Genomic DNA, 57,671 nt, shown 5'->3' with positions numbered 1-57,671 from the left:
AAGCGAGTGAACGCGATCCGTATGCGAAAAAGAAGGCTGCTAAACATGCGACGAAGGTAAAGGCAAAAGAGCAGCAACTCGAGCGTCTACTCGAGGATCGTGTACAAAAACCACAAGTTGCACCGACTGTTCACGTCGCATTCGAACATGAAGCGATTCATGCGAAGCGACTCGTTTCGTTCGAACACGTCACGTTTAGATATGAGACGAAAACCATTCTAAACGATGTCTCATTTTCAATCGATCGCGGTGACCGGATTGCTGTCATTGGACCGAATGGAAGTGGGAAAACGACCTTACTGCGTCTCATTGAGGGCGAATATGTTCCTAATCAAGGGACAGTCATCCGCCATCCTCGATTAAAAACCGGCTATTTTTCACAAGCTCTTTCCCATTTACCGACATCCGGTACGTTGTTAGAGGCATTACTTGAGTACGGCACGATGAGTGAAACGGACGCCCGGACGTTGCTCGCCTGTTTTTTATTCCGTCGCGATGATGTTTACCGGTCGATTGCCGACGCTAGTATGGGTGAGAAATGTCGAATCGCCTTTTTACGTCTGTATTTTTCTGGTGCTCACTTGCTTATTCTCGATGAACCGACGAACTATTTGGACCTTGCGACTCGTGAACAAATCGAAGCCGCCCTCGATGTCTTCCCTGGTGAGCTCCTCTTCGTCTCTCACGATCGTTATTTTACCGATCGGCTATCGAACCGGACGTTTGACTTAACGACTGGATTCAACGATCATCCAGACGGAACTGCCGTGGTAAGAAATGCACGCCGAAGTGACCCTGAAGCGACTCAATCCGATCTACATCGTCTTGATGCTTTGACAGGTGATGTGCCGTTCGATACAGAAACAAATGAATCACTTTCAAAAGAATAACAAAAAAAGCATCTGCATAGAAAAAGAGACTCCTGTTTCCGTTGCAGATGCTTTTCATATTTCAGTCGTATTACCGCTTTTGATACTTCAGTTTCGTATGCGCTTGTGCCTGCTTGTGGATTTTTTTCCACTTTTCTTTCTCCGCCGCCTGCAACGCCACGTTTTGCTTACGTTCCGTATAGGCGATTTCTCGTTTTAGCTTGACGAAGCTGTTCCAGCGCTCAGCAGATAGCGTTCCATCTTCTAAAGCTGTCCGAACGGCACATCCTGGTTCCTTCTCATGTTTACAGTCTCGAAAACGACAGTTTTCAGCAAGCTCTTCAATATCGGAAAACGTCGACGATAAACCGTCACTTCCATCCCATAAGGCCAATTCTCGCATACCCGGTGTATCGACGAGTAATAAACCGTTCGCCAGTCGTTTCAGTTCGCGATGTGTCGTCGTGTGACGTCCGCGTTCATCGTCTTCCCGTACGCCACCCGTCTCCATTAACCGTTCTCCAGCTAAAGCGTTGACGAGCGTCGACTTCCCAACGCCGGACGATCCGACTAACACGATTGTTTGCTTGACTTGTAACTGGGCACGTAGTTCCTCTAATCCGTCACCCGTCAAAGAATCAACGGCAAGGATCGGTGTTCCGAACGCGACTGCTTCAACAGCCTGCAGTTCTATTTCGATCGACGGCATCAAACTTTTTTTCGTCAGGACGATGATTGGTGTCACCCCTGCATCCCAAGCAACCGTTAAATAACGTTCCAGTCGACGGACGTTGAAGTCATGTCCAAAAGCCATGACGAGCAAGGCGACGTCAACATTCGCGCAGATGATTTGTTCCTCGGTTTCCGTTCCTGCCGCTTTTCGGGAAAATTGAGACGACCGTGGCAAGACACGTTCGATTCGTCCTTTGCCTGGCTCTCGCTCTGTTTGAATGATCCAGTCTCCAACCGCTGGCAATTCAGCTTTCGTTCCTGATTGGAAACGCAACTTACCAGACAGTTCGCTCAGCGATTCTCCTGTTTCCGTCATGACACGATAATGCGTTTGATAGACGGCTATGATCCGTCCTAATCGTTCTGTTCCTGTCGTTTCGTAGACAGGTGGTGTACCCCATTCGTTCAAATGGTTTCCTCCTCTGATTTAAGGGAGGGAAACCCCTCCCTGGTTTCCGACACATGTCACTTTTTTAGCGTTGATTGTTGCACTCATCAACATCACTCCTCTCGATTCGATTCCCTTATAGAGTATCATATGAATCATTGGTTCTGATAGCGCTTCCCTTAAAGTCAGACCTTCTCTCCGCCTTAAGCCCGAGAGCAAATACGGTCCAAAGAGTGTCGTAGGAATAGAAGGACTCCCGTATCATAAAGGTATCAACACAAGGGAGGCTTCCTCATGAAGCAATCGAAAGGAAAACAATTGGTGATGATTCTCGCCGGACTGGCGTTACTTGCCGTCGTCATCGGAACATTACCGCATATGATCGGACTTGGTTTAGGGGCATTACTTGCGTTCTATTCGATCAGTAAGTTCATGCAATCGAACAAATGGCCAGCGAAACTCGGTTTCGGATTTCTAGCAGCCATCGGAATCGGACTTGCCCTCTCAAACATCTGGGCAGTCATTGGAATCGCAGCAGCCATCGCATTGTACGTCGGTTACATGCGTATGAAACTACAGCGTGTCAATGTTCAAGATCTCTTTAACCGCCGCCGTACATCAACAACACATTTTGAAGCTGACTGGAAAGACTTAGACGAAAAACGATTCTAAATTTAAAGATAATACCCATACTGTTTACCACTTTCAAGGAGGAATTTTTCATGAAAAACGTGTTTGATCAACTCAACGATTTTGCGACACAAATGATGACAGAAGTCAAAAAAGCCGCTGAACAGGGCGAAGTACCTGCTAAAAAGCTCGTTCGTCATATTCGATCTACAGAAGCTGATTTAAAAGAGATCGATCGACTACTTGAGCGTCAACGGACATTATTGCTGGAACTGACTCAAAAGCAGGAAGAAGCGAAGGATTTAGCCGATAAACGCTTCAAACAAGTTGAAATCGCAAACGAAGCCGGTGAACAGCAACTCGCCGAACGTGCTGCCATCGAATCGAAACATTACGGAGAGCAATACCGGTTCTTCGAAGAACTCGTCGCTGAAACGAAACGTGAGTTAAATGAGCTTGAACGTGAAGCCCTCGAATTGAAGTTGAAGCTCGAAGACCTACAGAACAAACGGTACGAATGGATGATGCGCGAAAACGTTTCGAACTTAAAAAACAAGATGAACCAGGTGCTAGATCGCGAACCAAATGCTACTATAAAAGAAGAAGCACATCCGTTCACGGCGGAAGAACCTGAAGCAAAACAACCAGCCGTTGATGAAGATGATATCGATGCGCGTATCGCTGAACTCGAACGCCGCATTCACCAATAAGCAGTTCATGACGAAGGAGGCGTATGCCTCCCTTTGTCATGTTAGAAAGGAGATTGATCGTGCGACGATTAAGTACGAAACAACTGGTCGGTTACGTATCGATCCTGTTCGCCCTTGGTCTATTCTATGACCTATTATCCGGTGCAGGAAATGTATTGTTCGGTGTCTTATTCCCTTTCCTGCTGTATTACGTCGGGATTCATTTCCGGCGGCGCAATCATGAAAAACTAGCGATCCTCTTTTATATCGTCGGTACGATCATTCTTGCTGGCGTCGTCCTCAGTTCGGCTGCCATCGGTTTTGTCATTGCCGGAATTTTGCTCTATCTTGGGATCATTCTTGTGACACGGCATTCTGTCCGTGAATTTTTGTTTTCACGGATTGCCCCCCATCAATATGAAGAGGAAGGCATCAAGATTCAACCAGCTTACTCCTTCTCAACCCAGGCCGATGCACCGTATGTCTTACAGGACTTAAGTGAACAGTTCATCGTCAAGGATTTAGAAATCGATTTGACGCATGCCTATGTCCCGGAAGGTGAAACATTGATCGTCGTCAGTGGCGTCGTCGGGGACGTCCGGATTCTTTTACCGTCCGGTTATGATTATACGCTCGACACGTCGATCGGCTTCGGAAGCGTCAAGACGGACATCCGCCGTATTCCGACCTTCTTCAATCGACGCATTCAATTCCGAGCACCAGAATATGGTGACGCGACGCGGAAGGTTCGTATTCATGTCATGCTCGGTATTGGCAACGTGGAGGTGTCTTCGATATGAAGCGTGATCAATTTCCGCTTGGTGTCATCGCTCTGCAAGTCATGACGGGCTTTTTGACAGCCGTCATGACGACGTTGTTATTCTTAAGTACACGCCAAGTCGATTGGCATGTTCTCTTCGTCCGTCAGCAAGACTTTCCTGTCCTTTTACTCGTCATCGGACTCTCATTACTACTGCCGCTTGCTATCGGTAGCATGCATTATTTTTTCTTGCGTCGTGACTTCAAGCGTGTCACGACTGCCATCATCGAACTGGAGCAAGGAAAAGATGTCACAATTGTTCCCGGTCCCTATTTTCATACGTTGACACGCCTGTCACGAATTGGAAAACGTATTGACGAGCAAGTCGAGACCGTTCAAAAGATCAGCACGCGTCCGCAGCACGTCGAACAGGTACGGATTCAAGCTGTCACCGAAGAACGCAAGCGACTCGCACGTGATTTACACGACTCCGTTTCACAACAACTTTATGCCATCTCGATGATGACGACAGCAGCCAAACAGACGATTTTGTCTCAACCTGAAGCTGCTGCCAAACAAATCGAAATGGTCGAGACGATGGCACAAACGGCACAGTCTGAAATGCGTTCGCTCTTACTTCAACTTCGCCCCGTCGAACTCGAAGGGATGACGTTACAACAAGGACTTTCTCAACTGCTCGAAGAATTATCTAGAAAGCAGTCCACACAATTGAGTTGGAAGTTAGAAGAGATGTCACTCCCACGACAAATCGAAAACGAGTTGTTCCGGATTGTTCAAGAAGGATTAACGAATGCCTTACGTCACGCGAAAGCGTCCCATATGGATATCGAGCTCCGAGAATTCAACGAAACAATTATCCTGAGCATGAATGATGATGGTGTTGGATTTGTTGTGGATGAAAAAAAACTTGCCTCTTATGGCATCAATTCGATGCGAGAACGAACGGCTGAGATGGGTGGAACGATTCGTCTCGTCAGTGTTCCTGGACAAGGAACCCAAATCGAAGTAAAACTTAGAAAAGATCGGATGGTGCAAGTATGATACGCGTATTATTAGTAGATGACCACGAGATGGTCCGGGCCGGTGTGTCTGCTTTCCTTTCCACACAACCAGACATCGAGGTCGTCGCTGAAGCTTCGGATGGTCAAGCGGGAGCCTTGCTGGCGCTCGAACACCGACCGGATGTCATCTTGATGGATTTAGTGATGGAGCCAGTTGATGGCGTCGAAGGAACCCGGTTGATCCGCAAAGACTGGCCGGAAGCAAAAATTCTCGTCGTGACGAGTTTTCTTGATGACGAGAAAGTCTATCCTGTCATTGAAGCGGGTGCGATGAGTTACGTTTTAAAGACAGCTAGCGCCTTTGACATCGCAGAAGCGATTCGCAAGACAGCAAACGGTCAATCTGTCATGGCAGCACAAGTGACCGGTAAAATGATGGAACGTCTTCGTCGTCCTACGACACACTTACATGATGATTTAACGGAACGTGAGCAGGAAGTTCTTCAATTGATGGCTCGTGGTATGGCGAACCAAGAGATTGCGGACGAATTATTCATTTCCTTAAAAACCGTCAAAACACATGTCTCGAACATCTTATCAAAACTAGATGTCGTAGACCGTACACAAGCTGTCGTCTATGCCTTCAAGCATAATCTCGTCAAATAAGATTTAGCCCTTCATTACTTATTCTTTAAGCGCATGCCAAAAACCCCGAATCGTCTCTTAGTCAGAGACCGTTCGGGGTTTTGATGTTGTACGAAACGATTACCAAAGCTTCCATCCCGGAGCGCCTGGAGGGGCGTTTTCAATCATATGCCAAATCGGTACTGTGTACGCAAACGCAATCAAAGCGAACGTTACAAAAATCCATAGCTTCCAATTTTCAAAGAAGAGTGGCGTTGCCATCGCCTCTTCTTCCGTTTCAGCAATCGGAAATTCTTCCGTTCCTTTTGGTGTACGAAATGCAAGTTGGAACATCGCATACAAGAACAATAGAATCGAGATGAATAAAATCGTCCCACCAATTGCCATGGCGACATGATATGGAATCCAGTCAGCGACGATCGAATCTTTGAAGTAGGCGGCAGGACCCGTCCGTCGTGGATTACCGAGTAGACCTGAGATATGCATTGCTGTCGACATGAAGAGCATTCCGATCGTCCAGGCAGCCGTTTGAATAAGCCCAAGACGATTCATTGCCGCTGTTAACGTTCGACCACGTAAGAGCGGGACAAGCCAATAGGCTGTTCCGAAGAACGTCAGTGCCACAGCGGCACCGACCGTGATATGAAAGTGTCCCGTAACCCACAATGTGTTGTGAACGATGATGTTTAGTTGATGGGATGCGTTGATGACACCACCTGCACCTGCAGGAATGAAGAACAACATCCCGATGAACGGTGCAAGGAACCGGACATCGCGATACGGCATTTTTTTCACCCAACCAAATACCCCGGTCGCCCCTTTCCGACGACCCGCCAACTCAAAAGTCGCAAACATCGAGAAGGCTGTCATCAATGATGGAATGATGACGAGGAACGTCAAAACGACTTGGACATACTTCCAAAAAGCAGAAATCCCCGGCTCTAACAATTGATGGTGAAAACCAACCGGGAACGAAAAGAGGAGGAACAATAAAAATGACATACGTGCTAATGCGTCAGAAAAAACCTTTCCACCAACGATTTTCGGGATGACTGTATACCAGACGATGTAGGCAGGTAACAACCAGAAATAGACGAGTGGATGACCAAAGTACCAAAATAGCGTCCGGGATAGCTCGATTCCGACCTTATCCGTCCAACCAAGGGATAAGGGAAGGAGCTGAAAGAGAATCGTCGCTGCTACTCCGAGTGTCGCAACCACCCATAATAAGGCAGTCATAATACTCATGTATGCTTGAAGTGGTGGATGAACGCCAGGGTGTTCCCGTTTATAATCAGCATACATACGGAACATGGCACCAGAAGCAATCCACGTTCCGACGACGAAGATGACGAGTCCAATATAAAATACTGGATGTGCCTTGAGTGGTGCATAGAATGTATAGAGGACGGAAGCTTCTCCTGCAAGTACCATCCATGTGACGAGGATGACACCAAGGATCATGAACCAGAATCCAACCCACCCGAGACGTCGAGGAAAGTCTTCGAACCGTCCAAAGGATTGACCTAAAAATGAAAACAGTAATCCAAATATGAATAATGTCGTAAAGACGATCGCAAGCATTAACCCGTGGGCAGTGAGAAGCTCATAGTAGCCGACTCCAGCAATTTCTGGAATGACACCTGTCCGCACCATCGTTTGCAACAATCCACATAAACCACCAATCAATAAGGCAACGAGTGAAAAACTAACATGTGCGAAAGCGAGCTTCGCTTCCTTAATTCCGATGACGGTAGCAGGCAGACCACGCTCCATCTCGAACTGTCTTAATTTTTTTGAAATGGCATTCATCTTATTCCACCACCTTGATTTTGGTTGCCATCATATGATGACCCGATCCACAGTATTCATTACAGACGACCAAATACTCGCCAGCTTCCTTGAATGTATATTCAATGGAATTGATATGACCAGGAACGACCATCATATTGACATTCGTCTTGACAATTTCAAAGCCATGGACGACATCTTTTGATGTCACCAAAAAATCAACCGTTGCCCCTTTGGGAATGACCATATCTTTTGGTGTGAATTGGAACGCTTGTGCGACGATGATCGCTTCGTATCGGTCGTCATCGATTTTTTTTAGTCCTGGCTTGTCGAATGGTTTCGTTTGATCAACTTTCGTCGGATCAATCAATGTTGCATCGGATGGCGGTTGATTTCCGGATGCAAAAGCGGATACGCCGATGATGGTTAAAAAGACGCCAAGCATCACTGCTCCAAAAATCAGCCAGATTTTTTCTAGACGATGAATATGCATTGTGACTCCCCCTTACCGTGATAAGAATAATAGAAAGATTGAGCTCCACATCCCAATGATGATACCTGCTACGATCAGGACGGCGATAAATGTTCCTTTAAGGTTTGATTCTGATTTTTGGTCCATGGTGATTACTCCTCTCCTGCTTTGAACTTGTCTTTATTGTAAGAATTCAGCAAGTTTGAAAACTGTGATATATATCACTTCAAATGTGAAGAATCCGCACTTTTCTTTCTAAAAACACACAGAAAGTTCACATCTGAACAAGAGAAGGAGGCACGACTCATCTACAAAAAAAAAACAATCCATACACGAGACAGAAAATTCTGCTTCACGTTTGAATTGTTTGTACACTATCTATTAAATTCGACAAACACCTGCTGGGCATCCTTCACAATGACACAGATCACGCAGATATTGTGCATCATGAATGATGATTTCTTTTGGCGTCATCGAAATGACACCTTCTTTTTTCCACTGGGAGAACATCCGGTTGACCGTTTCACGCGGTGCGCCAATCAATTGACCAAACTCCCCATCGGATGGACGTTTTGCAAGACGGTAGGTTTCTCCTACTTGTTCCCCTTCCATCGCGATGAGACGAAGTAACGTCGAAGCTAACGCGCCCGGTTTTCCGAACAATAGCAAGTCGCGCAATTTAGTCTCCGTCTGTTTCCGCATCAATGCTTGCCACCGCATGATCTCAAGCGCAAAAGTACCATCCTTTCTCATGAGTTCCTCTAATTTTTCTTTTGTGAGGAAACCGATGATACTATCCTCCATCGTCTCGATACTGTATGAACTCGGAAAAGCTTCTCCTACATCAAATTCACCAAATAGATCCCCTTTGAAATATAAGAACATGAGTAATGGACTGCCTTTTTTCGTCAACTTCGATAGTTTGACGCCTCCTTGTTTCACATAAAACAACTTGTCGTTCATTTCCCCTTCCCAACAGACGATGGAATCCTTTTTGAACGTCGTTTCCGTCATGAAGCTTTCTAGTAACGTTCTTGTCTCAGGTGATAAGATGAACGTATTCGCTTCAGTCGTTCCACAAGTCAGCATATCCATTTCTCCTCTCCTTTTCTTCTGCTTTTAGTATAGAACATCACAGTTCAAAAGAATGGATTTTCAAAAGATTGTCAAACTTTGTTCAATGTTTCACATTAATTTTAAAAAAGTATCTGACGACTGCTTTCTAAAACTAAAGCAATCGTCAGATATAGTATCACATACCTGTTCCGTAATAATGATGAACGATTCGTTCAACTGCTTGACCTGGTGGGTGATCATACCAACTTGTTTGGAATTCCTGCATGTGCTGACGGCACTCTTCAAGTATCGCGTCAGACACGATCCACTCCATCAATTGCGCCATCTGCTCCGTCTGTCGCACCGGTAATGGTTTCGGATACTGATCGACAAGTCCTGGTAGTTGTCGATATGTGTCGATGTCCGGTGTGTATAAGAACGTTGGGATCTCAAGAAGACAGCTTTCAAATGGAATCGACGAATAGTCGGTCACCAGAACATCCGTGATGAGCAAATAATCATTAATCTGATACGTGTCATCCACAAGATGTATATGGGCGGAACGATAGGTCGAAAGCGCTCGGATCGTCGGATGTAACTTAACAAGAATCGTCCATCCCGCTTGAGCAAGTCGTTCGAACTGTTGAATCGTGTGATCTTCCGTTCCTTTATATTCGCGGTAAGTCGGGGCATACAATAGAATCCGGCGGTCGGGTTTTACATAACGTTCTTTTAAATCAAGTGCCCGATGTTCCCGCTGAACCTCATCATACCAATAATCCGTCCGCGGCATGCCGAACGGTTTAAAATGAGATCGTTTTAAATCATGCGGTGCCATGAATTGTGTCGCACAACGCATCCCCGGCACGATGAAATCACCATATTCCTGATAGACACGTCGAAAACGATTTCGTACCCGTTCTGATACGAACAGACTTTTGGAGGAGGTCAGTCCAAACTGCTTTAATGTTCCTGCCGCATGCCATAGCTGGATACGTCGTGTTCCTCGTCGCGTTGTTGCGACACTAAATTCTGCGACATAATTATCGACGAAGACCGTCCGGGAGGTCGCAAGCAAATATGCCAACCGAACGAATCGTAAACGACGAAAGCGAAGAGTCCGATCTGACTTCCACAGATCCGGCTGCTTCATGAAATGATGATCGTATACCAGATACCGTTTCTCATTTGGCAATTCCTGCGCCAAGCGATCATTAACAGGTTTTGCGTTATCCCCATATGTCATCCAAAATAAAGTGACGGGTCGAAGCGGTAACCACCGAAAGACACCATAACAAATACGAAACAACAATAAATAGACCCATACGATTCCTTCTCTAACCACTTTCATCCTGCCCTTCTACGAAGAAAGACCGCACGTCGTCGTGTGGTCTCCTCTTCAATCACTTCGAAGCTAATTCCGTTTTAATCTGACTCGTAGAAATACCCTCAGTTCGGCTAAGGTAAACGACCTCACAATGCTCTTTTAAGAAATCAAACTCGCCTTTCCAATCATCACCCATGACGAAGAGGTCGACGTTATGCTTCTTCACATCTTCTACTTTTTGATCCCAGCTGTTTTCCGGAATGACTTCATCCACATAACGGATAGCTTCAAGAATCATCTTCCGATTCTCGAAATTATGGTAGGACTGCTTATGTTTCAAACGATTGAATTCGTCCGTTGAAATCGCAACGATAAGATAATCTCCCATTGCTTTTGCGCGTTTTAAGATGTTGATATGACCCCAGTGTAATAAATCAAATGTTCCGTACGTAATAACCTTCTTCATGATTCTGCTCTCCCTTTTATCCGTGAATTCTCTTTATGATCGTCTTCATCGCCCGTTCTGAAGCCTGTCCATCATCCCATTGACAATACGTCTCTTGGAACGCTCGAAATGCTGACGCATACCGTGTATGCCAATTATCTAACTGGTCCAGCTCTTCAAACAGTGCTGTTTCAGTCGACAACAATGGTCCCGGTGCCTCCTGCTCAAAATCGAAGTAAAACCCACGCAATTGATCTCGATAATGTTCTAAATCATACGTATAGAATAAAATCGGACGAGATAAGTGCGCAAAATCAAACATGACAGAAGAATAATCCGTGATCAAGGCGTCCGACGCCAGATAGAGCTCCGCGATATCCGGGTAGTCCGATGTATTTCGGACGGATGGATAAGCAGTGACGTCGAGACGACTTCCGACTAAATAGTGCATTCGGACAAGCAGAACGTATTCATCCCCAAATCGCTTTTCAAATTCATTTAGCGAAAAAGGTAGCTCAAATGAATATTTCCCTTGACCTTCGAATGCATTATCTCGCCAAGTCGGTGCATACAACAAGACTTTTTTTGAATGATCAATATCATAGTGGCGATATACTGCTTCTTTGATTTTAGCATGTCGCGCCTCTTGATAAAATATATCATTTCGAGGATACCCAATTTCTAGCATCTCACCTTCAAATGCAAATGCCCTTCTAAATATTGAACTGGAATAGGCATTGGGTGAAACTAAGCTAGACCATTTTGCTGCTTCCTGCTTAAATCCTTGTTTATATCGTTCGGTTGTCGTATTCGCCATTTGGACATCATCCATATCAAGCGCTAGTTTCTTGAGCGGTGTGCCGTGCCAAGTTTGGAGATAAAACGTTTTTTCCGGTTTGATCAACCAACTCGGTAACCGACTGTTTGATACCCAGACCCGTGACGTCGCAAGTAAATAAATCCAGCGGAACGTCAACCGATCTACTGTCTTGACATTTGGTGGAAATGCAACACCTCGTTGCTTGCTGAAAATCAACTCACACTCCGGATGCATCGCGCGCATCAATTCGTAAATGGCACGCGGACTGTCACTATATTGTTTTCCGAGAAAACTCTCGAAAAGAATTCGCTTACGTTTTTGTGGCAACCATGTAAAGACTCTCATGACGGTACGAAGACCGCGTTCAATCAAGCCTGTTCGTTTCATCCACTGTTTTACTTGATCTTTCAAGTGAAGAGCTCCTTCTTAAGTCAATTAATCACAGCTCATCATAACAAAAAGCGCATCCATTTGGAATTGCTATTTGTTCGCATGTAGCGGAACGGTAAATCAAATGCCGTCGTATTTTTGACGATTCCTTTCCGATGACTGAACGTCTCGAAACTATATTTGCCATGATATCCACCCATTCCACTCGCTCCGACTCCACCAAATGGTAAGTGGTGCTGTGCGACATGCATCAATGTGTCATTGACGCATCCACCACCAAACGAAATTCGCTCAAGGACGCGATGCTCGATGGCTTTATTCTCTGTGAATAGATAAAGCGCAAGCGGCTTATCACGATCATTGACGAATGTAATAACTTCTTCGATTTCACGGTATGTTAACACCGGTAGGATCGGTCCGAAGATTTCGTCTTGCATCAATGGAGCATCCGTTACTACACCAGTCATGACGGTCGGCGCCATCTTGCGTGTTTCCGGATCCACTTGTCCACCGAATTCGATCGTTCCTTGCGTTAAATAATTGCTTAAACGATTCAAATGATCGTCCGATACGATTTTAACGTATGAAGAGACGCCTACGCCGTTTCCGTACTGTTTGAAGGCTTCTTCTTCTATCAGTTGTAAGAAGCGTTCTTTGACGTCTTCATGAATCAATACATAATCCGGAGCGATACATGTCTGTCCCGCATTCAACCATTTTCCCCATGCGATCCGCTTCGCTGCTAGACGAAGGTCTGCATCCTTGTGCACGATCGTCGGAGATTTTCCACCTAGTTCAAGCGTGACAGGCGTCAGGTGCTTCGCCGCAGCCTGATGTACGATTTTTCCGACGCGTGTGGAACCCGTAAAGAAGATATAGTCAAAACGCTCGTTTAATAAGGCACTGCTGACTTCAGCATCCCCTTCTATGACGATTCCGAATCGTTCATGGAACGCCGTTTCAAAGACTTCTCGTAATACGCGAGAGACATTCGGTGTCAACTCGGATGGTTTAAGGACGACCGTATTCCCGGCTGCAATCGCACCAATGACAGGAGCAAGTGCGAGCTGGAAGGGATAGTTCCATGGTGCAATCACAAGCACATTACCATAAGGTTCGTATTGGATTTCACTTTTCGACCCGATATGCAGAAGCGGTGTTGCGACACGTTTTGGTCTTGCCAGTCGACGGAGTTGTCTCTCCATCCGTTGAATCTCTCCGTAAACGAATCCGATTTCCGTCGTGAACGCATCATGCTGTCCTTTATTGAGATCTTGTTTTAATGCCTCATAAATCGCCGCTTCATGTGTTTCGATTGCTTGGCGTAAGAACGTTAACATACTTAAGCGGAAGGCTAGACTGCGTGTTGCCCCTGTCCGGAAAAAGTGCCGTTGTATTTGCAAGCGTTCTGAAAGAACTGTCTCTGTCATCGTTGTTTCCATCCGAGAATCTCTCCTTTGACTGGTCTATAACACTGCCTTCATCTTACCATATCTCTTTTTCGATATGAAAAAAGACGGAGAGGATTCTCCGTCTTGCTCTCTATAATTGAATCGCTGTCTCGAGCGCGACTTTCATCATGTCGTTGAATGTCGTTTGACGCTCTTCCGATGTCGTTTCTTCACCTGTCAACAGATGATCCGAAATCGTCAAAATCGTCAATGCATTTACCTTATGTTTCGCAGCGAGCGTATACAGTCCTGCTGCTTCCATCTCGATTGCGAGGCATCCGAAATCTGCCCATTTTTTGAAATGATGAAAATCATCTTGATAGAACTGATCCGTCGTGAAGATTTGACCGACTTTTGCATCGATGCCTTGTTCTTTTGCGGCTGTATAGGCTTTATGCAATAGATCAAAAGACGCTGTCGGTGCGTAGTCTAATCCGTTAAAACGAGCGCGGTTTTGTGCCATGTCATGTGAAGCACTCATTGCGATAACGACATCGCGGACTTTAACGTCTGGAGTAATGCCACCAGCAGTACCGACACGAATCAAGTTTTTCGCACTATACGACTGAACGAGTTCGTTCGCATAGATTGACATCGATGGTACACCCATACCTGTTCCTTGAACAGAAACTTTTTTACCCTTATAAGTACCTGTAAAACCATACATTCCTCGAACTTCATTGTAGAGAACAACATCCTCTAAAAACGTTTCGGCGATGTATTTAGCCCGTAACGGATCTCCTGGAAGTAAGACCGTTTCGGCGATTTGTCCTTCAGCTGCGTTAATGTGTACACTCATGTACGATTCCTCCTCGATAGTCGTTTAAATCGACAACAATTCACGAAACTCGTTCGGTGTGACACCGAATTGTTTTTTGAACACTTTCCGAAAATACTTATCGTCCTGATATCCGACTTCAAGCGCAATTTCATAAATACGCGCTTCCGTCTCGCTCAACAATTCCTTCGCCCGATTCAAACGAATTGTTTGAATGTAATCAGATAAGTTAACAGAAAAACGCTGTTTGAAGCGCCGTGATATATACTCTCGGCTCAAGTAAAACCGTTCGCTCATGAATTGTAGTGTCAATTCTTCCGCATAATGCGTTTCGATGTATTTTGCGATTTGATCAATCGCTTCCCCTGATTCCACTACCGGATGGATACATTCCATCGCGCGGGACAAGGCATCATTGAGTACATCTGGATCAACTGGCTTCAATAAATAATCAAAGGATTGATGCAAAATGGCACGCCGCATATACGTATAATCATCATACCCTGTCAGCACGATCGTGACGACCTTTGGATGATGATTTTTTGTCCATTCCAGTAACGTTAATCCGTCCAGTCCAGGCATTTCGACGTCGGTCAGCATTAAATCGATCGTTCCGGTATCCAGTAAACGTTTTGCCTCTTCCCCATGTTCCGCCTCGTATAGGTTTGAAACACGCCATCTGTCCCATTCTCCGAGCAGTTTGACCGCTTCTCGTACATGTCGTTCATCATCTACGATCAATACGTTCATGCCAAATCCCCCTTTTCATATGGAATCCGAATCACGATTTTAAATCCTCCCTCCGTCACTGGAGAAGAGAGGGTCATACTTGCTTCCCCCCCGTAAAATATCAAGAGACGTTCGTAGATATTGTGGAGACCGATCCCGCTCGTCTCGAGATCCTCTGGACTACGATGCATACGCATTTTTCGATCAATTTCTTCAAGTCGTCCTGTTTCAAGGACGGCACCGCTATTCTCGATTTGAATGATGAGACGTCCACCATCCGTCCGTACTTTGTAGGCAAGATAGTTTTCTGTCGCCGCTAATTGTTGACGGAAGCCGTGTTTGAAATAGTTTTCAGCAAACGGTTGTAAGATCATCTTTGGTACTTCAATGTCATTGAGGTGCCAAGGGACGTCGACGATATAACGGAATCGCTCAGGAAAACGTTGCTGTTGCAGACGGATGTATGCTTGAAGATGATCGACTTCTTGTTTTAACGTTACGATCGTTTGTTCATTGTTCATCGAGTAACGCATCATTTGCGATAATCCGGTGATGGAGCGGTACGCGATCTTCCGGTCCCCTTGTAACGTCGTCGTTCCGATCGATTGCAAGGCGTTGAATAAAAAGTGAGGATTGAGTTGAGATTGTAAGGCTCGAAGCTCATTCGTCCGATTTTCGAGCGCCAATCGATATTCCCGTTTAATCAAACGATCGATCCGTTGAATCATGCGTTGGAACTGACGATTGAGTAATCCAATCTCGTCATTCGTCGTGGCAACGAACGGTGCCGATAAATCACCCTGTTCGACTCGCCAGACGTTTGCCGTCAACTGTTTAATCGGTTTCGTGATTTGCATGGCAACCAGACTCGCGGCAATAATCATGACGATAAGAGAAGCGAGACCAATCAGTACGAGAATCAATGCCGTCTCGTTTGCCCCTTGGATGACGGATGCATAAGGAATCCGTTTGATCAGTGTCAACGGGATTCCGTTCGTCATCGTTTTCGAGTAGACGATGAACGATTTTCCGACACGTAGACTTCCACTCTGTCCAGTGAATTGGTCGGTAGGTAGGTCCATCTTTGCTCCAGTCTGTGCCAGAACACGTTGATCGGTCATCAGCCACAGCGACTCATCCGGATCATTCTCGAACAATTTTAATTGCTGTTCAAATACCCGAACCGGAATATCGACTGAGAGGAACCCAAGCGGCTCATCCGTCTCGACACGATCAATCCGATAACGAAAACTGACGACTTGTTTCTCATCGAGAATCATCGTATGCACATTGTACGGTTCGATCGGGTGAGCTCCGTCAATCAACCAATTGTTTTTTTGTTTCATTAATCGAAAATAATCCGTTTCTTGCATCCAATCAAATGTTCCCCGACTCGTCGTTTTCATATTGTAAACCGAATACTCCGAATAGCCATTCAAGATGACGAAATGTAACTGCTCAATATCCTGTCGGGATAAAAATAGACCTAACATCGCCCGCGAGACGACTCCATCGGATTCGTCTAGTTCCTGATCCGCTCCGACACGCATGATGTTCATCAACGAGCGATTCGCATATAAACTCGTTGATAGACGTCGAATATCCTCTATATAATGAGTCACCTGTGTATTTCCCCGAGTCAACACGTTCAGGCTAGAATGTTCTGCCTGTTCGATGTTCTGGTGTCGTACATAAAGATAGGAAATCGAAGTCGCGAGGGCTGTCGGAATTAAGATCGCTAAGACAACGAGACGAATCAAACGTGTCCGGATACTTTTCATAAAAGGCGCCCCCATCCTTTTTCTTGTAATCAATCGTATCATAACCTTGAATTCGCTTACATCATTTCCTGATATTCTCTTTCAGGATTGCAATAATAAATTATTTTTTCTTTCGACTTGATTCCGAATGAATTTTACTATAATATCATCAATGTTCGTCTTTTAATCAATTTGTTATGAAGGTGGTTCTTTTATCCATGTTTAAACTTGCCGCACACCAAACAACCGTAAAACGTGAAATCCAAGCCGGATTTGTAACGTTTATTACGATGGCATACATTTTGCTCGTCAATCCGACGATTTTAGCAGATGCCGGTATCCCTCAAGCCCAAGCTTTTTCTGCGACGATCATCGCTACATTGATCGGTACACTTTTAATGGGGTTCTATGCGAATCTACCGATCGCAGTCGCACCCGGAATGGGACTCAACGCGTACTTCACATATACACTTGTCGTCGGTGAAAAAATTCCATATCAAACAGCACTTTCAGTCGTGTTCGTCGCTGGTGTCATCTTCTTATTGTTGTCACTTTCGCCGATCCGTACGAAACTGATCGAAATCATTCCGATGACCTTAAAGCTTGCCATCACGGGTGGAATCGGTCTCTTCATCGCTTCACTTGGTCTCAAGATGTCAGGAATTCTCATTGGTAGTGAAGATACACTGGTCACGATTGGTGCCTTGACGTCACCAGAAGCGCTGATCACACTCATCGGGTTATTAGTTGCTGCGATCTTGACGATCAAACGGGTACCAGGAGCTATCCTTTACGCCATGATCCTTTCTGGTGTGATCGCATTTTTGACAGGTGAATTAAAGTTCTCAGATTCCTTCGTCGCGTTACCAACGTTACCGGAAGGATTGATCATCACTAATCCGTTCAACGCCATTCAGGACGTATTTCAGTACGGGCTATTCAGCGGCGTCCTCTCCTTCGTGCTCGTAACGATGTTTGACACGACAGGTACGATGGTCGCTGTCGGTGAACAAGCTGGATTGATTGAAGAAGATGGATCATTGAAAAATAGTGAACGCGCACTATTATCTGATTCGACTGCGATGGTTGCCGGTTCCTTGTTCGGAACAAGTCCAACAACTGCTTATGTAGAATCTGCAGCAGGTGTTGCTGCGGGTGGTCGGACTGGACTTACGTCCGTGACGGTCGGGATACTCTTCGCATTATCTGCCATCTTTGGACCGTTCGTTCAATCGATTTCAAGTGTTCCCGCGATTACCGCACCCGCGTTGATTCTAGTCGGTGCCTTTATGATTCAAAACATCAAACAGATTCCATGGAATGATTTCAGTGAAGCTTTCACAGCTTTCCTTGTCATCTTGATCATGCCGTTATCCGGTAGCATCGCAACCGGTATCGCATTCGGCTTCATCGTTTATCCGATCATGAAAGCCATCCAAAAAGAGCGCGTCCATCCACTCATCTATGTATTTGCGCTTCTCTTCTTCATCCAATTATTTTTCCTATAATAAAAAACATGCCTGTTCCGTCAGTTGATCGGAACAAGCATGTTTTTTTGAATCACTTCTTATTTCTTCATTTTGTCCCATGTTTTCGTGAAATCTTGTAGCATCTCGTCAGCTGTTTTTTGCTTACCGACGTATGCCTGCATGATCGCACCAAACTCGTTTACTGCACCATCCGGATACTTGAACCAGTTCCATGAGATCGTTTTATCAGCTTTCGAGTACGCTTGGATATCATCCGCAAGCGGTCCTAAATCTTTTGCTTCGATTGATTTGAAGGCCGGAATAAACTTGAATTTGTTGACCATGTAGTCTTTTCCTGTATCAGATGTCGCCATCCACTCGAGGAATTTTTTCGCTTCTGCTTTATTCTTCGAGTTTTTATTGACGACCCAGTTATTTGGTACGCCAACAGGGAGACGATCCATTTTTTCTTTATCGTCATTGATTGGCATCGGGATGAAGCCCATATTGATATCCGGATTCACATCTGTGATCAATTGCTGTGCCCAGTTCCCTTGTTGAATCATCGCTGTCTTACCTTCAGCGAACTGAGAAACTTGTGTGTTGTAATCCGTCGTTAACGGATTTTTATTCCCGTACTTAATCGTCAAATCAAACAGATTCATGAATTCCTTGAACTGTTTGTTATCTTCGAATTTAGCTTTTCCAGCATTCAAGTCCGCGATGAACTGATCTGGATCATCCTGCTGTGCGACCGGAATGTTCATTAGGTGGTTTCCAAGAATCCACCACTCTCCATATCCGATCGAAAACGGCGTCACACCATCTGCTTTCAACTTTTTAGATGCATCCGTTAATTCCGTTAATGTTTTTGGAAGCTCTGTGATGCCTGCTTTTTTGAAGATATCTTTGTTGTAGATGAAGCCGTATCCTTCAAGGTTCATCGGCATGCCGTATAACTTTCCATCAATCGTCATCGGCTCTTTTGATAGGTCCGTTAGATCACCGACCCATTTTTCGTCTGACAAATCTTCTAATTTATCCTGCCATGTTTTTGCTTCCGTAAAGCCACCGTTGTTAAAGACATCCGGTTCATTCCCAGAGGCAAACTGCGACTTCAAGGCAGCACCATAATCCGATCCACCACCAACTGTTTGTACGACGACTTTCGTCCCCGTCTCCTTCTCATACGCTTTTGCCATTTTTTCCATGTCTTTTGCGATTTCAGCCTTGAATTGGAATACGTTGAGCGTCTTACCATCTTTTGAACCACTATCTTTCGAGTCATCGCTATTCAATGTACCGCCACCACATGCTGCCAAAGCGACGACCATCGCCGTTGTGACGACGGGTAATGCTGCCCATCTTCTTTTACGCATTCGGATTCCCTCCCTGATTTCGTTTCATTTACGTGCTACACCTTCACAATAAATGAAAACGCTTGCAATGAAGAGAGAGAAAGTTGTCCGGTGTGGTGGAAAATATTGAACAATCGTTATCCGAGTCTTTTCATCGGGATTGTTGTATCATGAAACTAGAAGATTCTTTATTGAATAGGAGCTTGATGCCATGTCCTTACAATTCACGATTTTATTGATTGGTATACTATTGTTCGCCGCTGTGTGGACGACGAAGTTATCAAGTCGTCTGAATATTCCTGCTCTATTGATTTTTATCGCTCTTGGTATGATTGCCGGAAGTGATATTACGGGTTTCATTCGTTTTGACGATGCGGAACTTGCCCAGCTTCTTGGAACTGTCGCTCTGATCATCATTCTGTTTGAAGGTGGTCTGCAAACAGCGTGGAAAGAAGTGCGACACGAGCTCGCACCTTCGCTTTCTCTTGCAACGTTCGGAGTCTTCATTGCTACTTCCATCGTTGCAGTTGCCTCCCATTACATTCTTGGCTTCAGTTGGGCGAATGCCTTTTTACTTGGCGCAATCGTAGGATCGACGGATGCTGCTGCCATCTTTTCTGTCTTAAGTGGACAACCGATCCGACGTAAGGTAGGGTCAACACTCGAAGTTGAATCTGGAACGAATGACCCCATGGCTGTCTTTTTGACCGTCTTATTCCTTGAATTCGTGACGAATCCTGAAGAAGCATCACTCTTGATGGGACTCGGTTCACTCGTTTGGGAAATGTCGATGGGGCTTTTAATCGGTCTATTCATTGGATGGACAGCTTCAACCTTGATCAATCGGATTGACTTATCTTCCTCGAGCTTTTATCCGATTTTACTCATGTCGTTTGCTTTCTTGTCTTTCGGGTTAGCTGATACATTTCATGCTAGTGGATTTCTCGCCGTTTATGTGACAGCAATCTATATCAGTAATCATGAACTCGTCTACCGTCAGACGCTCGTCCGCTTTACGATGAGTATGGCGCACCTAGCTCAAATCGGAATGTTCATTGTTCTCGGGTTGCTCGTCTTCCCGAAACAATTGCTCGATATCCGGGTTATCCTGTCTTCCGTTGCCCTTGCGTTGATTTTGATTTTCATTGCTCGACCGCTGTCCGTTTGGATTAGCTTATTGCCGTTTCGTTATTCGTGGCAAGAGAAGGTCTTTATTTCTTTTGCTGGTCTAAAAGGAGCGGTACCGATCATTCTTGCGACATACCCACTCGTTGCCGACATCGAGAATGCATCGATGATTTTCAATATCGTGTTCTTTACAGTTCTACTATCGACACTGATTCAAGGGAGTATGTTGACATTCCTTTCCGAACGGTTACGTCTCAACGAGACACAGACTTCTGCTATCCATACGGTCATTGAGTTCATGTCGATCGGTAAACCGAACGCAGAAATCATTGAATTGACGTTACCGATGTCCCATCCGTTCATCGGAACGACGATATCAGAAATCGATCTACCGCAAGAGTTTTTGATTACCGCCATCATTCGCGATGATCATATCATTACTCCCCGTGGCGACACTGCTCTTGAAGGCAATGATCAACTGTTACTGCTGACGCCTAAACATCGTATTAAGTCGCTGAAGCGATTCTTGTTTCCTCCTGCTTGAATCCCGGGCTTACTCAAAAAAAAGAAGGACTCGTCTTTTCACGCCCTTTCCTGTAGGTGTCGCGTGTGACGAGTCCTTTTTTTATGAGATAAGGGTGGCAGATCATCATTCTGCCACCCTTATCTTTGTAGAGACTGACTTTTTGTCGACCCCTTCATTTATTCTGTTGCTTCGTTTTTACGTCTTGCGTCTGTCCGTGTTGTTTCGCTTTAGAGCGACGATACAGGATGTACCCGCCGAGGATTACGACGATTCCGCCTAAAATCCACCATAACTCCTGCTCTAGCCCTTTAAGCATTGACTCCGCTCGCTTTACTCCGAATCGCTCCCCGACCCAGATGTAAAAGAAAGAGACCGGAAATAATCCAATACTTGAAGCGAGTAGATAGCGCTTGAATGAAAGACCAAACAGACCACAGGGAATCGAGACGACTGAACGAACGACAGGGAAGAATCGTCCAAATAACGCGGACCATGTTCCATACTTTCCGACGATTCGCTCACCCTGCTCAATTTCTTTTTCTTTGATCAGTAACCATTTTCCGTATCGTACAAGGATTGGACGACCTGCGTAACGCCCTAAGAGATAAAAGACTGTCGCCCCCATCAAACTCCCTAGAAAGCCGACGAGAACAGCAATTGTCCAACTGACTGTTCCGTTCGATACATATAAACCGAGTAGCGGTAATCCGACTTCTGCTGGAATCAATTCTGTTCCAAGACCAATGATCATGATTCCTAAAAACAGCCAGAGATTGGATTCTCCGGCCGAAAATAACCATTCCAACATACGAGTAACCCTCCGTTCATCCTCTCGCTGGACGGAGGAGATAATAAATGATGACGACTAGAGTTGTCCAGACACCTGTGAAAATTCCGATGACCCCGACAATGAAAAAGCCGAGTGCAACGATTGAGCCTGTCCGTTTATAATCCCGCCACATTGTCCGTAAACCTTTAATGTTGAACCAAAGAAACGCAATGAACAAAATGGGGATGAGTATTCCGACGATTAATAGAGAAGACATGCTTTCACCTCTTTCTTATTTATTGTTATCCCCATTCTATCAAGAATTGACACGCATTTCCTCCGCCTGAGGTCTTATGACCTTTAAAAAAAGAGCACACTTCCGAATGGAAGTGTGCTCTTCGTTACTTAAAATATCATTCCTTTGACGCTTTCTTACTATATATATATATATATATGTTAGAGCAAGTGAATACCTTCAGCTTGAAGACTTTTACGCGTCTCTTCCGACCAGACAGAAGCTTGGACTTCGCCGATATGACGTTTCTTCAATAAGAACATCGCCATACGTGATTGACCAATCCCTCCACCCATCGTTAACGGCAGACGCTCTTCGAGCACACCTTGATGGAACGGGAAAGCCAATTTATCCTCTTCTTGAGCGATGGACGTCTGTTTTAATAGCGCTTCACGGTCAACACGAATTCCCATTGAAGACAATTCAAATGCTCCGATTTCTGGGTGATGTACTAAGATGTCACCGTTGAGTGTCCAATCGTCGTAATCTGCCGCTCGACCATCATGCTTCTCTCCCGAAGCAAGCGCGCCACCAATCTGCATCAAGAAAACAGCACCGTATGCCTTCGTGACCTCTGTTTCACGTTCTTTTGTTGAAAGCGTTGGATAGGCATCCTCTAGTTCTTGTGTTGTCATGAAATGAATCGTTTCCGGTAAGATCGCTGAAATGCCATACTCTGCTTCCACTTCTTGCTCGACTTGGCGAATCGTTGCATAAATCGCTTGTACCGTTTCTTTTAGATAGGCACTCGTCCGTTGTTCTTTCGTAATGACCCGTTCCCAATCCCACTGGTCGACGTGGATGGAATGTGTCGCATCAAGTATCTCATCACGACGAATCGCATGCATTAATGTGTATAATCCTTCTCCAGCTTCGAATCCGTATGTGTGAAGCGCTTGACGTTTCCATTTCGCAAGGGATTGGACGATTTCAAGATCTGTCGTGTGATCTAGTGCATCAAAGCGGATGATGCGCTCTACGCCGTTGAGATGGTCGTTGACGCCGAGTGTGCTCTCTACGAACAATGGTGCTTCAACACGTGTTAATCCGAGTGTCGTCGAAAAGCGTTCCTCAAAGCGTTTCTTTACGAGTGTGATTGCTTCCTGTGTGTGTTTCATCGATACGAGTGTTGTCATGGTGGTGTTCCTCCTCAATTGTGTTTTGAAAAAGAAGCCATAAAAAAGAGCCCTTCTTTCCCAAGAATATGGGACGAAAGACTCGGTTCCGCGGTACCACCCATGTTAGCAACGATGTTGCTCACTCAAAAGACGAATCACTTCATCTTCGGCCATATGATAACGGACAGGCAACTCCGGCTACGCCTACTGACATTCGGGTTCGGGTAGCGACTCCGGGAGGTTCTTCGCATCTTGCTTCCGACTGGGCTCTCACCATCCCCAGCTCGCTATACGGTCGTACAAGGTGTTACTCTTCCCTTCAACGTCGTTGTTACAATTGAATTGAGAACATCGTACAACAGGTCGCAAGTATTTGAAAAGCCTTTTTTTCAAAAAAATAAAAGTTATCAGATTAATCTGATGCATGAAACATAAAAAAAGCGTTCTCCTAGAATCGAGAACGCGCTTACAAAAATTATTTGATTGATCCACTTGTAATCCCTTGAATGATCTGTTTTTGCAGGGCGAAGAAGAATAGCAACAACGGAATGATCCCAAGCACGAGTCCGGCAAGAGCCAAGTCCCATTGTTTTGTATACTGTCCGAAGAAGTAAAACGTCGCGAGAGGAATCGTCCGTAAATCGACATCTCGTAACATGAGCGAGGGTAATAAGAAATCGTTCCAAATCCACAGCGTGTTCAAGATGATGATCGTCACTGTAATCGGCTTGAGCAATGGGAAGACGATGCGCCAGAACACACCCCATTGTGAACAACCATCAATGATTGCTGCCTCCTCGATTTCTTCAGGAATCGACTTCATGAAACCATGATACAGGAAGATCGATAGTCCAGAACCAAAACCAAGGTACATCAAAATCAGTCCCCAATAACTATTCTGTAATCCAAGATCCCCAGACAGTTTCGATAAAGGAATCATGATTGATTGGAATGGAATGATCATCGCAGCAACGAACAAGAAGAAGATGATCGTCGACAAACGTGTTTTCGTACGGACAAGCTTCCAGGCTGCCATCGAACAAAAGATGATGATGACCGCATTAGCACCGACTGTAATGATGACGGAGTTTAAAAAGACTTTTCCGAAGTTCATGGCTTCCCATGCTTCTGAATAGTTGGAAGTCATCCATTCCTTTGGTAGACCCGATGTGTTCGTAAAGATATCTCCCTGCGTCTTGAATGAATTCGAGACGACGTAATAAAACGGAATCATATACAGAAGCCCCATCAATAAGGCTGCTAGTTCGACTGTTCCAAGACGGAGTGAATAACGACCTCTCGCCTTTTTAGAGCGCTTTGGTTTCTCCTCTTGCGGAGTAGGTAACGGTTGTGCCGTACTCATGCTTCCACCTCCCGTTTTTTCGTCAGATAGACTTGAGTGACTGTAATCGCCGCAACAACAACGAAGAAGATGATTGCTTTCGCTGAACCGAGTCCAAGATTATTATTCGTAAACGATTCCTTGTAAATGTTTAAAGCAAGCATTTCGGTCGATTTGAAGGGTCCACCATTCGTTAGTGACAAGTTCGTATCGAATAACTTGAAGGACCACGAAATCGTTAAGAACAGACAAATCGTGACGGACGGCATAATCAGTGGCAACGTAATGTTCCGTAACGTCGATAGACGATTGGCACCATCGATTTTTGCTGCTTCAATCAGCTCTTGAGGAACGTTTTGTAGAGCCGCGATATAGATGACCATGATGTAACCGCCACCTTGCCAAATTGAAACGATGACGATACCCCAGAACCCTGTTCGGGCATCTCCTAACCATGGAAGTTCAAATATGCTCCACCCTGTCAATTCACCGATTGATGCAAAGCCTTTGACATAGATGAACTGCCAGACGAATCCGAGAATCAATCCACCGATCAAGTTCGGCATAAAGAATATTGTCCGTAAGAAATTACGTGTGCGAATATTTTGTGTCAATAAGAACGCCAAGATGAAACCGACGACATTCGTTAAGACGACGGCGACGACCGTATATTTCGTCGTCAACCAAAATGACTGCTGAAACTGCTCGTCACTCGTAAAGAGACGGACATAGTTATCAAAGCCGATCCAATTTAATTCTCCTGTTACACCATTCCAGTCCGTGAACGAATACATGACGCCATTGAAAAACGGTACAAGCACGATCACTGCGAATACAAGAAAGACCGGTCCGACGAAGAGCCAAAAATCAAGACCGCGTTTCCACTTCTTTTGTCCAGATGTCATTGTTTCATCCCTCCTCCACTCTACAGTACGTCTTTCACTAACACTTGAACACGTCACCATTTGACCCATTGGGTGGAAAATATTGAACGTTTTCTTTTGGCGCGTTCGCACTAGATAGGCTACTATTAGAAAAAAGAGAGATCCTATCAAAGAGGGAGTCGATACCATGGAAAAGACCATTCGTTCTGACTTAGAAATCGCACAACAAACTGTCTTACGTCCGATTCGAGAAATCGCGGATCGGATTGGTTTGCAAGAAGAAGATTTTGATACGTACGGAAAGTATAAAGCGAAGTTGACAGACGGGCTGCTGAACCGGTTGGGAACGAAATCTGACGGCAAACTGATTCTTGTCACTGCTATCAATCCAACGGCTGCCGGTGAAGGGAAATCAACCGTCACTGTCGGACTCGGACAAGCACTACACCGAGCAAACCATAAGACGATGATTTGTTTACGGGAACCCTCACTTGGTCCGACGATGGGATTAAAAGGTGGTGCGTGTGGTGGTGGCTATAGCCAAGTCCTGCCGATGGAGGAGATCAATCTCCATTTCACAGGTGATATGCATGCGATCACATCTGCTCATAATACAATCAGTGCCTTGCTCGACAATCACCTGCATCAAGGCAACATTCTTGGCATTGATCCACGCCGTATCGTCTGGAAACGTGTGCTTGATTTAAACGACCGTGCCTTGCGCCAAGTTACGATTGGTCTCGGCGGTCCTGCACATGGCGTTCCGCGTCAAGATGGCTTCGATATCACGGTCGCTTCCGAAATCATGGCTGTCCTCTGTCTATCAGACTCTATCACGGATCTCGAACGACGCCTGAGCCGCATTGTCGTTGCGTATACGTACGATCAACAGCCGGTTACGGTCAAGGATATTCAAGCATCAGGAGCTGCAACGTTGCTTCTAAAAGATGCGTTCCGCCCAAACCTCGTTCAGACCGTCGAAGGAACACCGGCATTGATTCATGGCGGACCGTTCGCGAACATCGCACACGGCTGCAACTCTTTGATTGCTACACAAACCGCGTTGAAGTTAAGTGACTACGTTGTCACAGAAGCAGGATTCGGCGCTGACTTAGGAGCTGAGAAATTCTTCAATATCAAATCTCGGATTGGCGAACTCCATCCGGATGCCGTCGTCATCGTCGCTACGGTTCGTGCCTTGAAGATGCATGGTGGTGTAGACAGAACACAACTCAGCGAAGAAAACCTCGCTGCCTTAACGGATGGTCTTGCTTTACTTGAAAAACACGTTGAGACGATGAACTTGTTCGGTGTCCCTGCCGTCGTTGCCTTGAACCGTTTCTTCACCGATACGGAAGCCGAGCGGAACATGATTTTGACATGGTGCCAGGAACGAAATATTCGTGTGGCGGAAAGCGAAGTCTTCAGTAAAGGCGGTGCCGGCGGTGAAGCACTCGTCGCGGAAGTCATGCAAGCACTTGAGGAACCAAGCCAGTTCCGTCCACTGTACCCTGACGAGTTGCCGCTTCGTCAAAAGATCGAACGTATCGCAAAACGTGTCTATGGCGCAGCCGACGTTCATTTTGAAGACAAAGCCCTCCGCGAACTCGAACGGTGTACGGAGATGGGATTGAATCATTTACCGATTTGTATGGCAAAAACGCCATTTTCTTTAACCGATGACCCCGCTCGGTATGGTCGTGTCGAAGACTTCACGATTACAGTTCGTGAAATCCGACCATCGATTGGTGCAGGATTCATCGTTGCATTGACTGGGAATGTATTAACGATGCCGGGATTACCCGCGGTTCCTGCTGCCTTCCATATGGGCGTTTCGGAAGACGGACAGGTATTCGGACTTTCTTAATGAGAGGATGAGTTACATGACGATTGATCATTCACACTGGATAGCCTCTGACGGCTATACTACGACATTGCATAGCCTCGAAGCACATGATTCGAAAGGAGTCGTGATCGTCTTTCACGGGATGATGGAGCATGGCGCACGGTATGAGGAATTCGCAGAATTCCTCTATGCTCATCATTACCACACGATCATCGCAGATTTGCGCTGTTTCGGAACTCAAGCTGCACAGCGCGGGACACTCGGTCATCTTGAACCTAATCAAGGTTTTAATCAATTGATGCAGGACGCAGAAGAACTCGTCTCTGACATCAAAGAACGTTACCCGACGTTACCAGTATTCATTTTCGGTCACAGTTTTGGTTCGTTGATCGCTCGCCGGATTGGTCAAACACTCGGTCACACGGTAGCAGGAATCATCGCGAGCGGCCCTCCGACGAGCACAGGTTTACTCGGTAACATCAGCGAAAAGCTCGTCGAACGCCAAATCAATCAGCTTTCTTCTACACATCTTACTGAACGTTTCGGACAACTGGTCTTCGGACGCTATAATCTACGTTTCTTCCCGGCACTATCGAAAAATGCCTGGCTCTCTTCGGATCCACAATCCGTCATGCGCTATGATGAAGATCCGTTATCCGGTCAAACAGTCACACTCGGGTTCTTCCATGAACTCTTGCACGCAACGAAACTCGTCAACGCACTTGCCTCCATCTATCAGCACCCGCGACATTTACCGCTCTTGTTGATCGCGGGTGGCGATGATCCGGTCGCATTTGACGGCAAAGGTATCCATCATCTGTTCGATATGTATAACCGTGTCCGTGTCGATGCCGTACAGCTGACGATTTATAAAGGGTTACGCCACGAGCTCTTCCATGAGTTCGAACGTATCCGCGTTTTCGCAGATATCGCGAGCTGGTTGAATAAACAAGTCAACCCTGCAGCTACACGCTCATCTTCTCGTTCTTCTTAAGTCATATCGATCGATACAAAAAGGCAGCAGATCCTTGGATCTGCTGCCTTTTGAACAATCTATTGTGTACTTCATTGAATCCAAGTTAGTGAAGAAATCATCGCTTCGATTTCCTCGATTTCAAGCGTCTCGCGTTCTGCGGAGTATGTCAATAGGACTAGCCGTTCCCCGTCTGAATACGCATAGATGCGTAAGAAGATATCTTCTTCTTTCCCGTCTACTGCTAGCAATGCTTCTTTTGTTGAATTACGGCGGACTTCAAGTGCTCCCGTTAGTTCGATGCCGAACTCTTCTACCAACAAATTGATTTCTTGTTCTGCCGCTTCATACGGTGTCAGTTCTTCTGAATCGGACTCATAAATGGATAATTGTAGCGTGCCCATTGCATTTTCGTCTGTTGAATAAAAACTGACGTATGTTTCTTCTTCTTGATATTCAAATACCTTTGGATATTCTAGCGTGATCCAATGATCGACTGTGTACTGTTTCATTTGAATTCCTCCATTCTTTGTATCTCTTCAAAGCGAATACCCGTCACAGCCATACGCTCGAATTGTCGAGCGAGTTGAGCAGAGACGAACATGCGATGTGTTCGCTCATCTCGCATAAGATGATGCGGACATATCGAATCGCTGATTCGTCGCTCTGTCAAAAAATAGACGCGCCGTCTCGGAATCGGACGGAATACATCCGTCGTATGTAAATGTTCGATCCGACTGACAGATAAGAGATTGAGAAGATAGTACGGAACCACTCCGTCCTTCGTCTCAAGATGTACCTTGAGACATTGTACAGAAAAGGGCGCATATGCTGTAATGACTCGCTGCACACGTTCCGAGACGAGCGGCAGATCGAATGTGTTTGGAAGGACATCCGGTAACAAATCCGCATCTTGATTGATGGAAAAAGCAAGTACACCTACGTTATGGAACCACTCTCCTATCAATAAGCGATGACGATCGAATTGGTGATGACAAATTGCTTCCCATCCTTTTCCCATCGGCTGTTCGCTCCAAACTCTTACTTCATTCACCAGACACTCTCTCCTCTACCCAACTTTACCCATATTACAAATCAAGATTACCAGTGCAAACGATTAACTAGTATTATTGTACACTGAATCTCAAAAGAAATTGCCTTTTTTCATAAAAGTTATGGAAATGCTCTCTTTGCTATGCTACTATATTTCATGTAGCCAATACGCGGGTGTAGTTTAATGGTAAAACCTCAGCCTTCCAAGCTGATGACGAGAGTTCGATTCTCTTCACCCGCTCCAATTATGACATAACATAGGTCTAGGACCATTTCCCTCTAGAGGGCAGGCGACTCGCGGCGTGCGAGTCGTCTTTTTTATTGGTTCTGCTGATGATTCCAACGAATTTATGGGTATACAACGATATAGATAGAGATTCGTAAAGGAGGATTCGTATGATTCAGATGAAAATGCCTGGCGTGACGATTTATCAAAGTACACTTATGAAAACGACCTCAACATTGATCGAGACGCCTGATTGTCTGATTGTCGTCGATCCTGGCTGGCTTCCTGATGAGATTGCAACGATTCGTCGAGACGTTGAAATCGTGCGTCGTGAACGACCATTATATGTCGTCTATACGCATGCTCATTTTGATCATATTTTAGGTGCTTACGCCTTTACGGATGCCATCGTCATCGCTTCTAAACCGTTCATCGATGTCGATCGACAAGAAGCGCTCAAAGCCGTTCAAGACTTTAACGATGAATTTTACATCGACTCCCCCGTGCTATTTCCGGATGTAACGCATGTGATCCATGAGTCTGAAACGATTTTGACGATTGGACAGACGAAGCTGATCTTCTTTATGACGCCCGGTCATGAAGCGACTCACCTTTCCTTCATCGTCATGCCACTTCACTTGTTAGTCTGCGGTGATTATGCTTCCGATGTTGAAATCCCTTTGATTGAACACGATTCCTCTGAATATTTGACGACACTCGAACTACTCGAGTCGTTCATTTATGAATATGAAGTCAAACTCTTGATTCCCGGACACGGTCACATTTGCGATGTCCGAACAGAGATGATTGAACGACTTCATCAGAGCTATGATTATATCCTCGCGCTCCGTGCCGGAAAAGAATCTGACTGGGCACCATCCTGGCAAACGACTCCGTTCATGAAACGTCTGCACGAAAAAAATAAGCGACAAGTCAAACAAGAACACGAGGAACGATTAGCACGGCGTCACTACGATTAACTTTCATCAACTAATAGACTCGGTCGCTAAATCGGCGACCGAGTCTTTTATGATTATCCAAGTAATGTGACGAGTAACGCTTTTTGTGCATGGAGACGATTCTCGGCTTGATCGAAGATGACAGATTGCTTGCCATCGATGACGTCTGCCGTGACTTCCTCCCCACGGTGTGCCGGCAGGCAGTGCAAGAAAATGGCTTCATCATTCGCTTGATTCATGATATCGGCATTGACCTGATATCCTTCAAATGCTTGCAGACGCATCGTCGCTTCTTCCTCTTGCCCCATGCTTGCGAAGACATCCGTATACACGACATCCGCACCACTCGCTGCTTCCTTAGGGTCCGTCATGACGATGATATTTCCACCTGTTTCTTTTGCGATGGCTTGTGCCTCATGAACGACTTGTGGATTAGGAGCATAGGCTGCTGGCGCACAAATTCGGACTTCCATTCCACTGAGCGCTCCACCAATCATTAGCGAATGCGCCATATTGTTCCCGTCCCCGATATATGTCAAAATCTTTCCAGGCCGGGTTCCGAATGTCTCTTCGATCGTCAGCAAGTCAGCAAGGACTTGGCACGGGTGGTGTAGATCCGTCAATCCATTGATGATTGGAATCGTGCCGTGTGCCGCCAGCGTGTCGACGATCTCATGACCGAACGTCCGAATCATCAGGGCGTCGACGTAACGGCTCATGACTTGAATCGTATCAGAAAGCGGCTCCCCCCGACCGATTTGCATATCTGCTCCACTCAGTACGACTGGATGTCCGCCGAGTTCGACGACACCCACTTCAAATGATAGACGAGTTCGCGTCGATGCCTTTTCAAACAATAAGGCCACTTTTCTATGGCTTAATACGTTTTGGTAAACGCTTGGTTGATGCTTGATGTCTTTCGCGAGTGCCAATAGCTCCGTCAATGCTTCCGGCGTCAGTTCCGCCATCGTCAAGAAATGTTGCAGTTGTTGCATCGTCTTCATTGTACTTCCTCCTTGATCGGCTCTGTCCATGTATGAAGTGGCTTCACAGCATAAGGGGACTTTTCTACCGCTTGTAGATGATACTGTGCTAGTTCAGGTTCTGTCAGAACTTGTACTCCGGCAGCAAGCGCTGCTTCGCGACTCATTTTTTCTTCTGTCACGTGTGAATAGAAAATCGCACATTGTGCCCAGTCGATCGTTTCATCTAACGCTACACCTGTTCCGAATGCCTCGGTATCTGCTCCAGCAACGATGATGTCTCTTGCGGTCAAATGTCGTTTCGTCGTTTCGTCGAAAATGAAACGCTCCAGTGCCAGTCCGTCTGTCGTCCATTGCAACGTTTCACCTGTCGAACGCATGACAGGGCCTGTTTTCGGATCGACTCCTTGTAGTTTCAGCGTTGAAAAAACAGGGGTCTTGACGGCATGGAAATTAAGTTTCGTCTGTTCTGTTGGTAGTGCGACCGCTTGACCGACAGCAGCTTGGACTGCCCACTGCAAGATTGGTTGACCCGTTACTTTGGCGACGATCGGTAACGTGCGGGAGGCACGCGGATTGATTTCTAGCACGTAGACCTGATCGTCATGCAAGACGAATTGGATATTGTACGCTCCTTTATAATCCATCCGTTGCCCGATCATCTGTGCAATTCGTTCTACTTCGCTCTGAACGGTTGCGCTGAGCGATACAGGTGGTAGAATCATCGTCGAATCTCCAGAGTGAACTCCTGCCCGTTCCAATTGCTCCATCAAAATCGGAACGTACGTCGTTGTTCCGTCCGTAATGCAATCGACTTCGATTTCCTTTCCTTGGAGGTAGGCATCCACGAGGACAGGGAATGCTAATTCGGAAACGATCGTCTCTAATTGCTCTTGATCGTGGATGATATGCATCCCCTTACCTCCGATGACATAGGAAGGACGAATCATGACCGGGTAACCAATCGTTGTTGCGACTTCTATCATTTGTTCGTGTGTCGCCACTTCTTGTCCTGGAATACGATTGACACCGATGTCGTCTAAAAATTGATAGAACCGCTCACGGTCTTCCATTTGATCGATGACAGCTGCCGTCGTTCCAAGAAGATGATAACCGGCGTTCTCCAAACCAGACGCAAGCGAAATCCCCGTTTGTCCTCCGAACTGGACTAATACATCTTGGCAATCCTCTGCTTCTAGGACATGCATGACGTCTTCGAGTGTCAGCGGCTCGACATATAGGCGATCTGCGACTTCGAAGTCGGTCGAGACGGTCTCCGGATTATTGTTGATCATGATCGTTTCATAACCGGATGCTTGTAGTGCACGTACCGCGTGAACGGAACAATAATCAAATTCGATTCCTTGACCGATCCGAATGGGTCCCGCACCGATGACAGCGACTTTCTTTTTCGTCGATGCAGTGACTTCCGTTTGACCACTCCAGTTTCCGTAGAAGTAAGGAGTTGCACTCTTGAACTCTCCTGCACATGTATCAATCATATGATAGACAGGAAGGATGCCTTTCTCTTTACGTAAATGCTCGACGTCTACAGCACCGACACCCGTCAGAAAGGCAATTTGTTCGTCCGTGAAGCCCATCATTTTTGTCTGTTTTAAAGAACTTTCATTCGATAAATCAATTTTTTGTTGCTGATCGACGAGGCGCTGGAGTACTTTGACGAATAAAGCTTGTACTTTCGTCTGTTCGACGAGTTCTTCGACGGTCGTTTCCTGACGATCTAGTAGTGCTAACATCGCGAGCAGACGACGGTCCGTCGGCACTTTTATTTCTTTCCACAATACGCCAGCCTCCGCTGTTTTCATCCATGTCGGATAAAGAGGCGATTGCTCGACTCCTGCACCACGCCACGCCTTTTGTAACGCTTCTTCCAGCGTCTTCCCCATCGCCATACTTTCACCGGTCGCCTTCATTTGTGTACCAAGTGTCCGGTTACTGTCAGTAAATAGATCGAACGGGAAACAAGGCACTTTTGCCGTGATATAATCCATCGTCGGTTCGAAGCTCGCCATCGTCTCCTTCGTGACAGGATTGATACAGTCGTCGAGTCGCTCACCGAGTGCAAGACGCGTCGCTAATTTCGCAATCGGGTACCCCGTCGCTTTGGAAGCAAGTGCTGAAGAGCGACTGACACGCGGATTGACTTCAATGACGAAGTAGCGTTCTTCCGTCGGGTGGATCGCAAACTGGATATTGCATCCACCGATGACACCGAGGTGCGACACGATTTTACGCGCTTCCGTCCGCAATTGCTGATTCATTCGATCCGAAATCGATTGAATCGGTGCAAAGACGACAGAGTCTCCGGTATGGACACCGACGGGATCAATGTTTTCCATGTTACAGACGATGATCGTCGTATCTGCACTGTCACGCATGACTTCATATTCGACTTCTTTATAACCAGCAATACTCACTTCAACCAAACACTGTGAAATCGGACTTGCTTGTAAGCCGTTTTGCGCTAGCAGACGTGCTTCGTCCTTTGTCAGCGCAATTCCACCGCCCGTTCCCCCGAGCGTAAAGGCTGGTCGGATGACGAGTGGGACACCATGTACTGCCATGAATTCTTCAAGCTCTGCTAACGATTCGATCGTTTGACTTTCCGGGAGCGGTTGCGCGAGCTCGATCATCTTTTGCTTGAATCGTTCGCGATCTTCTCCGTCTCGGATCGTCTCAAGCGATGTCCCTAGGAGTTCGACACCGTATTGCTCAAGTACTCCTGCTTCTTCGAGTGACATTGCAAGATTGAGTGCCGTTTGTCCGCCGACCGTCGCTAGGAGATGGGACGGTCGATCTTGTTTGATGATAGCTGTTGCTTTTTCAAGAGTCATCGCCTCAATGTAGACATGATCTGCCGTGCTCGGATCCGTCATGATAGTAGCCGGATTCGAATTCATTAAGATGACCTCGCATCCCGCTTCTCGAAGCGCCTGACAGGCTTGTGTGCCGGAATAATCAAATTCTGCTGCTTGTCCGATGACGATCGGACCCGAACCGATGACGAGTACTTTCTGTTTATCCCACATATGCTACCTCCTGATGTAATACGGTATTTACGAATTGATCGAAGACGACCATCGCCTCTGTCGGTCCTGGACTCGCTTCTGGGTGAAACTGGACTGTCATGATCGGTAGAGCCGGATGAATCAATCCTTCAACGGATCCATCATTGATGTGTTCATACGCAAGTTCCATCTCAGACGCTTCGATGCTTTTAACATCAACGGCATAACCATGATTCTGAGACGTCATGAATACTTGTCCGGATGCTAGATGACGTACAGGATGATTCGCTCCTCGGTGTCCATGATGTTGTTTTAATAAGGTACAACCGAACGCATGAGCGAGAACTTGGTGTCCCATACAAATACCAAGTGTCGGATAGCTCGTCGCCAGTTCACGGATTTCTGAAAGGAATGGATCTAGTTGCGTCGGATCACCAGGTCCATTGGAAAACAGCAGACCGTCTGGTGCCAGTGCTTGAATCCGTTCCGGTGTCGTATCGTATGGCACGACCGTCACACGCATATGGCGTTCAAGCAAAGCATCGATCATCGATTGTTTCACACCGTAATCGATACAGACGACATGACCCTCTTCGACTTCCGGAACGTATTCAACGTTTGAAGTCGTCGACACAGAGGCGATGTATGCTGTATCGATTGACGCAGTGACTGCCATATCTTCTTGCATCATGTCTCCGAATTGGTCGCCCTCCGTTCGTAATAGATGTACAAGGGAACGCGTATCGACTCCCGACAAAACCGGAACATTCGCTTCGCCTAGCCAGCTTGCGAGTGATGTTCCTTGCCCATCCTCAGCCAAAGTTTGAACGATGACACCAGCGACTTGAATCTGGTTGCTTTCTGACGCCTCCGCTTGAATACCGTATTGACCGATCAACGGATATGTGAAGACAAGAATTTGCCCCTGATAAGATGGATCCGTTAAGACTTCCTGATATCCTGTCATCCCAGTAAAAAAGACGACTTCTCCTTTGACTGGAACTGTTCCTTGCCACGAACCGGTAAACGTCGTTCCGTTCGCAAGCGTTAGTTTTCCGGATTGTTTCATACGATGACCTCCTGTTGACAAACGAGTTGTATTTTTTCGATGGCTTGCGTGAGTTCTTGTTCCGTCACGAATAACGATGGCAACAAGCGAATGACATGAGGACCAGCCGAAACGACAAGAAGACCATTCTCACGTAAGCCGTCAATCAGCGGTGCGACAGGCATCGTACATTCAATACCAATCATCAAGCCACGACCACGAATAGAACTCACGATCGACTTGGGTAATTTTTTTTCTAATTGTTGACGTAAATATTCACCTTTTTCTTGAATGTCTGCCATGACAGTGTCACTTAACAAGAGGTCAAGTGTTGCTTCTGCAGCTGTCATCGCGAGTGGATTTCCACCAAATGTCGAACCATGCGATCCGGGCGTGAATACTTCTGCTGCCTCTTCCGTTGCGAGTAGTGCACCAACCGCGAGTCCACTTCCAAGTCCTTTCGCAAGGGTGATGATATCCGGTACGAGTGGTGTCTGCTCAAATGCAAAACGTGAACCCGTCCGACCAATTCCGGTTTGCACTTCATCGACGATGATTTTGACATCGTATTGCTGCGCCTTCTTCACCAACGCTTCTAGCCACGCATCGTCAGCGACGACGACCCCACCCTCTCCTTGAATGATTTCAAGCCATACAGCAGCAGTTTGATCCGTAATTGCTGATAGGCTTTCCATCTCGTTAAACGGTAGATGTTTGAATCCATTCACCATCTCCCCGTATCCCGCTTTGATTTTTTCCTGTCCTGTTGCGCCCATCATCGCAAATGTCCGACCATGGAAAGATTGTTTAAACGTGACAACTTCTGTTTTCCCTGTCCATTTTCGAACGAGTTTGTACGCCGCCTCGTTTGCTTCAGCACCACTGTTACAAAAGAAAGCATGACTGAGATGACTGTCTTCCGTCAGTCGCTCGGCGACCCGCTCTTGTGCCGCGATTTGAAACAGATTCGACGTATGCCAAATTCGGTTCAACTGTTCCTCTAGCCGTTGCTGAACATAAGGATGACGGTGCCCTGTGTTGCATACAGCGATTCCCATGATGAAATCAAGATACGTCTTTCCTGTCGCATCTTCTACGATCGATCCTTGTCCTTTGACCAATTCCACATCAGTACGTTGATAAGTGGGTAGTAGTGCACTCATGTAATTCCTCCTTGATTCGTGTCCCTGCAGCTAACGCATTTTTTCCCGATCGAATGACGACCTCTGAAATACCATGCTGAGTGGCCTGCATCATCGCTTCGACCTTCGGAATCATTCCCCCGTAAATTTCTCCCGACGCGATCGCAGCTTCGATAGCTGCAGACGTGATTTCTGATTGATAGTCACCGTTTACTTTTACACCTTCGACATCCGTCAACAATTCAAATCGGTCGACGGACCAAGCCTTCGCGACAGCAATGGCACACGCATCCCCGTTACTGTTCAACACACCTTGTTCCCCTGTGACAAGGGATGTGACGACCGGCACATAACCATTCGTACTCAACACTGTGAACAATCGTGGATGAATGTGCGTAATTTGACCAACTGCCCCGAGTCCTTTGACTTTTTTACCATGGACGCTCGCACCGTCTAACCCGCTCATCCCGACCGCTGGAATTCCTGCCTGATTCAATTGCTGGACGATCCCGGATTGGACTTCCCCTGCTAAGATCCGTCGCGCCCCGAGTAACACACCATCCGTCGTCACACGGACACCGTCTCGAAACACGGGTTTGATTCCCTCTTGTTCACAGTAACTCGATAGAAGTGGACCACCCCCATGCACGATCAATAGTTCGTTACCGGTTTCGACCCACGCTTTCCATTCCTCGAAATACCGCGCATCCAATTGCTCCCATACACTACCACCCAGTTTGATAACTTTTCGTTTCGTCATGTCCGGTAACTCGCATTGATTTTGACGTAATCGTACGTCAGGTCACAACCATAGGCGTGTCCTTGTCCTACTCCATCATTCAAATTGATATGAATTCGGACGTCTTGTTGCGCAAGGTCCTGCGATGCGATTGTTTCATCAAATAAAATAGGCATGCTCTGTTGTAACACCCACTGCGAACCAATTTTAATATCAACGTTTGATACATCAAGCGGCTCCTTAATACTTCCGACAGCAGCGATGATTCGTCCCCAGTTCGCATCTTCCCCAAAGATTGCTGTTTTGACGAGAGACGATCCGACGACTTGTTTAGCGACCATCCGCGCTACTTCATCGGTTTGTGTTCCCTTTACCGTCACTTCGATTAACTTCGTCGCACCTTCCCCGTCCCGCGCAATTTGTTTCGCTAAATCTTGACAAACCGTTTCGATGGCCTGTTCGAATGCGAATGCTTCGTCCGTACCTTCAACGATCGGCGCTCCCCCTGCAGCTCCACTCGCTAAAATCATGACCATGTCATTTGTCGAACTGTCTCCATCTACGGTAATGCAGTTAAACGTCCGATGAATCGTCCGGCGCAATAGTGTCTGTAAGACATCCGGTTCAATCGTCGCATCGGTCGTCAAGAACCCAAGCATCGTCGCCATGTTCGGATGAATCATCCCTGACCCTTTCGCTACACCACATACTGAAATTTGGACATCCCCTTGCATGTATTGTTGACCAGCTGATTTCGTACCGGTATCGGTCGTCAGGATCGCATGGGCGAAATCACTCGCGGCATCCTTGTCATTTGTAGGGATCAGCTGTGGAATACCTGCCAGTAACGTATCAATGGCTAACGGTTGACCGATGATCCCAGTCGAAGCGATGACAACTTGTTCAGGAGCGATCCCGAAATGTGTCGCTAATGCTTGTTGTGATGTATACGCATGTGATAGACCAAGTTCTCCCGTACAGGCATTCGCGTTCCCGCTGTTGACGAGGACGGCATGAATGCGTCCTTGTGACGCCTGAATCGCTTGCTTCGTCACAGTAATCGGTGCCGCTTGCACCTGATTCGTCGTATAGACAGCTGCGGCACTTGCTCCTTCCTCACACCAAATCAAACCAAGATCCTTTCGCTTTCGCTTTAGCCCCACGTGTACCCCTGATGCTTGAAATCCCTTCGGTGTCGTGATCGTCAATGGGGTCTCTACTCGTACTTGCCACACAGGCGTTCCTCCTCTTTCGTCTCCAAGTGTTTAAATAAAGATCGGTTGTTGGGTCAAACCAGACATTTCATCAAATCCTGCTAGAATGTTGGCATTTTGAACGGCCTGTCCGGCAGCACCTTTTTGCATATTATCGATGACCGAAACGATGGTAACGCGCCCTGTCCGTTCATCCTTATAGATGGTCAAATCACAGTGGTTGCTACCCACGACGGACTTAATCTCCGGATCGCTGTGTTGTACACGTATAAACGGTTCCGTTGCATACTGTTCCGTCAACCAGGATCGCCATTCTGCTTCTGATTGATCAAGGAACGGCTGGACCGTCATGATCGCCATGATGCCTCGATTGATCGGTAATAATTGCGTCGAGAACGTGATCGGATACGATGAACCGCTCCATTCGAGAAGTGCCTGTTCAATTTCTGGAATATGTTGGTGTTGATTTACTTTATATAAACGAACGTTTTCACTGGAATGGACATGATGAGTCTGTGTCGTCAACGTCTTTCCTGCTCCCGTTAGACCAGAAGATGCTTGGATGATGATTTGAGAGGGATCGATTTTTTTCTCTTTTACGAATGGTGCTAGTCCAAGAAGGACCGCTGTCGCATAACAACCGGGATTCGCAATCCATCTGCTCGTTTTGATTGCTTGACGATTCCATTCCGGTAAACCATACGTCGCTTTTTGTTGTAACTGGGCATCAATTGGTTCCTTATCATACCAAGCTTCATACGATTCAGACGGTAGTCGTAAATCACCACTTAAATCGATAACGTAACCGGACCAATTTTGAAGTTGTTCTAAGTATTGTTTCGAGACCCCACTCGGTGTCGCTAAGAACACTATGTCTGTCTCTGTTTTCGTTAAATGTTCTACGGAAAAGGAAGATAATAATGAATACGTTTTTTTATTCATGAATGGGAATAACTCATTCATCGATTGTCCTGCCATCGAATCACTCATCAAACAAACGATTTCAAATGAAGGATGTGCTTCTAATAGCCTTAATAGCTCAATTCCGGTGTATCCTGTTACTCCGATGATGGTACATTTCATAACTGTACGCTCCCCTTCAAAGAATGTTATACCGATTTAAACATATGTATATTTATACTGTCAATTGAATTTTTATTAGTTTTTATACAAAAAGAAGTGTTGAAGTGATTGTCTTCTATAAGACAGCCCCTTCAACACTTCTTTTATATCCACTCATTTAACGCTTTTCAGCACGTTGTGCTACGAGATGATCGATCCCAAATACGCCTGCACCCATGATCGCAACGACTACCACAAAAATCATTGTAAACATATGTATCCTCCTCATCGTTCACAAAAATGTCATCTGATACTTCCTATTGTGCAAGATTTAAAGAAAAAAAGAAAGCGTTTACGAAAAAAAATCGTCACATTTATACTCTTTTCTAATTCATTGGCGAATCTCTTATAGTTGACGCCAACGTTATTATTCGTTAAGATTGCGTTTGTTCATTGCTTTCATGCATAAAAGCGTGTTAGCAACAGAGGACTATCATCTATCCATATTCTTTTAAGGAGGTGGAAGCATGCGCATGTCATTCCGTGAATCCGCAGCTATCCTAGGAATCATCATCATCATCTTATTGTCCGCGTTATTCGGTGCTAAAGCCGAACCGCATCTTGCCATCTTATCCAGTCTTATTTTCGTCTCAGGATATGCTGTTTATCGTGGATTTAAGTTCGAAGACGTTGAACATCATATGATTCAAGGTATTCGGGAAGCGATTAAACCAATCTTAATCATGTTACTCGTCGGCATAACGATCGCAGTCTGGATGATGAGTGGCGCAGTGCCGACCCTTCTTCATTTTGGTTTATCCACTCTTTCGGCGACTTGGTTCGCACCGAGCGCCCTTCTCATTGCGATGGTCGTTTCGACCTTTACAGGCAGTTCATTTACGACGATCGGTACGGTTGGTGTTGCCTTAATGGGAATCGCAATCGCATTAGGTGTCAATCCCGCACTTGCAGCAGGTGCTATCATCAGTGGCGCGTGTTTTGGAGATAAGATGTCACCTTTGTCAGATACGACGAACTTTGCACCGGGAATCGTCAACGTTACCGTATTTGATCATATTCGTTTCATGATGGGAACGACGATTCCTGCCATCACGATCACATTTATTTTGTTCTTCATCTTTGGACGTAGCAGTGGCACGGTCGATTCGACTGTTGTGAAAACGACACAAGAGGAATTAGCCCGCTTGTTCCATCTATCACCATGGACGCTACTTTCTCCTTTACTTGTCATGGTTCTAGCATTGCGTAAGATGCCGGTCATCCCGACACTTGTAGCTGGTGTCTTAAGTGGTCTATTGTTAACAGGTCTCGTTCAAGGAAATTGGGACGTTTCAAATTGGATGGCCGTCATTCAAAACGGTTTAAAACTAGAATCTTCTAGTAAAACTGTCGCAGCAATCATCAGTAAGGGTGGCTTGCAATCAATGATGTGGTCCGTTTCCCTCGTCATGCTCGCACTCGCTTTCGGTGGTGTTTTACGCGGCATCGGTGTCATCGATGTCATCATTGAACGGACCGTTTCACGACTCAAACGCGATGGAAGTATCATCTCTGCTGTTGCCTTATCTTCCATCGGTGTCAACGTGATGGCTGGAGAACAGTACTTGTCGATTTTATTGCCAGGACAAGCATTTAAACGGGTTTTTGAAGAACGTCAGATTGATCCACGTTTCCTTTCTCGTTCACTAGAGGATGGAGGAACACTCGTCAATCCACTCATTCCGTGGGGAGTTTCCGGAGCATTCTTCGCTTCAACACTAGGTGTTCCGGTAACGGAATACATCCCGTTCGCATTCTTTTTACTTCTTTCACCATTGTTTACGTTCTTACTTGCTTTTCTTCGTCCGACTAAAGTCGAAACGAAACAGTCCCTCGCTTCTTAAGTCTATTTCATATTAGAGGTCCGATATGACATATCGGATCTTTTTTTCTGCCACTATCGCTTTTATTTCCAGTTAATTACGTCCGAATTACGATGAAAACGGCTTGGAATCACGTTTTTTTAAAGAATTATGTGTAAAGATGAAACGAACTGGGAATATACCAAACATAAGAATATAAATTACAGAGAATGATAGAGAGAGAGTACGTTCCTGTTCGACCGAGGAACGACTTCGATGTAATTGTGGGAGGAGTTAATATGATCAAACGTGGTACGCTGGAGCGACTTGATGGTAAATATGCCGTTCTACTGTGGGAAAATGGTTCAAGCTTCATTCCACGACGTTATTTACCACCTGAAGCAAGATTAGGCGATACAATTATTTTTGACGGTACGACTTATACGTTAGATGTCAGCAATTCATCACCCTCTTCCTTTCAAACGTTTTCGTTTCGGCAAATGGGCTGATGATCGATAAAAAGCCATTCGGTATCATGCATTGACTATAGAGAGAGAAAAATTTCTCTCATCAGTCCTTCATGAAACGAATGGCTTTTTCGCTTTAACGACGAACATATAGGGAATGGTGACTACACGACGGACAAGGGTACTGATGGACATCAGATATTTCGATTCGTTCTAATATGGTTTGATCGTTTGGACACACATACTGTGGCTGTACGACATCCAATTGCAAAAATAAAGCACACCAAAATCGATTTGAAAACTGGTGACATGTCGGACAATGATATAAGTCTAATTGGTACGGTACCCAATCATCCGCTACTTCTGCTTGATGTAGCTGATAGTATTGGATTAAACGAAAACGATTCCAGTCGTCCACATACGTCCGCTGTAAGACCGGTTCATGCATCGACGGTACGAACCAAAGCGGCAGACCTGTCATGAACGCTTCAACGCCTTGTGTCAAGACAGCAGGAAACGTCGGCCACCCATCTAGTTGACCGAGTTGAAATGTTTGTTGAAAGGAGCAGTTGTCGCATAGGAGTTCCATTGTCATCCTCCTGTTCGTTTCACCATCTCTTTTAACATCTGTTCCGTCACAGGACCGACATGTTTTGCAAGAATCGTTCCTTTACGATCTAATACGTAGGTTGCGGGCATTGCTACGAGACGATAGGCGTCTTCTGAATTTCCTGTTCGATCATACAACACGGGATATTCAACAGGTGTCTGCTTCAGAAAATCGGCAACATCTGAAACACGCCGCTCCGATGTCGTGACGTTGATGCCATAAACAGGTATATTCGTATGTCGTGCAAAGGCATTGAGTTCTGGAATTTCTTGTTTGCAAGGTGGACACCACGTCGCCCAAAAATTAATAACAAAGACATCATGATTCATTTCGTCTAGATCGATTGTTTTTCCTTCTTGACGCAAGGATAGATTCGGGGCTTTCATCCCTACCTCTAGACCACCTTGCGATGCTTGTTTTTGTTGTTGCTCCACTTTCTTTTGCTTCGCATCGTATGTTTGATAACCTTGATAGGCAATGCCGATGATAGCGATCGCTAGGATCAGATAGATCAACATTTTTTTCACATCTAATCCCCTCCTTCTTCGTTAAGTGTAGCAGACTTCCTCTTTTCGACCGTCTTCTTTTATCAACAAAAAAACGAACTCTTCTGTTTTGGAAACAGAAAAGAGTTCGCCTCATTTTATTTAGATATGTTCTTTAAATGATTAGTTAAAACGTGGTAATTGTTTTTTGACTTGACGGTTATCTTTGACGCTACCGACTGCCTCGGTTCCGCCTAAGGCCTCATTCAAGGATGTCTTCCCTTCCTTGACTTCTAGACGTCGATTGAATACTGACCGATTATCAACGGAAGCAACGAGAATCGATGCGACATCTGTTTCCGAAATCGTTGCATCCTTTGTATCTTTCAAATCTTCATCTGCCTCAATTAAACCTCGCCCTTCACCAGTCGTGATGGCAACGGGACAAATGATCGTATACGTCAAACCGCTATGTTCAATCTGCTCTTCAGCCGCATTCTTAGCAGCATAGAACGGATAGACATCCTTTTTAAATTGCTCAGGTCGATCTGCACCGTACGCACTTAATAGTACGAAATGACGTACACGCGCTTTTTTAGCTGCATCGATCGTTTTTAAGGCAACTGTCCGATCCAGCAGTTCAATTTCCGTTGCTTCGCCGTCTACTCCTGCGGTCGCCGCACAAATGACTGCATCCTGTCCTGCGACTCCATGTTCAATGACTTTTTCGAGTTCTGTTTCAATATCGACGTAATGTGCCTTGACACCGAGTTTTTCGAATCGTTCCACCAGATGTTCGTGACGAACGATGACCGTGACCTGATGACCCTTGGCAAGCGATTTGACGACGCGCGCTCCAATCGTACCGGATGCACCTACAACTAGTACTTTCATATGGGGGGTCCCTCCTCGATAAGTTAGTCACCTTCGTGGAATGTCATGATGTCATGTCCAAAAATCGTTACTTTCGGAGATGACCTAACACAATCCACCAAAGGAGCAACGTACATCAATTTATACCCGCAATGACCAGAAGGAAACCCCTCCCCTTTAGTTCTTCAAGGTACCATAAAACGTCGTATCGAGACGATCACGTAGTTCTTGCAGTGCCTTCTCATTCGGTAAGTCATAGAAAATACCATTCAGTCGCTGACTGACGGCTTCAATTTCATAGTGTTTCCGTTCTGACATCAAGGCGATCGATAAACCTGCTGTTGCCATCTCACGAACACTTAAATCGAGGTTCATCTCTTCTTTCATATACGTGTGCGCTGCCGGAATTTTCGACCATCCAGTTGGCTTCAACAAGTGCGTCGCGACGGCTTGGATGACTTCCGACTGACGATTTGCGCGTGCCCCGTCATTGTCCGTTTTACGGTGTCTCGAATAGGCAAGTGCCATTGCACCATCCATATGGTATTCCTTTCCTTTCTGGAATGAATACTGATTTGCTTTCCCACTTGCATCCTGCTCGGAGAACGTTCCTGTCGATACAAGATCGATTCCGCCGATTTGATCAACTAATCCGATGAAACTATCGAAGGAGATGACGATCTTTCCATCGATGTCTTCATCGAGTAGACCAGAAACGGCATCTTGTGTACATTCTTCTCCACCGAAGGCAAAAGCATGTGTGATTTTATCTTTCTTTCCATTCTCACAGGAGATCGGTGTATACGTGTCCCGAGGAATCGATGTCAACTGAATCGTTCGAGAAAGTGGAATGAATTGCATAACCGACAGGGAGTCTGAACGTGACCCGCGTAACGATTCTCCAGGTCGTGCGTCACTACCGATCAACAAAAACGTGAAGGGTTGTGAGGCAAAAAGAACGAATGCGATGAGCAACAGCAAAAACAATCCAAGAAGCTTTCGTTTAAAACGACGTTTTTTCTTGATTTTTTTAGGATAGGCTTCTTTTGAAGATACGTCAGGTTTTTTTTGCACGGATTGCTCTGATCGCCCAGTCTTTCTCGAACGTCTCGAGCGTTCTTGATTAGAAAACAATCGCGAGCCTGCGCTCCCGATCATCTGTACGACCTGTTTCAGTACGCTGTTTTTAGAACGACGCGATGTACTTTTTGGATCCCGTCGTTGCTCTTCAACATATCGATGGTACGTTTCTGTTCCCTGCTGTCCCTTAAGTGGTTCATGAGCAATCGACTCTTCCGACGAAAATGCCTCTTCTTTTGCTTGCGCTTCTAGTTCTAAGCGTCGTCGCTCCAAGCGGGAGCGCTGTGGTTGATGTTCTGCCATTCAGATACCTCCGTATCAATCTTTTGCGATTTGTTTCTCTTTCAAGAATTCGCGGAGATACGTCCGTTTCGGTTCGTGCATCGAGGCAGCCATCTGTTTGACCCACCCTTCTGTCCGTTGACCACCGGTCCGTTCTCCGTAATACGATGACGTCGACTCTTCGTATTGTGCCAGTAAGTCACGCATCGTATCGTCATCAGTATACGTATTCCGGTGGAAGACCGCATCCATCGGAAGGCGGGGTTTTTTACCAGGTTGCTGATCCGCAAGACCGACTGCGACTCCGAATAATGGTACGACGTGATCAGGAAGTTGTAAGAGCTCGCTGACACGACGGGCATCATTACGCAGTGAACCGATATAGACTGTTCCATATCCGAGCGACTCGGCAGCTACGACTAAATTTTGAGCAGCGAGTCCCGCATCAACAGCCCCTACAACAAGTGCTTCTGTCGTCTCGATCGTCCGACTTACATCCCCCCCTGCTAGTTCTGCTGCTAACATGTGTTTGTGGTAATCCATACAAAATACAAAGAAATAACTATTTTCTGCCACGTATTGTTGACCACTTGCAACGTCGACTAGTTGTCGTTTCAATTCTTCATCTTCGACACCGATGATCGCATAGGCTTGCTGATAAGAAGATGTCGATGCAGCCTGCGCTGCTTTAACAAGTGTCTCGATTGTCTTTTCGTCTAATTGATGTTGTTTGAATTTCCGGACTGACCGGTGGTTGAGTAAATGTTGAATGGTTTCATTCATGAGTAATTGTCCCCTTCTGTAATGAGTCTTCTTATTTAAGATAGTCGTCTCTGACTAAAAAGCGCAAATGAAGAGGTTCGGTTTATGAAAAAAGCGGGAAATGAATAGTGTTGTACTGTGCTTTTTTGGCGAAGGAGGTCGATCATGAGAATACGGAAACTACGTCTTTTATTGGAACAGTATGGCGATACGACCCTTCGCGATATCATCGTCGAAATCTATCGTCAACTTCCGAAACAAGTCATCGAAGAGAAAGAGTTTGACGCCATGTTGACACAGTTCATGAAGTATAAGGATTTGCAAAAAGAACAGGAACAACCGACCGTCGAACAAACCATCGCTCAGACAGATCGGTTCATCCAATTGGCATACGACTTACAGTACCTTGAGCCAAACCCAATCGTACCGCTTCGCGAACAAAAGAATTGGTATATTACCGCAAAACGTTTGCTGAAGCATTTACGCCATTATGCACATCGCAAAAATGGAACCCAGATTGCCTTTGAGGAGTTTTTCTTTCTTCTTTCGTCAGCTGCCGGAGAAGAACCTTTATTTTTAAGTAACGATCCTTTTCGACTATTAAAAGTCTCACAAGTCGATTTTTTTCAAGAATTAGTCGGTTATTATAAAAATGATAGTCATGGCATCGAGTGGATGGAACGCGCGCTCTATACTGCCTTGAAAGTTCCAATGGACGTTGATGCCGAACGCAGTGATCTTTTACTTGCCGTACTTGCCCACTGTGAGATAGCAGAACACCAAGAAGCCTATATCAATTGCTTGAACGTGCATGCAAAAAAACTACAGTCACATGTCCGAATCGATGCAGATGCTTTATCCACTTATCAAGAAATTCGCTTTGCAGAGTTGCATGCCCTGATTTTACTACGAGCCTTAGAACGAGCGGAGACAATGCTGTTCACAGAATATATTCCTTACTTTTCGCATCGTTCGACTCCTTTTCGTTATTATCTCGACCTCCTCGAGCGCGCTGGACTAGAACAAGAGCATGATCGTATGGAGCGTGTCGGACGTAAAAAACGTATTCATTTTTAAGGATCCTTCTCTTCCTAACCACTCATACTATACAAAAAAGCAAGTGACGGACAGCGTCACTTGCTTTTTTGTATTCTCGTGGCTCAGAGCAGATTCATCTCAATCAGAAGCATTAACGATTCCAAGTCCAACCGTTGCCAGTAAAGCAATACAGGCAAATAAAAATGCCATATCGTTTGGTGAATCGAATCCTTCATAAATTGGTTCTTTTCGATCAACGATGATATGGTCTTCCGTTCCATAATTACCATACGTCGTCGAACTACTCACGCCCGGTTCATCGTAATCACGTGCTTCTACTGTCAATGTATCCGCACTGATTAGAAATCCTGATAACCCAATGATGATCCAAAAATACTTCATGATATTTTTGCCTCGATTCTTTCTTATCTTCAGGAATCCATCTACTTTTTATTTGAAACAAAAGATATAAATACCTTTTATTTCCTGTAAAATAAAAGTGAGATGTACCCATCTTCACTTTCTTAAAGGAGGAATTTAATTTGCCTATCGTGTATTACGGTCAATTGTCTCATGTTCAAAGACGACACGTCCATCAACTTCTACATTCTCATCAACAGCCGTATGATGTTTCATTTTTTCAGCCTCTTGAAGAGTGTCAATGGAGTTACCTCGAGTCTGGTCAGATCCAGGCGACACTTGGCTATCATGTCGTACATGATGTCGTTCGTTTAACGAACGGAGCTTTCTACGATATTCAAGCCTTCCGTCCCGTCGTCTCGCCATTTCATTACACACGCATGCCCTTCGGCAAGGGTGTCGACAAATTCACGTACAGGTTTCTCCACCACATGACCTTTCTGTAACCTCGATTTGGAAAGAGCTTGGCTACAGTTTATATGCCGAACAATTTCGTTTGATCGGATTATCAGACGGACAACCTGCCACATTGCGTTTGAAAGCTGTTCATGAACGCAATCAAGATACGTATCTGGCTCTTCGTAACGATGCCCTCAAAGGATCCACCCACTTCTTCCCTCACAGTGTTGCTGATTTAGAAAAGTTAATCAGGCGAAAAGCTGTTCCTTATTTAGTCTATGATAAGCAATTGATCGTCGGTACACTCTTATTTCAAAAACTCGGTCCGAACATTCGTCTTCTTGAAATCACCTGTCTACCTGGGCTGAGACGTCAAGGCTACGGAAGTCGCATACTCCATACGTTTCAGGAAAAACTACGACGTTCGAACATTCAAACGTTTGAAGTCTTTTTTCTTTCAACACAGCAAGACGTATTACGACTATATCGTCCCACGATGTTTTGCGATATCCAGTTAACCTCTTATTGGCATACATTTAGTACAGATCCTCCCCCGTTAATCGTTTAACCGATAGACGACCTCTCTGTATTCAGGTAACACATACTCCGCATCCATTTTTCTAAAATCAACGTGCCCCACGTCACGAAGCACCAGACCCATCCGGAATAACTGTTCGATATAGACGTCTCCCATTGTCATAGCAAGTCCAGGGTGATGGTTATGGAAAGCAAGCAAGGCATCCTTACAGATTTCAGATGCAACAGGCTCTTGTATCACACGTTTTAATAAAGATGGAAAGAGCGTCGTTTGCCGTCCAATCAACGCATAGAATGGAAAGTAATGTTTCGCATAAACGAACGTCGGAAGATAGGCATTTGCCTCAATTGTTTTGAACAACAACGGTGAAGTCGGGCGCTGTAATCGTTCTGCTAGCCCAACGGTCGCTTTGCATTCGCTCAGCTGATCCAGCACTCGAATCGTCAATTCTTCTTCGATATCAAGTAATAAGACGAGATCAAGCAGATTTAATTCATGCGTCTCCATGAATTGATCACTTCGTTGAAGATGCATTGTGTAGGTAACGTCCAATTTTGTAGCGACAAGTGTCCATAGCTCTGGATGACGCGCCGCATAAAGGCCTACAGGAAAGTGAAGCGGCTGCCGGACGATGGAGCGATGACCCTCAAGTGTGTAGACTTGATTGACGTCAAGACCGTGCGCTAATAGCATCTCGAGTAACTGCTGACGATTTTGACACGCGACAAGCGTTTGGAACAGACGATCGATTTCGCTGAACGGTTGTTTCATCTCCAGTGCTAGTTCTAAATGAGCAGGTGAATCCTGCTCTAGCGATCGTTTAATGAATTGTAAGGCACGTTGCTCCGCATCGTTCAGTTGAGCAACGTGCGTCCGAAACATCTCGACGTCAAGTTCCCGAAAGGCTTGCAACGCCGGAGCAATTGATTGATTTTTCGTAAAGGGTTTCCACATGATTCCCTCGACCTCCTCATTCCAGTATCTCTTCGTAGTGTACGCAATATCCAATCGTCTTAAAAGCAAAAAATGGAGGATCTTCCGTTGTTTCCGGAAGATCCTCCATTTTTTTATTTTTCCCCGACTTTTAGATGAGCATTTCGAAAGACGTCATCGTGCTTCCCTGTCTTTTCAACACTTGTTCCGACAGATCCATAATATTCGATTTCATCCTTTGGTTGGATGAATTCGTATGTGATGGCAGGCTCGCCACGAAGGCGGACGTGTATGATTTGCCGATGCTGTAAAGAAAAGGAGGCATGCACTTCAAGAAAGGAGGAAGCCGATAAATCATGTTGTCGCTCTAAAATCGTCATCAATTCTTGCTCAGAATCACGGTAATTCCCTTGCAATTGAGCATACGAAATACCGACTCCTAAAGAGAGGATACCGATTAAACTAAGCGCGCAAATGACCAGCACTTTCTTCATGACTGATCCACCTCCGAGAAAAGTTCATTCTACTTATTCATCGGTTCATCCTTCGACGACGTGAAGTCTTTTTTAGAATCCTTTGCGTAAAACTGCATATCTACATGTGGAATATCATCCTCTAAATAAGGTTCGGATACAGTTTCGAAACCAAATGACCCGTAAAACCCTTCTAAGTGCGCTTGTGCTTGTAAGTAGATCGTAGCTTTTTCCTGCAAATAATCCATCGCTTTCTCCATCATTTGTTTTGCCAATCCAACTGATCGGTGAGTACGATGAACGGCAACCCGGCCAATCGCTAATCCTTTTGTCGGATGGTTGTATATCCGAAGACATCCAACGATTTGACCGCTTTCGTTACGTACGATCAGGTGTGTGGCTTGTTGATCTTGATCATCTAGTTCCGGATATGCACACTCCTGCTCAACGACGAAAATATCCATTCGTAATTTCAACAATGCATATAACGTATCGGGTGTCATGTGATGAAAAGACTCAAATGCGAATGCGTACATAAAAACTCTCCTCTTTAGTTACGACAAAGTCGTGATAATTGTCCAGCATAGATCGTGACCGGAATGTCTTTGAAAATCGTATCTTTTTCCCAGTTCAGACCGTTTGCACGAGCGACATTTTGAGAAGAACGATTATCGGGATGAATGATCGAGATGATTCGATCATGCCCTCGATTAAAAGCTTCCATCATTAGTCGTTTCGCTGCTTCACGACCATAACCGACTTTCCAGTGCTTCGGTTCGAGCCAATAACCGACTTCTAATTCTTCTTTTCCATCCACTTCCTGCATCAATAATCCAGCGAAACCGATTGGTTCATTCGTTTCTTTTTTGAATAACAGCAAAAAACCAGTTTGTCGTTCATCCGAGTATCGTTCCAATTGTCGATCGAACCATTCTCGTGCCTCATCTTCACTCAGAGCAACGCCACCATTGATATAGCGCATGACTTGCTCATTTTGAACAAGTGACTTGTAAAAGCTGAAATCCGCTTCTTCGAATGGTCGCATCCATAATCGTTCACTTTCCATCCTCATCGCCTCCTTATATTTCTTTTCCCGAGTTCTTTTCCCTTCATTCCTCTTCCCTATTATTCTATCTGTGCGATGTTTTTCATTACTAATCGATGACATTCACTCCCTACTGCTTGCAATTCCCGGCATAAGTCGGTATTTTGGGAACAGTATGTTGAACAACGACTGCACAATTAATGTTAAAATATATTTTGAGCGCATAAGCGCTGGATAGGAATTTATGAAAAGGACTGAGACCATGATGACTGAACAAGTAATGACAGGGCTATATGAAGGCATTTCAAAAGAATCTGTACTGATCAATGAACCTTTAAAATATCATACGTATACAAAAATGGGAGGAATCGCTGATCTCTTCATCATCCCAACGTCTTATGAAGAAACGGCTTTTGTCGTAAGATATGCTTACGAACGAGGCATCCCTTTGACATTGCTCGGGAACGGATCGAATCTCGTCATACGTGATGGCGGTATTCGCGGTATCGTTCTTTCGTTTGAAAAGTTAACCGACATTTCGGTCGAGGGACATGAACTCGTCGCTCAAAGTGGCGCAGCAATAATCGAGGCGTCTCGTGTTGCGTATGCGCATCAACTGAGTGGTCTTGAATTCGCTTGCGGGATTCCGGGAACGATTGGTGGCGCGTTGATCATGAATGCGGGCGCCTACGGTGGAGAAGTCAAAGATTGCCTTCATAGCGCCACTGTTTTGACACGACAAGGGGATCTGTTGAACATTTCGCATGATGAACTCGAACTGGGATACCGGACGAGTTGTTTCTCAAAGAAAGAATACATCATTCTCGAAGGACGATTTGCTTTGACGGAGGGTGATCCAGCATTGATCAAGGAAGTCATGGATGATCTAACGCATAAACGAGAAACAAAGCAGCCTCTCGAATATCCTTCTTGTGGTAGTGTCTTCAAACGTCCAGAAGGCTATTTTGCGGGTAAATTGATTCAAGATAGTGAACTCCAAGGAACCCGCATCGGTGGTGCTGAAGTATCAAAGAAACACGCCGGTTTTATCGTCAACGTCGAAAACGCATCAGCATCTGACTACATTGCACTCATTCGCCATGTACAAGAAACCGTCCAAGAAAAATTCGGTATTTTACTTGAGACAGAAGTAAAAATCATTGGGGAAGAAGCTTGATAATAATCTAATCAGAAAAGGTGAGCCCAGTATTTGGACTCACCTTTTTATTCATTTAGATCGACCAGTTTCCGTCACGCATGACTGATTCACGCGTCCCGTCTGCAAGTTCTCCCTCAATTGATAGATCCGCGGATCCAATCATGAAGTCGACATGCGTCATCGAGTCGTTCGCACCTTGTGCTTCTAGTTCTTCCGCTGAAAGACTGGGACCATTTTCAAGACACGTCGAGTACGCACGACCAATTGCTAAGTGGCACGAAGCATTCTCATCAAACAACGTATTGTAGAATAAAATACCTGAATCAGAAATCGGAGAACGATGTGGTACGAGCGCGACTTCTCCGAGATACCGGGCACCTTCATCGAGGGAAATTAAATCATCCAATGCTTCTTGCCCCTGTTTCGCTTCCGCTTTGACGATTTTTCCGTCCTCGAACCAAAGAGTAAATTCATCAATCAAGTTACCACTGTAGCTGAGTGGTTTCGTACTCGAAACATGACCGTTAACACCTGTCTTCTTCGGTAATGTGAACACTTCTTCAGTCGGCAGATTCGCGATAAAATCAACACCATCTGCATTCGGACCACCGCCACCTAACCAAACGTGACGTTCTGGTAATTCAATTGATAACTCTGTTCCTGGCGCTGTATAATGCAATGTTTTGTATTTCTTCTCTGTCATGAATTTCGCTTTTGAACGCAGATTATGATCATGATCCGCCCATGCAGCAACCGGATCCGCTTGATCAGCACGTGTTGCCTTCAAAATAGCTGCCCACAGTTCCTCAATCGGTTCCTCTGCATCAGGAAATACTTTCTTCGCCCAGCTTTCAGAAGGTGCTGCTACGACACACCAGCTGACATTGTCACTCATGACGAACTTTCGCCAATTGGCGAGAGCAATACCAGCTGCTTTATTCGCACGCGCGATTCGACTTGAATCAACACCATTTAATAAATCTGGATCTTCACTGACGACCGATAAGAATGCTGTTTTTTCTTCTGCAAGCTGATCGTAACGTGCTTTTAACCAATCCGGGAATGTATCAAACGAGTCTTCTGGTGCATCAAAATAACGGATTTTCGTCATCTCATCATCTGACCATTGTACATATACTTGCGTAGCACCTACTTCATATGCTACACGTGTGATTTCGCGAACAAGTGGTAAATTCTCGATTCCCGCTCGCACCTCCAATTGTTGTCCTGGCTGTAGATTGATCCCGGTACGCACTGCTAAAGACGCGTACTGTTGTAATTCTGCTTGTGTCGGCATTATGTAATCCCCTTTCTTGTATCTTTATTTTCACGAAATAGTTGCAATTTTGCAAGAAATAAGGCGAAACTAGAAAGAGAAGAGAAGGAGGCATCACCATGGAATTCACACCCGGAGATTTTAAATCAGCTTATACGTATTTTCACCGACAGGCACTCGATCTCGTCGGTGATGAAAAAGCACAACAAGAATTGTTGATTCGAGCAGAAATCGGACTCGCACATCTGACACAAGATATCGCGTCTACGGAAAGTTCTGATATCGAACGCGAGGCAGAACTCGTCCTTTATTTCCAATTAAAACAACTACTCGAAATGCTTCGTGCCCTCTATCAGAAAAAATTCGAGATGCATGCAGAGCAAGAACAATTATTGCTAACGGCAGTTCTGTACTTTACGTCTCCTGTTGACGCCTTACCGGACGATAACGTCCTCGGACTCTTTGATGACGCACAAATCGTCGAAACGATTTACGAAGAACTCGCCGCAGATGTTGATCGCTTTCAACATATGGAATGAATGAAAAAGCAGCTGTCGCGACAGCTGCTTTTTCATTATGCATTTTGTTTAGAAGCGATATGAACCGGTGCCGTAGATTGACGTGATTCATCTATTTCTAGTTTTTCTTTATTCAACCACGTATAAATCATTCCCATGAAGACTGCTCCACCGATGATATTCCCAGCTAAAGCCGGTAACAGATTGTGCATGGCTCCTGCAAACGTAATCGTATCCGGATGTGGCACGATTAATGCGATAGAGAACAATGCCATATTTGCGATGACATGATCAAATCCTGATGCGAAGAAGACTGCGACAAGTACCATCATCATCATGATCTGCGCTAATTCATTCTTCATGTTCTTCGGAATGAAAATTGCTAAACAGACCATCCAGTTACAGAAGATTGCCCGGGTAAAGATTTCCCACGTCGAATGATGAATTTTTGTTTCCGATACAGCAAACAACCAATTGTTCATTCCAAGTTCCTGTAAGATACCTGTTTGAGAGAAGAGTAATGCGAATGCTAATCCTCCAAGACCATTTCCGATCAGACAAATCAACCAGACTTTCATCGTATCCATCTTCGTTGTATAGCCGCGCATCGTTGCCGTCGTGAAATACATCGTATTCCCTGTAAACAGTTCTGCACCGCCATAAATGATCAAGACGAGTGCCACTCCGAACGTCAATCCACCGACAAGTGTCGCGGCAGGTGATTCTGCCATATACAGCCCGTTAATTGCTTTTAAGGTAAAAATGATTGCAAATCCAATGAATATCCCCGCTAACATAGCACGAACTAAGTATTCGAGAGGACGCAGTTGTAGCATACGTGTCGACTTGATTGCTTTATTCCGTAACCCTTCTAATGCTTCTACCTCGTTCATTGTAGAAACCTCTCTTCCTTTTGTTCAACACTTCACAATGTTTGTTCATTTATTATAATACTTCCATCTTAAGAGATGTTCAAGTCTTGATTAGACCTGTTTTATCGTTTTCATAAAAGAACGAGATGTAAACGATATCATTGTGTCGAGATTGTGAAAAATACCTTTTCTTGCTTTATACAATTAATTAGTTTGAATCGAAAATCCTGATGCGAAACGCTCGAAAAAGGTTTGTCGTCTGGAGGAATCAAGCACATATCCATCGATGACGACACGATTAAAACGTCCAGACGATGACGTAGCGCGTTCGATGTCAGATGGTGTATAGATGTCGAACGCGCTACGATCTATCTTAAAATCAGCTTTCGAATAGGGATCGGTATAGTGAATTTCAAGATTGGTCAAGTCAGGAATCGTCGAAAATAAAACGAGCGTATGATGCATAAGTACTTTTGATAAGCGAGCGTTCAAGAAATCCTGATTCATTTGTAATGTACCAGTATCGGTCCCGATCCAAGCACGCCGTTCTTTGCCTGTGACGTCATAAGCGAGCCGTAACGACTCTCCTTCGACATCTACCTGTTTTAATTCTGATGAAAACGGGAGTTGTTCAGCTAATTGGCGAACAGCTACCGTATTCATCATGGAAGCACCGACTTGTCTAGCTACGAGATCACCATCATGCCAAATAGATCGTTGGTTTTCTTCGTCTGGTTGTTGAAAAAGACGAATCCCCACCAATACGCCTAAACAAATACAGCCTATAATCAAGAATGTTTTCTTCATTTTCATCACCTTCCTAAAAAAACTTACCCTTTTTCATCTTTTTTCATAAGAAGGGTTGAAATTTTATGCATATGGGCGTACTCTTGCAGGCAGATACTCACAGAAGGAGGAGCATGAGGTCACTCATCATAATGCCATGACTACAACACACCCACAGAAAAAGAGAGTTGAAAAAATCAGTTTTTTAATCATAGGTACGTTGCTGTATTCCTTGTACATCAGCTTACTACTATCTCCAAATGATATCGGATCAGGTGGTATCATGGGGATCACGCTTGTCCTTCAAGAGCTTTTCCACACCCCAATCGGATTAACCCAATTGCTCTTAAACATTCCCCTCTTCCTTTTAGGTTTCCGTTTCTTACGAAAGCGATTCATGTTCTTATCTGGCATCATTGTCGTTGCCTCTTCTTTTTTAATCGACTGGATTCCGACTCAGATCGTTCCCGAGTCATTGAACGATCCGCTTGTTGCCTCCATCTTTGCCGGTCTAGTCTCTGGTCTTGCGATGGCATTGATTTTCTTTGGTGGCGCATCGACAGGTGGACTCGATATTCTTGGAAAGTTTTTCTTTGCTCGTTTTCATAATTGGCCACTTCCTCGCATATTTCTGATACAAGATCTTGTCATCTATATCTTGGTATGGTGGGTCTTCGATTTGAAACACGTTATGTATGCTCTTATCATGAGCTTTGTTCGCGCCAAAGCTCTTCAAACGGTTTACAGTTTTTATTCCGCTTCTAAGCAATGTATCATTATTTGCGAAAAGGCGGATGAAATAAATGAAGTCATCACAAAAGAACTTGGTCGTGGTGTGACGATCCTTGATGCACGGGGAGGATACTCCAACCGAACGAAGAAAATGGTCTATGTCGTCGTTCAAAATAATGAAATCGTCCGTTTGCAAGAAATCGTTTCTTCTGTCGAACCTAACGCGTTCGTTACGTTCTCAGAAATCCATACTGTTTTTGGGAATTATAAGGAACATTCGTATTCGTTTTAAACTCAAGCGCAGCCTAGCTGTGCTTTTTCTATTTCGTTTACTTTAAAACAGCTTCTCGTATTGCACCAGCTTTCCTGCTTTTTTATTCGGAATACTGATTTTTTTACTTTCTTCTCCCTATTCAAAAAATGGACAGGCTTCACTTTTTTTGCGATAGTAGTTAAGCTTATGACATGTCTATTTATTTAAAGGAATGATTGCATGCACTCACTTTGGCGTCAGCGTATTCTGCTGATCCTTTTGATCAGTTTATTCGCTTCTATCCCAATCATTTACGCCCTATCCGGTTATCGGACGATTGCAACGATAACAGAGCAAATGAAGGATCATGACATACCGTTAATCAATCAAGTGGACCAGTTGGTTGAACATAACCGAGATCGTGCCAATGCGGTGCGTGGTCTTTTATTGTATGAAGATAGTCGTTATCTCGAACAGTATTACTTTTCTACTTCTAAAATTCATGATTTACGAAACAGTCTAAATCAATCGTCGACCACGCCAGGAGCAATCAAGGATTTACTACGTCGCAATAATGTCTGGGAGTCCGAGATTGAACGAGTATTCGTCGTCTATGAGCGTCAGAGTCCAACGGCAGCAAAGCGCCTTGCCAAACAAACGACGCAAACGACACAAACGATTCTCGAGGACTTATCTCGTGTGAAAGATGATTTGTATAAGACACTTCAAGCAAAATTACAACAATCAGATACTTTAGTCGCTACATATAAATGGATGTGTCTCAGTCTCTCTATTCTGTCCTTTTTATTAATTAGTGCGACGATCTTTTTTTCCCACCGGTTCGCACCTAACAAGTCAGACGAATCGTCCTTAGAGTAAACGAAAAGCGCA

General features: G+C 45.2%; 59 protein-coding genes, 1 tRNA gene and 1 other annotated feature (1 of these 61 only partly in view). Of the genes, 20 read left to right on the top strand and 40 right to left on the bottom strand.

All coding sequences use genetic code 11. The features are described from left to right. Window positions 1–890, top strand: the 3' portion of a protein-coding gene (gene abc-f / locus B3M90_RS11640; RefSeq protein ID WP_290784211.1) for a ribosomal protection-like ABC-F family protein. It extends 811 nt beyond the left edge of the window; 890 of the gene's 1,701 nt are visible here — the last part of the coding sequence; its start codon lies off the left edge, out of view; it ends in the stop codon at window positions 888–890. A 70-nt stretch (window positions 891–960) separates the two neighbouring features. Here the strand turns inward: abc-f and rsgA are convergent, their stop codons facing one another. Beyond that, window positions 961–2,010: a ribosome small subunit-dependent GTPase A gene (rsgA, locus tag B3M90_RS11635; RefSeq protein ID WP_290784208.1), complete on the bottom strand. Its 1,050-nt coding sequence runs from the start codon at window positions 2,008–2,010 to the stop codon at window positions 961–963. A 273-nt stretch (window positions 2,011–2,283) separates the two neighbouring features. On the opposite strand from rsgA, the gene B3M90_RS11630 reads away from it, so the two are divergent. Genes B3M90_RS11630 through B3M90_RS11610 form a run of 5 tightly spaced genes read left to right on the top strand, consistent with a single transcriptional unit; the run spans window position 2,284 to window position 5,756 of the window. After that, window positions 2,284–2,661, top strand: a complete 378-nt coding sequence (locus tag B3M90_RS11630; RefSeq protein WP_023467260.1) for a hypothetical protein — start codon at window positions 2,284–2,286, stop codon at window positions 2,659–2,661. Between the two features lie 50 nt (window positions 2,662–2,711). Beyond that, complete coding sequence (locus B3M90_RS11625) at window positions 2,712–3,329, top strand: hypothetical protein (RefSeq protein ID WP_023467259.1); 618 nt, start codon at window positions 2,712–2,714, stop codon at window positions 3,327–3,329. Window positions 3,330–3,388: 59 nt separating this feature from the next. Continuing rightward, window positions 3,389–4,108, top strand: a complete 720-nt coding sequence (gene liaF / locus B3M90_RS11620; protein WP_214856469.1) for a cell wall-active antibiotics response protein LiaF — start codon at window positions 3,389–3,391, stop codon at window positions 4,106–4,108. Beyond that, window positions 4,105–5,130, top strand: a complete 1,026-nt coding sequence (locus tag B3M90_RS11615; protein ID WP_056063588.1) for a sensor histidine kinase — start codon at window positions 4,105–4,107, stop codon at window positions 5,128–5,130. The genes liaF and B3M90_RS11615 overlap by 4 nt, the downstream gene beginning before the upstream one ends. Next, window positions 5,127–5,756 (top strand): response regulator, encoded by a 630-nt coding sequence (locus tag B3M90_RS11610; RefSeq protein WP_023467256.1) that lies wholly within the window; start codon window positions 5,127–5,129, stop codon window positions 5,754–5,756. The genes B3M90_RS11615 and B3M90_RS11610 overlap by 4 nt, the downstream gene beginning before the upstream one ends. Window positions 5,757–5,855: 99 nt before the next feature. Here B3M90_RS11610 and B3M90_RS11605 read toward each other — a convergent pair whose 3' ends face one another. From B3M90_RS11605 to B3M90_RS11555, 11 genes are all read right to left on the bottom strand, one after another. After that, complete coding sequence (locus tag B3M90_RS11605; RefSeq protein ID WP_251137987.1) at window positions 5,856–7,547, bottom strand: b(o/a)3-type cytochrome-c oxidase subunit 1; 1,692 nt, start codon at window positions 7,545–7,547, stop codon at window positions 5,856–5,858. A 1-nt stretch (window position 7,548) separates the two neighbouring features. After that, window positions 7,549–8,019: a cytochrome c oxidase subunit II gene (locus tag B3M90_RS11600; RefSeq protein WP_035412613.1), complete on the bottom strand. Its 471-nt coding sequence runs from the start codon at window positions 8,017–8,019 to the stop codon at window positions 7,549–7,551. Window positions 8,020–8,031: 12 nt separating this feature from the next. Beyond that, the gene (locus tag B3M90_RS11595; RefSeq protein ID WP_155960209.1) at window positions 8,032–8,145 is read right to left on the bottom strand and encodes a cytochrome C oxidase subunit II; all 114 of its coding nucleotides are present in this window, start codon (window positions 8,143–8,145) and stop codon (window positions 8,032–8,034) included. A 234-nt stretch (window positions 8,146–8,379) separates the two neighbouring features. Next, window positions 8,380–9,087, bottom strand: a complete 708-nt coding sequence (locus B3M90_RS11590) for a Crp/Fnr family transcriptional regulator (RefSeq protein ID WP_214856467.1) — start codon at window positions 9,085–9,087, stop codon at window positions 8,380–8,382. Between the two features lie 163 nt (window positions 9,088–9,250). Continuing rightward, window positions 9,251–10,405 (bottom strand): CDP-glycerol glycerophosphotransferase family protein, encoded by a 1,155-nt coding sequence (locus B3M90_RS11585; RefSeq protein ID WP_214856466.1) that lies wholly within the window; start codon window positions 10,403–10,405, stop codon window positions 9,251–9,253. Window positions 10,406–10,457: 52 nt separating this feature from the next. Then, complete coding sequence (gene tagD / locus B3M90_RS11580; protein ID WP_035412608.1) at window positions 10,458–10,847, bottom strand: glycerol-3-phosphate cytidylyltransferase; 390 nt, start codon at window positions 10,845–10,847, stop codon at window positions 10,458–10,460. A 16-nt stretch (window positions 10,848–10,863) separates the two neighbouring features. Next, on the bottom strand, window positions 10,864–12,033 hold the full coding sequence (locus tag B3M90_RS11575) for a CDP-glycerol glycerophosphotransferase family protein (RefSeq protein WP_290758222.1): 1,170 nt from the start codon (window positions 12,031–12,033) through the stop codon (window positions 10,864–10,866). 62 nt (window positions 12,034–12,095) lie between these two features. Next, on the bottom strand, window positions 12,096–13,478 hold the full coding sequence (locus tag B3M90_RS11570) for an aldehyde dehydrogenase (RefSeq protein WP_290784205.1): 1,383 nt from the start codon (window positions 13,476–13,478) through the stop codon (window positions 12,096–12,098). 100 nt (window positions 13,479–13,578) lie between these two features. Continuing rightward, window positions 13,579–14,286 (bottom strand): purine-nucleoside phosphorylase, encoded by a 708-nt coding sequence (gene deoD, locus B3M90_RS11565; RefSeq protein ID WP_290784203.1) that lies wholly within the window; start codon window positions 14,284–14,286, stop codon window positions 13,579–13,581. Between the two features lie 24 nt (window positions 14,287–14,310). Then, window positions 14,311–15,015 (bottom strand): response regulator transcription factor, encoded by a 705-nt coding sequence (locus B3M90_RS11560; RefSeq protein ID WP_035412600.1) that lies wholly within the window; start codon window positions 15,013–15,015, stop codon window positions 14,311–14,313. Then, window positions 15,012–16,775 (bottom strand): sensor histidine kinase, encoded by a 1,764-nt coding sequence (locus tag B3M90_RS11555; protein ID WP_290784201.1) that lies wholly within the window; start codon window positions 16,773–16,775, stop codon window positions 15,012–15,014. The genes B3M90_RS11560 and B3M90_RS11555 overlap by 4 nt, the downstream gene beginning before the upstream one ends. Before the next feature lie 197 nt (window positions 16,776–16,972). On the opposite strand from B3M90_RS11555, the gene B3M90_RS11550 reads away from it, so the two are divergent. Continuing rightward, window positions 16,973–18,262, top strand: coding sequence for an NCS2 family permease (locus tag B3M90_RS11550; protein ID WP_290784199.1), 1,290 nt, complete (start codon window positions 16,973–16,975; stop codon window positions 18,260–18,262). Between the two features lie 59 nt (window positions 18,263–18,321). On the opposite strand, the gene B3M90_RS11545 is transcribed toward B3M90_RS11550, so the two are convergent. Next, window positions 18,322–19,602, bottom strand: coding sequence for an ABC transporter substrate-binding protein (locus B3M90_RS11545; protein WP_056063563.1), 1,281 nt, complete (start codon window positions 19,600–19,602; stop codon window positions 18,322–18,324). A gap of 190 nt (window positions 19,603–19,792) precedes the next feature. On the opposite strand from B3M90_RS11545, the gene B3M90_RS11540 reads away from it, so the two are divergent. Further along, window positions 19,793–21,253 (top strand): potassium/proton antiporter, encoded by a 1,461-nt coding sequence (locus B3M90_RS11540; RefSeq protein WP_035412588.1) that lies wholly within the window; start codon window positions 19,793–19,795, stop codon window positions 21,251–21,253. 154 nt (window positions 21,254–21,407) lie between these two features. Here the strand turns inward: B3M90_RS11540 and B3M90_RS11535 are convergent, their stop codons facing one another. The 5 genes from B3M90_RS11535 to B3M90_RS11515 form a co-directional block, all read right to left on the bottom strand. Beyond that, entirely contained in the window at window positions 21,408–22,043 is a 636-nt protein-coding gene (locus tag B3M90_RS11535) for a DedA family protein (RefSeq protein ID WP_056063558.1), read from the bottom strand. A 16-nt stretch (window positions 22,044–22,059) separates the two neighbouring features. Then, a complete protein-coding gene (locus B3M90_RS11530; RefSeq protein WP_035412585.1) occupies window positions 22,060–22,281 on the bottom strand; it encodes a hypothetical protein in 222 nt (73 codons plus the stop codon). Window positions 22,282–22,460: 179 nt separating this feature from the next. Continuing rightward, window positions 22,461–23,435 (bottom strand): aspartate--ammonia ligase, encoded by a 975-nt coding sequence (gene asnA, locus B3M90_RS11525; protein ID WP_035412582.1) that lies wholly within the window; start codon window positions 23,433–23,435, stop codon window positions 22,461–22,463. A 66-nt stretch (window positions 23,436–23,501) separates the two neighbouring features. Continuing rightward, window positions 23,502–23,749 (bottom strand) — a binding site (T-box leader). Window positions 23,750–23,892: 143 nt separating this feature from the next. Next, window positions 23,893–24,780: a carbohydrate ABC transporter permease gene (locus B3M90_RS11520; RefSeq protein ID WP_035412579.1), complete on the bottom strand. Its 888-nt coding sequence runs from the start codon at window positions 24,778–24,780 to the stop codon at window positions 23,893–23,895. After that, on the bottom strand, window positions 24,777–25,664 hold the full coding sequence (locus B3M90_RS11515) for a carbohydrate ABC transporter permease (protein ID WP_052019165.1): 888 nt from the start codon (window positions 25,662–25,664) through the stop codon (window positions 24,777–24,779). The genes B3M90_RS11520 and B3M90_RS11515 overlap by 4 nt, the downstream gene beginning before the upstream one ends. Window positions 25,665–25,830: 166 nt before the next feature. Between B3M90_RS11515 and B3M90_RS11510 the strand changes: the two genes are divergently transcribed. After that, window positions 25,831–27,510: a formate--tetrahydrofolate ligase gene (locus B3M90_RS11510; protein WP_290784197.1), complete on the top strand. Its 1,680-nt coding sequence runs from the start codon at window positions 25,831–25,833 to the stop codon at window positions 27,508–27,510. Between the two features lie 16 nt (window positions 27,511–27,526). Continuing rightward, window positions 27,527–28,483, top strand: coding sequence for an alpha/beta fold hydrolase (locus tag B3M90_RS11505; protein WP_290758088.1), 957 nt, complete (start codon window positions 27,527–27,529; stop codon window positions 28,481–28,483). 71 nt (window positions 28,484–28,554) lie between these two features. Here the strand turns inward: B3M90_RS11505 and B3M90_RS11500 are convergent, their stop codons facing one another. Continuing rightward, entirely contained in the window at window positions 28,555–28,974 is a 420-nt protein-coding gene (locus B3M90_RS11500) for a hypothetical protein (protein ID WP_023467229.1), read from the bottom strand. Continuing rightward, window positions 28,971–29,516: an imm11 family protein gene (locus B3M90_RS11495; RefSeq protein WP_290758091.1), complete on the bottom strand. Its 546-nt coding sequence runs from the start codon at window positions 29,514–29,516 to the stop codon at window positions 28,971–28,973. Before B3M90_RS11495 ends, B3M90_RS11500 begins: the two co-directional genes overlap by 4 nt. A gap of 169 nt (window positions 29,517–29,685) precedes the next feature. Between B3M90_RS11495 and B3M90_RS11490 the strand changes: the two genes are divergently transcribed. Together B3M90_RS11490 and B3M90_RS11485 are read left to right on the top strand one after the other, a co-directional pair. After that, a tRNA-Gly gene (locus tag B3M90_RS11490) sits at window positions 29,686–29,759 on the top strand. A 152-nt stretch (window positions 29,760–29,911) separates the two neighbouring features. Beyond that, window positions 29,912–30,721, top strand: coding sequence for an MBL fold metallo-hydrolase (locus tag B3M90_RS11485; protein ID WP_035412567.1), 810 nt, complete (start codon window positions 29,912–29,914; stop codon window positions 30,719–30,721). A gap of 53 nt (window positions 30,722–30,774) precedes the next feature. Here the strand turns inward: B3M90_RS11485 and argF are convergent, their stop codons facing one another. The 7 genes from argF to argC are packed head-to-tail and all read right to left on the bottom strand — an operon-like array spanning window position 30,775 to window position 39,938. Next, the gene (gene argF / locus B3M90_RS11480; protein WP_290758097.1) at window positions 30,775–31,704 is read right to left on the bottom strand and encodes an ornithine carbamoyltransferase; all 930 of its coding nucleotides are present in this window, start codon (window positions 31,702–31,704) and stop codon (window positions 30,775–30,777) included. Next, window positions 31,701–34,733, bottom strand: a complete 3,033-nt coding sequence (carB, locus tag B3M90_RS11475; protein ID WP_290784195.1) for a carbamoyl-phosphate synthase (glutamine-hydrolyzing) large subunit — start codon at window positions 34,731–34,733, stop codon at window positions 31,701–31,703. The genes argF and carB overlap by 4 nt, the downstream gene beginning before the upstream one ends. Next, window positions 34,723–35,781, bottom strand: a complete 1,059-nt coding sequence (locus B3M90_RS11470) for a carbamoyl phosphate synthase small subunit (protein WP_290784193.1) — start codon at window positions 35,779–35,781, stop codon at window positions 34,723–34,725. Before B3M90_RS11470 ends, carB begins: the two co-directional genes overlap by 11 nt. Then, window positions 35,778–36,923 carry an acetylornithine transaminase gene (locus B3M90_RS11465; protein ID WP_290784191.1) on the bottom strand — a complete coding sequence of 382 codons (1,146 nt, stop codon included), beginning with the start codon at window positions 36,921–36,923 and terminating at the stop codon, window positions 35,778–35,780. The genes B3M90_RS11470 and B3M90_RS11465 overlap by 4 nt, the downstream gene beginning before the upstream one ends. Further along, the gene (gene argB / locus B3M90_RS11460; RefSeq protein ID WP_214856452.1) at window positions 36,889–37,662 is read right to left on the bottom strand and encodes an acetylglutamate kinase; all 774 of its coding nucleotides are present in this window, start codon (window positions 37,660–37,662) and stop codon (window positions 36,889–36,891) included. The genes B3M90_RS11465 and argB overlap by 35 nt, the downstream gene beginning before the upstream one ends. Next, on the bottom strand, window positions 37,659–38,876 hold the full coding sequence (gene argJ / locus B3M90_RS11455; protein WP_290784190.1) for a bifunctional glutamate N-acetyltransferase/amino-acid acetyltransferase ArgJ: 1,218 nt from the start codon (window positions 38,874–38,876) through the stop codon (window positions 37,659–37,661). Before argJ ends, argB begins: the two co-directional genes overlap by 4 nt. A gap of 30 nt (window positions 38,877–38,906) precedes the next feature. Beyond that, a complete protein-coding gene (argC, locus tag B3M90_RS11450; protein WP_290784188.1) occupies window positions 38,907–39,938 on the bottom strand; it encodes an N-acetyl-gamma-glutamyl-phosphate reductase in 1,032 nt (343 codons plus the stop codon). Between the two features lie 506 nt (window positions 39,939–40,444). Between argC and nhaC the strand changes: the two genes are divergently transcribed. After that, window positions 40,445–41,821: a Na+/H+ antiporter NhaC gene (nhaC, locus tag B3M90_RS11445; protein WP_214856448.1), complete on the top strand. Its 1,377-nt coding sequence runs from the start codon at window positions 40,445–40,447 to the stop codon at window positions 41,819–41,821. A 257-nt stretch (window positions 41,822–42,078) separates the two neighbouring features. Further along, a complete protein-coding gene (locus tag B3M90_RS11440; RefSeq protein WP_023467214.1) occupies window positions 42,079–42,288 on the top strand; it encodes a DUF3006 domain-containing protein in 210 nt (69 codons plus the stop codon). Between the two features lie 94 nt (window positions 42,289–42,382). Here B3M90_RS11440 and B3M90_RS11435 read toward each other — a convergent pair whose 3' ends face one another. The 5 genes from B3M90_RS11435 to nfsA form a co-directional block, all read right to left on the bottom strand. Continuing rightward, window positions 42,383–42,841: a hypothetical protein gene (locus tag B3M90_RS11435; RefSeq protein ID WP_290784187.1), complete on the bottom strand. Its 459-nt coding sequence runs from the start codon at window positions 42,839–42,841 to the stop codon at window positions 42,383–42,385. Continuing rightward, entirely contained in the window at window positions 42,838–43,374 is a 537-nt protein-coding gene (locus B3M90_RS11430; protein ID WP_290784245.1) for a TlpA family protein disulfide reductase, read from the bottom strand. The genes B3M90_RS11435 and B3M90_RS11430 overlap by 4 nt, the downstream gene beginning before the upstream one ends. 150 nt (window positions 43,375–43,524) lie before the next feature. Continuing rightward, complete coding sequence (locus tag B3M90_RS11425; RefSeq protein ID WP_035412533.1) at window positions 43,525–44,235, bottom strand: NAD(P)H-binding protein; 711 nt, start codon at window positions 44,233–44,235, stop codon at window positions 43,525–43,527. 156 nt (window positions 44,236–44,391) lie between these two features. After that, a complete protein-coding gene (locus B3M90_RS11420) occupies window positions 44,392–45,597 on the bottom strand; it encodes an LCP family protein (RefSeq protein WP_290784185.1) in 1,206 nt (401 codons plus the stop codon). 15 nt (window positions 45,598–45,612) lie between these two features. Beyond that, entirely contained in the window at window positions 45,613–46,359 is a 747-nt protein-coding gene (gene nfsA, locus B3M90_RS11415) for an oxygen-insensitive NADPH nitroreductase (protein WP_290784184.1), read from the bottom strand. Window positions 46,360–46,503: 144 nt separating this feature from the next. Here nfsA and B3M90_RS11410 point away from each other — a divergent pair, with 144 nt between their 5' ends. Beyond that, window positions 46,504–47,415 (top strand): hypothetical protein, encoded by a 912-nt coding sequence (locus B3M90_RS11410; protein ID WP_290784183.1) that lies wholly within the window; start codon window positions 46,504–46,506, stop codon window positions 47,413–47,415. Window positions 47,416–47,514: 99 nt separating this feature from the next. Here B3M90_RS11410 and B3M90_RS11405 read toward each other — a convergent pair whose 3' ends face one another. Beyond that, window positions 47,515–47,778, bottom strand: a complete 264-nt coding sequence (locus B3M90_RS11405) for a hypothetical protein (RefSeq protein ID WP_035412522.1) — start codon at window positions 47,776–47,778, stop codon at window positions 47,515–47,517. 514 nt (window positions 47,779–48,292) lie between these two features. Between B3M90_RS11405 and B3M90_RS11400 the strand changes: the two genes are divergently transcribed. Beyond that, the gene (locus tag B3M90_RS11400; RefSeq protein WP_290784182.1) at window positions 48,293–48,763 is read left to right on the top strand and encodes a GNAT family N-acetyltransferase; all 471 of its coding nucleotides are present in this window, start codon (window positions 48,293–48,295) and stop codon (window positions 48,761–48,763) included. Here the strand turns inward: B3M90_RS11400 and B3M90_RS11395 are convergent. The 4 genes from B3M90_RS11395 to B3M90_RS11380 form a co-directional block, all read right to left on the bottom strand. Further along, window positions 48,752–49,687 (bottom strand): hypothetical protein, encoded by a 936-nt coding sequence (locus B3M90_RS11395; RefSeq protein WP_290784181.1) that lies wholly within the window; start codon window positions 49,685–49,687, stop codon window positions 48,752–48,754. The genes B3M90_RS11400 and B3M90_RS11395 overlap by 12 nt on opposite strands. A 113-nt stretch (window positions 49,688–49,800) precedes the next feature. Further along, window positions 49,801–50,160: a hypothetical protein gene (locus B3M90_RS11390; protein WP_035412515.1), complete on the bottom strand. Its 360-nt coding sequence runs from the start codon at window positions 50,158–50,160 to the stop codon at window positions 49,801–49,803. 29 nt (window positions 50,161–50,189) lie between these two features. Further along, a complete protein-coding gene (locus B3M90_RS11385; RefSeq protein WP_214856441.1) occupies window positions 50,190–50,675 on the bottom strand; it encodes a GNAT family N-acetyltransferase in 486 nt (161 codons plus the stop codon). 14 nt (window positions 50,676–50,689) lie between these two features. Continuing rightward, window positions 50,690–51,205: a GNAT family N-acetyltransferase gene (locus B3M90_RS11380; protein ID WP_035412512.1), complete on the bottom strand. Its 516-nt coding sequence runs from the start codon at window positions 51,203–51,205 to the stop codon at window positions 50,690–50,692. Window positions 51,206–51,446: 241 nt separating this feature from the next. Here B3M90_RS11380 and murB point away from each other — a divergent pair, with 241 nt between their 5' ends. Beyond that, the gene (gene murB, locus B3M90_RS11375) at window positions 51,447–52,361 is read left to right on the top strand and encodes a UDP-N-acetylmuramate dehydrogenase (protein WP_290784180.1); all 915 of its coding nucleotides are present in this window, start codon (window positions 51,447–51,449) and stop codon (window positions 52,359–52,361) included. Window positions 52,362–52,416: 55 nt separating this feature from the next. Here murB and B3M90_RS11370 read toward each other — a convergent pair whose 3' ends face one another. Further along, window positions 52,417–53,640, bottom strand: coding sequence for an aminopeptidase (locus B3M90_RS11370; RefSeq protein WP_290784179.1), 1,224 nt, complete (start codon window positions 53,638–53,640; stop codon window positions 52,417–52,419). 98 nt (window positions 53,641–53,738) lie between these two features. Between B3M90_RS11370 and B3M90_RS11365 the strand changes: the two genes are divergently transcribed. Further along, window positions 53,739–54,158: a YkvA family protein gene (locus tag B3M90_RS11365; RefSeq protein ID WP_035412504.1), complete on the top strand. Its 420-nt coding sequence runs from the start codon at window positions 53,739–53,741 to the stop codon at window positions 54,156–54,158. A gap of 35 nt (window positions 54,159–54,193) precedes the next feature. Here the strand turns inward: B3M90_RS11365 and B3M90_RS11360 are convergent, their stop codons facing one another. After that, complete coding sequence (locus B3M90_RS11360; RefSeq protein WP_290784178.1) at window positions 54,194–55,030, bottom strand: formate/nitrite transporter family protein; 837 nt, start codon at window positions 55,028–55,030, stop codon at window positions 54,194–54,196. A gap of 183 nt (window positions 55,031–55,213) precedes the next feature. Continuing rightward, window positions 55,214–55,816, bottom strand: coding sequence for a hypothetical protein (locus B3M90_RS11355; protein ID WP_214856437.1), 603 nt, complete (start codon window positions 55,814–55,816; stop codon window positions 55,214–55,216). Between the two features lie 199 nt (window positions 55,817–56,015). Here B3M90_RS11355 and B3M90_RS11350 point away from each other — a divergent pair, with 199 nt between their 5' ends. Then, on the top strand, window positions 56,016–56,819 hold the full coding sequence (locus B3M90_RS11350; protein ID WP_414655230.1) for a YitT family protein: 804 nt from the start codon (window positions 56,016–56,018) through the stop codon (window positions 56,817–56,819). 201 nt (window positions 56,820–57,020) lie between these two features. After that, window positions 57,021–57,659 carry a CHASE3 domain-containing protein gene (locus B3M90_RS11345; RefSeq protein ID WP_035412493.1) on the top strand — a complete coding sequence of 213 codons (639 nt, stop codon included), beginning with the start codon at window positions 57,021–57,023 and terminating at the stop codon, window positions 57,657–57,659. Window positions 57,660–57,671 lie beyond the last annotated feature (12 nt).

Source organism: Exiguobacterium sp. UBA6309, from assembly GCF_002439205.1.
In the GTDB taxonomy this organism is placed as follows: Bacteria; Bacillota; Bacilli; order Exiguobacteriales; family Exiguobacteriaceae; genus Exiguobacterium_A.
This window is presented reverse-complemented; position numbering and strand designations above follow the sequence as displayed.

What these genes read in the sequence shown, in the direction of transcription:
- B3M90_RS11630 (WP_023467260.1), top strand. Translation starts at nt 2,284, where the DNA reads ATGAAGCAATCGAAAGGAAAACAATTGGTGATGATTCTCGCCGGACTG.
- B3M90_RS11625 (WP_023467259.1), top strand. Translation starts at nt 2,712, where the DNA reads ATGAAAAACGTGTTTGATCAACTCAACGATTTTGCGACACAAATGATG.
- B3M90_RS11615 (WP_056063588.1), top strand. Translation starts at nt 4,105, where the DNA reads ATGAAGCGTGATCAATTTCCGCTTGGTGTCATCGCTCTGCAAGTCATG.
- B3M90_RS11610 (WP_023467256.1), top strand. Translation starts at nt 5,127, where the DNA reads ATGATACGCGTATTATTAGTAGATGACCACGAGATGGTCCGGGCCGGT.
- B3M90_RS11605 (WP_251137987.1), bottom strand. Translation starts at nt 7,547, where the DNA reads ATGAATGCCATTTCAAAAAAATTAAGACAGTTCGAGATGGAGCGTGGT.
- B3M90_RS11600 (WP_035412613.1), bottom strand. Translation starts at nt 8,019, where the DNA reads ATGCATATTCATCGTCTAGAAAAAATCTGGCTGATTTTTGGAGCAGTG.
- B3M90_RS11595 (WP_155960209.1), bottom strand. Translation starts at nt 8,145, where the DNA reads ATGGACCAAAAATCAGAATCAAACCTTAAAGGAACATTTATCGCCGTC.
- B3M90_RS11590 (WP_214856467.1), bottom strand. Translation starts at nt 9,087, where the DNA reads ATGCTGACTTGTGGAACGACTGAAGCGAATACGTTCATCTTATCACCT.
- B3M90_RS11585 (WP_214856466.1), bottom strand. Translation starts at nt 10,405, where the DNA reads ATGAAAGTGGTTAGAGAAGGAATCGTATGGGTCTATTTATTGTTGTTT.
- tagD (WP_035412608.1), bottom strand. Translation starts at nt 10,847, where the DNA reads ATGAAGAAGGTTATTACGTACGGAACATTTGATTTATTACACTGGGGT.
- B3M90_RS11575 (WP_290758222.1), bottom strand. Translation starts at nt 12,033, where the DNA reads ATGAAACGAACAGGCTTGATTGAACGCGGTCTTCGTACCGTCATGAGA.
- B3M90_RS11570 (WP_290784205.1), bottom strand. Translation starts at nt 13,478, where the DNA reads ATGGAAACAACGATGACAGAGACAGTTCTTTCAGAACGCTTGCAAATA.
- deoD (WP_290784203.1), bottom strand. Translation starts at nt 14,286, where the DNA reads ATGAGTGTACACATTAACGCAGCTGAAGGACAAATCGCCGAAACGGTC.
- B3M90_RS11560 (WP_035412600.1), bottom strand. Translation starts at nt 15,015, where the DNA reads ATGAACGTATTGATCGTAGATGATGAACGACATGTACGAGAAGCGGTC.
- B3M90_RS11555 (WP_290784201.1), bottom strand. Translation starts at nt 16,775, where the DNA reads ATGAAAAGTATCCGGACACGTTTGATTCGTCTCGTTGTCTTAGCGATC.
- B3M90_RS11550 (WP_290784199.1), top strand. Translation starts at nt 16,973, where the DNA reads ATGTTTAAACTTGCCGCACACCAAACAACCGTAAAACGTGAAATCCAA.
- B3M90_RS11545 (WP_056063563.1), bottom strand. Translation starts at nt 19,602, where the DNA reads ATGCGTAAAAGAAGATGGGCAGCATTACCCGTCGTCACAACGGCGATG.
- B3M90_RS11540 (WP_035412588.1), top strand. Translation starts at nt 19,793, where the DNA reads ATGTCCTTACAATTCACGATTTTATTGATTGGTATACTATTGTTCGCC.
- B3M90_RS11535 (WP_056063558.1), bottom strand. Translation starts at nt 22,043, where the DNA reads ATGTTGGAATGGTTATTTTCGGCCGGAGAATCCAATCTCTGGCTGTTT.
- B3M90_RS11530 (WP_035412585.1), bottom strand. Translation starts at nt 22,281, where the DNA reads ATGTCTTCTCTATTAATCGTCGGAATACTCATCCCCATTTTGTTCATT.
- asnA (WP_035412582.1), bottom strand. Translation starts at nt 23,435, where the DNA reads ATGACAACACTCGTATCGATGAAACACACACAGGAAGCAATCACACTC.
- B3M90_RS11520 (WP_035412579.1), bottom strand. Translation starts at nt 24,780, where the DNA reads ATGAGTACGGCACAACCGTTACCTACTCCGCAAGAGGAGAAACCAAAG.
- B3M90_RS11515 (WP_052019165.1), bottom strand. Translation starts at nt 25,664, where the DNA reads ATGACATCTGGACAAAAGAAGTGGAAACGCGGTCTTGATTTTTGGCTC.
- B3M90_RS11510 (WP_290784197.1), top strand. Translation starts at nt 25,831, where the DNA reads ATGGAAAAGACCATTCGTTCTGACTTAGAAATCGCACAACAAACTGTC.
- B3M90_RS11505 (WP_290758088.1), top strand. Translation starts at nt 27,527, where the DNA reads ATGACGATTGATCATTCACACTGGATAGCCTCTGACGGCTATACTACG.
- B3M90_RS11500 (WP_023467229.1), bottom strand. Translation starts at nt 28,974, where the DNA reads ATGAAACAGTACACAGTCGATCATTGGATCACGCTAGAATATCCAAAG.
- B3M90_RS11485 (WP_035412567.1), top strand. Translation starts at nt 29,912, where the DNA reads ATGATTCAGATGAAAATGCCTGGCGTGACGATTTATCAAAGTACACTT.
- argF (WP_290758097.1), bottom strand. Translation starts at nt 31,704, where the DNA reads ATGAAGACGATGCAACAACTGCAACATTTCTTGACGATGGCGGAACTG.
- carB (WP_290784195.1), bottom strand. Translation starts at nt 34,733, where the DNA reads ATGTGGGATAAACAGAAAGTACTCGTCATCGGTTCGGGTCCGATCGTC.
- B3M90_RS11470 (WP_290784193.1), bottom strand. Translation starts at nt 35,781, where the DNA reads ATGAAACAATCCGGAAAACTAACGCTTGCGAACGGAACGACGTTTACC.
- B3M90_RS11465 (WP_290784191.1), bottom strand. Translation starts at nt 36,923, where the DNA reads ATGAGTGCACTACTACCCACTTATCAACGTACTGATGTGGAATTGGTC.
- argB (WP_214856452.1), bottom strand. Translation starts at nt 37,662, where the DNA reads ATGACGAAACGAAAAGTTATCAAACTGGGTGGTAGTGTATGGGAGCAA.
- argC (WP_290784188.1), bottom strand. Translation starts at nt 39,938, where the DNA reads ATGAAATGTACCATCATCGGAGTAACAGGATACACCGGAATTGAGCTA.
- nhaC (WP_214856448.1), top strand. Translation starts at nt 40,445, where the DNA reads ATGCGCATGTCATTCCGTGAATCCGCAGCTATCCTAGGAATCATCATC.
- B3M90_RS11440 (WP_023467214.1), top strand. Translation starts at nt 42,079, where the DNA reads ATGATCAAACGTGGTACGCTGGAGCGACTTGATGGTAAATATGCCGTT.
- B3M90_RS11435 (WP_290784187.1), bottom strand. Translation starts at nt 42,841, where the DNA reads ATGACAATGGAACTCCTATGCGACAACTGCTCCTTTCAACAAACATTT.
- B3M90_RS11430 (WP_290784245.1), bottom strand. Translation starts at nt 43,374, where the DNA reads ATGTTGATCTATCTGATCCTAGCGATCGCTATCATCGGCATTGCCTAT.
- B3M90_RS11425 (WP_035412533.1), bottom strand. Translation starts at nt 44,235, where the DNA reads ATGAAAGTACTAGTTGTAGGTGCATCCGGTACGATTGGAGCGCGCGTC.
- B3M90_RS11420 (WP_290784185.1), bottom strand. Translation starts at nt 45,597, where the DNA reads ATGGCAGAACATCAACCACAGCGCTCCCGCTTGGAGCGACGACGCTTA.
- nfsA (WP_290784184.1), bottom strand. Translation starts at nt 46,359, where the DNA reads ATGAATGAAACCATTCAACATTTACTCAACCACCGGTCAGTCCGGAAA.
- B3M90_RS11410 (WP_290784183.1), top strand. Translation starts at nt 46,504, where the DNA reads ATGAGAATACGGAAACTACGTCTTTTATTGGAACAGTATGGCGATACG.
- B3M90_RS11405 (WP_035412522.1), bottom strand. Translation starts at nt 47,778, where the DNA reads ATGAAGTATTTTTGGATCATCATTGGGTTATCAGGATTTCTAATCAGT.
- B3M90_RS11395 (WP_290784181.1), bottom strand. Translation starts at nt 49,687, where the DNA reads ATGTGGAAACCCTTTACGAAAAATCAATCAATTGCTCCGGCGTTGCAA.
- B3M90_RS11390 (WP_035412515.1), bottom strand. Translation starts at nt 50,160, where the DNA reads ATGAAGAAAGTGCTGGTCATTTGCGCGCTTAGTTTAATCGGTATCCTC.
- B3M90_RS11385 (WP_214856441.1), bottom strand. Translation starts at nt 50,675, where the DNA reads ATGTACGCATTCGCATTTGAGTCTTTTCATCACATGACACCCGATACG.
- B3M90_RS11380 (WP_035412512.1), bottom strand. Translation starts at nt 51,205, where the DNA reads ATGGAAAGTGAACGATTATGGATGCGACCATTCGAAGAAGCGGATTTC.
- murB (WP_290784180.1), top strand. Translation starts at nt 51,447, where the DNA reads ATGATGACTGAACAAGTAATGACAGGGCTATATGAAGGCATTTCAAAA.
- B3M90_RS11370 (WP_290784179.1), bottom strand. Translation starts at nt 53,640, where the DNA reads ATGCCGACACAAGCAGAATTACAACAGTACGCGTCTTTAGCAGTGCGT.
- B3M90_RS11365 (WP_035412504.1), top strand. Translation starts at nt 53,739, where the DNA reads ATGGAATTCACACCCGGAGATTTTAAATCAGCTTATACGTATTTTCAC.
- B3M90_RS11360 (WP_290784178.1), bottom strand. Translation starts at nt 55,030, where the DNA reads ATGAACGAGGTAGAAGCATTAGAAGGGTTACGGAATAAAGCAATCAAG.
- B3M90_RS11355 (WP_214856437.1), bottom strand. Translation starts at nt 55,816, where the DNA reads ATGAAGAAAACATTCTTGATTATAGGCTGTATTTGTTTAGGCGTATTG.
- B3M90_RS11345 (WP_035412493.1), top strand. Translation starts at nt 57,021, where the DNA reads ATGCACTCACTTTGGCGTCAGCGTATTCTGCTGATCCTTTTGATCAGT.